The following is a 57,237-nucleotide window of genomic DNA, read 5'->3' on the forward strand; positions in this document are numbered from 1 at the left end:
ACATCCAGTTACTCGCCACTCCTACCTTCGTGAACGTCACCCCCCACCAGGGCGGCGCGGCGTCTCGCCGATCTCATCGACCAAATCCCTTTCCCGCAAGGCAAGCCCATCGTATGGATCGCAATTTCCGTGGACAGTGAGAATTGGGGCGGTATCCCGACGACCAACGCCCGCCTCATCGGGGAATGGCTGCAGGCCCTGCGCGAACGGGGAATCACCCCGGGCGTCGTCACCACCGCCTCGGAGTGGAACACGATCTGCGGCAACTCCGACCGCCATAGCTCCTGCCGCCTCTGGGACCCGACCGCGGACGGCGAACCGAACTTCAAGAACTTCACACCATTCGGCGGCTGGACCAAACCGAGCATGAAGACCTGCACCGAAGGCGCCGACCTCGCCGGCACGGTCGTCGACACACTGTGGTGGCCATAAGGCCTGCCCCTGCCGCCGGGAGATCTCCTCGCTTGTCGGTCGCGCCTGGAAATCTCGGCGCGGCCGGATCGGCCGGCAGGCGGAGGCAGGGGGCGGGGTCATTTGAACGGCAGCGTGGCCGAAGAGCACATGGTGACGGAGTGGGACGCGTCCGATTGGGAGGCTTGGTCCGCCTCGGTCGCGTGCCCGACGGAGCCGCAGGACGACAGCTCTCCGACGGTCGGCTACTGGGACGTTCCCGACGAGGACGCCGACGGCTTCCACGCCGAGTTGCTCGCCCGGCGGCGGCAGCTACGTAGGCAGGCGCTTGACGACATGCTCGCGGCCGTCGCCGACTCGCGCTGGGCCGACCACCTCGTGCTGCGCGGCAGCATCCTGCTCAAGGGCTGGTACGGCGACGCCGCCCGTGAACCGGCGGACCTCGACTTCGTCGTGACGCCGCACACCTGGCTCCCGGCCGAGCCTCGGAGCACCCGCATGCTGGACGACATCGCCGCGGCTGCGGCTGCGGTGGCGGCCGCCCGCGGCGTCGTGCGCATCGACGGGGACGCCGCGCGGCGGGAGGAGGTCTGGTCGTACGACCGCGCGCCCGGCATGCGCCTGATGCTCCCCTGGGACGCCTGGCACGCCGAAGAGCCGTTCGCGGGCGCTATCCGGCTCGACTTCGTGTTCAAGGAGCCCTTGCCCGAGGAGCCCCGCCCGACCGCGGTCTCGGCCCGGGGCGCGGGTGACACCTGCCGCCTTCTGGCTGCCACCCCCGAGCAGTCGCTGGCCTGGAAACTGCTCTGGATGATGACGGATCAACGTCCCGACGGCAAAGACCTGTACGACGCGATGCTGCTCGCCGAGGCCACGCCGCTCCCGCTCGACCTGCTCATGCGGACTCTCGTCGCGACCGATCCGCAATGGGCGGGACGCAGGTTCGAGCCGAAGGCCCTGTTCCGGGCCCGTCCGGACGTTCGCGGATTCCGCGAGAGCAACCCGGAGATCACGGACTCCACCGAATCGCTGGGCCGGCGCCTTGCCGCCGCGTTGGCCCCCACGTTCGCGGAAAGCGCCGTGGTCCCGCCCGGCGACGGCTACACGCGGCGGGTCCGGTATCTCGGCTCATGGATCGCCCGGGCCCGCGAGCTGCTCCGCGACGAGGGCGTGGAAGCGGTCCTCGTGTACTTGTCCGAGGAGTCCGTGGAGCCTGCGGAAGCCGTCGTGATCCTGCGGGAAGCGGTCGGCGCCGACCGGTGCACGGTGGCGGATGCCACGGCGACGCTCATCGAATTCCTGGCCCGGGTGACCTACCGCGAGTTCCCCGCGTTCTCGCACCTGGCCGCGCTCGCCGAGAATGCGCTCACCACCCTGCGGCAAACGGTCTGACGGAACCCTGCGCGTGCCGGGCGGTCCTGCCGCACAGTACGCCCGCCATTTGCCCGACTTGTCCCCGGTGATCCGGCGCGGGGAGCCGCGACGTACGCTGCCGCCATGCACCACGAGATCACGCTCGCCGACGTCGCCGAGCTCACCGGCGGCGACGGCCTGTGCATGTGGGCCGCCCAGGCCGGGGCCCGGGCGTGGGCGGCCGAGGACGGCAGCGCCGTCGCGGTCGCCGGTCCCTCGCTGGCCTGCCGGGACCGGCTGGCCGTGCACGGCGACCCCGCGGCGCTCGTGGCACTCGTCTCCGCGGTGCTGGACGAGGTCGGCCCGACGTACCGGCCGCTCGGGGAACCGGAGACCATCCGGCTGCTGGCCGACCGCATCCCCGCGCTGGCGGTCGCCGGCACGTTCGGCTGGATGGAGCGCGGCGCCGAGGGCCCGGTGGCGCCTCGGGGCGACCGTGCCAGGTGGCTCGCGCCGCACGCCGACGCCGAGATCGCGGACCTGGTCGAGGCCGGCTTCCCGGATTCCCACGCGCGGCCCGGCACCCCTGGCGTGACCCGCTGGGCCGGCATCCGCGACGCACGCGGCTCGCTCGCCGCGGTGGCCGCGGATGCCTGGTCCGCACCGGATGTCGCCCTGCTCAGCGGTGTCACGGTCCGCCCCGAGGCCCGCGGCACCGGCCTCGGGGCGGCTGTCTGCGCCTTCGTCGTCGCGGAACTGCTGGATGCGCACGGCCGCGTCGCCCTGATGGTGGAGTCGGACAACGCCCCGGCCCGGCGCACCTACGAGGCTCTGGGCCTCAGGTTCCGGCCGCTCGCCGCCGCAGCGGTCGCCTGACCGTCCCTCCTGTCCCGCCGGTCAGGTCTTGCGGCCGGTCGGGGCCGCGGAGGTCCGGCCGTCGAGGGCGACCAGGACGAATTCGCCGGTCGGGTCCCGCAGGATCACGTACACCCCGGCTCGCGACGCGGCGAGCGCCGATATGGGCTCGCCGGCCAGGGTGATCGTGCCCTTCGAGGTGCCCTTCGCCGGATCGAAGGCGAACAGTGCGCGGGAGCGGTTCCCGGCGTACACGGTGTCCCCTGAGCCGGCCGCGATGACCTCGGGCGACTTGCTGGGGTCGCCGGATACCTCGGACTTCCAGCGCACCTTGCCGGTGGCCGCGTCCAGGGCGTACAGCTCCGTGGAGCTGGTGCTGCCCCCGCCGATGTACACGGTGCCGTTGCCGACGATGGGCTGGGCTTCGCTCTCCACGGACACGTCGGTGTGCCACTTCTCGTCCCCGGTGGCCGCGTCGAGGGCGTAGACCCCCTCGCTGTTCGCGTTGACATACAGGACGTTGCCGTCCACCGACGGGGCCTGCTGCGGCTCACTGGCCACCTTGTGCCGCCAGCGCTCCTCGAAGGTCTTCGCGTCGAAGGCCACGACTCCGGTCGACTCCGAGCCGACCGCGATGATCAGGTCGCCCTGGCCGGTCGGCGCGAAGTCGTAGGAGTCCCCTTCCCCGAACTCGCCCTTGTCCTTGCCGGTGGCCAGGTCGACGGCCTTGAGGCCGTCGGGTTCCCTGCCGAAGACGACCGTCTCGCCGATCACGCCCGGATGGCCGATGTTCCCGTAGATGCCGTCCTCGTACTTCCAACGCGTCTCCCCCGTGGCGGTGTTCAGCGCGTAGACCCCGCCGGTGTTGTTCACGAGGAGGGTGCGGCCGGCGACCACCGGCCTGGTGCCCGATCCGAGGCCGGCCAGCGGGACGCTCCAGCGGACCTTGCCGCTGCCCGCCTCCATCGCCACGACCCGCCCCTGGTGGTTCGGGAGTTCGTACGCGACGTACACCGCGCCGTCGCCCAGCACCGGGTCGCTGGGGCGCGAACCGTCGATCACGGCGGACCACGGGGTGATCTTCCCGCCGCCCGATCCGTCGTCACCGCACCCGGTGGCCCCCACCGCGACCGCCATCACGACGCCGGCCAGCCCTGAGGCGAGGGCCCGGCGGGGCACATGTCCGTTCGTCAACGCAGATCCCCGTTTCTGTCGAGCGCACCATGCGGACCATGGGCGTTCCCATGGTCCGCATGGTGCGGGCCCGGCTTCCAGGGATCACGGCAGCCTCGAACATCCCGTGAACAATCGAACGTTCAAGCGAATTTTCAAGCGCATGTCCACCGCGGGTCACGGCATGCGCAGCGTGACCGAGGTGACCCCGATCAGGCGCAGGACGTCGTCCTCGGCCGCGATGACGCGGGTTGCGTAGTCGGCGGGTTCGCTGCCGGTGTAATACTTCATCAGGTCGATCTCGCCGGTGGCGGGGTACGCGGTGGCGCTCGGCGACGGGTCCTGGAAGTTCCAGAACTTGAACGGGTTGGCGTTCACCGTGCCCTTGTGGCCCCACGAGAGCGCCTTGCCGCCCCACGCCTCCAGAATGGCGTGGCCGAACTCGTGGGCGGCGGTGATCTCGTAGTCCCTGTCGGCGTTCGCGTTCATGCCGCCGAAGAAGCCCTTGTTGTAGAAGATCGACGCGTCGATGATCCCGGAGTTGTGGCTGCGGCGGTAACCCGAGCCGGTCTCGATGTACAGGTCGAGGTCTTCGGCGGCGTAGTTCCGCTGGTTGGCGGTGACCTGCACGGTGTACGTGGACCCGGCGTACGTGACCTGCCGCGACCAGTACTTCCCGATGCCGCTGATCACCAGGCCGCGGAGCTTGTCGAACGTCGCCTGCGGCAGGCTGTCCTCGTTCTGGCAGTCGACGTACACGTCCACCGCGATCCGCTTCGCCGCCTTGTCCACCTTGGCGCTCGTCCAGCCGGCGTTGGCGCGGTTGTCGAGGGTGACGAGCTTGTCGATCGTCTTGGCGCCCTGGTACTCGAAGTCCAGCATCAGGTGCAGTTGGCGGCGAAGTGTCTCGCCGTCGAAGATGCCCTGCATGTTCCGCCCGTCCCAGTGCCACACGTACCGGCCGGTGGACAGGAAGGACTGCGGCAGCACCTGCTCGTACACCGTCACGTTGCCGTCGTTGAGCGACAGGGTGGCCTTGTCGGCGGTGATGCTGGTCAGGTCCTTGATGGTGAAGACGAACTCGGCCGGCGGGCCGGAGCTCAGCGGGTCGAGAGTGTGCATGCCGCCGGTGATCTCGATCTGGACGTCGGCCTGCGGCACACCCGCCGGGAGCGGCGGTACGCCCGCGTCGTGCGGCGGGTTGGAGCCCGGCATCGCCAGCGGGCGGGCGTCGACGTCGATCTTCTCCCCGGTGGGCCGGGTGACCGACACGGACGCATTGTTCTCGCCCGCGCTGTCGGCGAGTTCTTTGACCTCGCCCGTCGTCGTCGCCGACTGGGGGTTGGTGGCGCCCGCGCCGACCATTCCGCGGATCGCGGTGCCGGTGAGCTCGGCCGCCTGCCGGTCGCCGATCAGGCCTTCGGCCTTGGCGGTCTTGATGGTCTTGAGGGCCTTGTCGATGTCCTTGCTCATCTTCGCCTGCAGCGCGAGGTCGGCGGCCTTGGTGCCGAAGGCGGTCGCGGTGGTGAACGCCTGCTCCAGGGCGGCCGCGGCGTTCTTCTGGGTGCCTTCCAGCCCGGCCATGTCGCGGAAGGCGCCGGCCTGGCCGAGGAGGGTGAGTGCGGCGCCGACGCCGGTGGGGTCCGGTGCGGCGGGGGCGTTCTGCATGGCGATGATCGGCTGCGGGAAGTCGGCGGGCGACACATCGGCGGGCAGGGCGCGGCGGGTGTCCGTCGAGGTGGGCAGGATCTGCGGCGGGGCGTCCGGGATCGGCACCTCGTGCCAGCGCCAGAAGCGGTTCTCCTCCTGCTCCTCGCAGGAGTTGCAGGCGCCCATCACCGCCTCGGCGTAGACCCCGGACGTGGGGACGGCGATCCGGGTCGGCTCGATGGGCGTGTTGGGCTGGTAGTGCTCGAGCAGGTCGACCGGCTTCTTGGCGTCCTGCCGGAAGGTCGGGTCCAGGTGGAAGCCGCGGGCCACGGGCAGCACGAGGCTGTTGCCGACGATGCCGATCAGTTCGTTCTCCACCACGCTGGCCACCGATCGGCCGCCGCTGTTGGGCGCCTCGACGCCGTCCAGCAGCATGAACCGCCGGGCGTCGCTCATCCGCGACCACAAGTGGTGGTGGTAGAGCTCGATGTTCTCGTTGAGGTGGGCGAGGAGCTTGCGGACGAGTTCCTTGTCCTCCTCGCGCGGGTTGCGCATCTCCTGCCGGTTGAGCGGGGTCTCGATGCGGACGTGGTCGTAGCCGGTCAGGTCGTTCTGGATGGACGCGTCGCCGAACAGCGTCGAGGACAGATGCGCGGTGCGGTAGCGCAGCGTGCCGGACTCGACGATGACCCGCGAGCCGGCCGGGAGGATCTCGCCGAGGAACGGCAGCCCGGCGAGGCCGAGTTGGGCGGAGATCCGCACCGACTTGATGGCGGACCGCATGACCGCGGGCAGCGATCGGCTCATGCGCAGCGACACGAACAGGCTCTGGTCGTTGCCGAAGCGGGTGACGAGGGTGGGGTCGATGCCGAGGTCGACGGGCGTGTCGTCGTCGCGGAGCGCCTCCACCCGGAGCGCGCGGGCGACGGACGCGGCGATCTTCGGGCCGAGCTGCTCCAGGAACACGCGGTCCTTGAACTGCTGTCCCTTGAGGTACTGGTCGTAGAAGTCCTGCGGGGTGAATCCGAAGAGCCGGCGCAGCGGCTCCCATTCGTCCGGGTCGAACTTGTCGTCGGTGTCGCGCGGCCGGGCCAGCTGGAAGCGGATGTTCAGCTCGCCGGAGACGGTGACGAGGTTCTCGTCCGCGTACCGGTGGGCGGGCAGGTCGCTGCCGGCGTACGCGGCGCGGATGCGGTCGAGGGCGGCGTACCCGCCGCGCAGCGCAGCGGGCGTCGCCTCGGCGAGCGTGCTGCGCCAGCGCAGCGCCTTGTCCGCGGTGAACCACGACATGGGCAGCGGGACCAGGAGGCATTCCTGGACGTCGACGAGCCGTTCGCGGACCAGGAGATGGCGCAGCACCTCGAAGTACTGGATGGTCAGCGCGTGGCAGTGGTTGTAGTTGGCGACGGACTCGGTGGTCGCCACGACGCGTTCGCCCTGCGCGACGGTGTGCACGACCGAGGTGCGCTGCGTACGGACCGACGAGGCGGCCTGCAGGGTGCGGTCGCGGAGCTGGTTGAGCGCGCTGGCTGCGGTCGAGCGCGAGGACTCCTGCCATGAGGAGCTGTCCGCGCTGGAGGAGCCCCCGCCGACTCCGAGGAGGCCGCCGACCGGCGGCACGATCGCCGCGATGCCGAGTCCGGCGGCGATGCTGCCCGAGGAGGACGACGACCCGCCGCGCGTCGACTCCTGCAGGGTCCCGGAGATGATCTCGTTGATGTCGCGGTCGCGGGTGAGGCTCGCCTCCAGGTTGTCGCGGGACTCGCGGAACCCGGTCTCGGCGGTCGTCTCGCGGCGTTCCCAGTCGACGACGGCGATCTGCTTCCGCTGGCCCGGGGCGAGGGGAAGGCTGTAGAGCAGATTGCCCATCGAGTAGCCGTCGGCCACCCACTCCTGCTTGAACCGCAGGATGTGCCCGTGGGCGATGGTGGCGGCCTGGAAGACGGTCGGGTCGTCGTCCCAGTCCACGCTGTCCTCGGCGGTCAGCGGCCGGCGCCCCGGGGGGCGCGCCGCCGCGGCGCCGAGGTAGCGGCGCAGGTCGGCGTACCGGGTGAGCTGCGCGGCGGTCCGGATCGCGTCGAGCGGTGAGCTGCCGGGGTCGCGCATGAGCCCGCGGAGCGTGGCGGCGTCGATCAGCGCGGTCTCGGTCGCTTCGGCGGCCTCGGGGGCGTTCGGGGCCGCAGCCGAGCCGGCGATCGCGGCCGCGCCCAGGGCGGCGTGCCCGGAGAGCGTGCGGAGTCCGGATCCTCCCGCGCCGCCGGCTTCGCGTACGTCCCGCGCGGCCGGCTCGTCCCCGGCGCCGCGGCGCGCTTCCTCTGCTGCCAGTTCGTTCGCCAGCTTGGCGAAGTCCCTGATGTACGGGTTGAGTTTGTGGCCGGGGACCTTGACGGGCTCTTCCAGGACGAGACCGCGGATCTCGGGTTCGGTGGTGCGGACCAGGTAGCTGAAGCCGTACTCCTCCAAGGTCCGGTCCGGCTTGGTGAAGTCGACGCAGCGGCCCATCCCGGCATCGGAGGAGAACGTGCCGTCGGCGCGGGCCAGGTCGACGGCGTCCGGGAGGCGCGGAGCAGAGGCGGGACTGTGGCAGGAGCAGTCCTCCTCGTCCTCGGGCTGCGGCAGGTCGACCACGAGCAGCACCGTTTCCGGGAACTGCCCGCCGGCTTCCAGGTGCACGGGCACTTTGACGGCGTCGTCGTCGATGCCGACCGTGGCATGCGCATCGGTGAACACGGCCACCGGGTACGGGCCGCCGAAATGCCCGCGGTTGTCCGTGGTGGCCACCGTCAGCGCGCGGTAGTCGGCCTGGGCCGGGTTCTGCGCGGTCGCGCCCCACAGCACCACCTGCAGCCCGGCGGCCTGGCGGCGGCCGGCCGAGTCGATCACCCGGCCGCGCACCCGCGTGGGCCGCCCGGCGCCCGGGTCCTTGTTGGGCTGCGTGGTGCCGGGCACGCGCGCATCCAACGTCAGCTGCACCGACTGCGGCAAGGTCGGGCCCGCGGTCTCCTTGCGGGCGAGGATCTCGCCGTCGGGTGCGCCGGCCGCGATGCTCACGTCCCCGACCAGCCCCGCGCGGGCCGGGATGTCGAGGGTGACCGTGCCGTCGGCCGCGGCCTGCCCGTACGCCGCGAACGGCACGTCGCCGACGCCGCCTTCGCCATTGCTGTGGACGCCGGTGACGGAGACCGTGTGCCCGGTGAAGTCACCGGTGCCGGACGCCTGTACGAGCTGCACGTCGACCGTTTCGCGCGCGGGCGTGCGGAAGGCCGGCGGCTCCGCGGTGATACGGCGGCGCAGCCGCGCGAGCAGGCTCTCGGTGAAACCGTCGACGCGCAGCAGGCCCTCGACCGCGGCGAAGGGTCCATGGGCTTCGCGGAAGGCGACGATGCTCTCGGCGATCGTGTCCCCGACGCCGGGCAGGGCCGCCAGCGTCGCCTCGGATGCGGAATTGATGTCGACGAGCTGAGCCATGGCGTTCCCCGAGGACGTAGAGCCTTGATCCGGTCAACCCCACGCCACTCTCCCCGCCGTCACCACGACAAACCTCGCCGCCCTTGGCGGCCGTACGAAGTCACCGGTACGGCCGAACCCCGCCCGCCCGGTCGGTCGCGGGCCGATGGTCGGCCACGGCAGCGTTCTTCGCAACTCCGCTGATCTTGGCGGCCGTGCCCGGTTTCACGCCGACCGGGCGGGTAGCCGCACGGCTGGACCGCAACCGGCCCGGGCGGCGTCGACACGCCGCGCGGCAGCTCATGCGGACCGACCTCCGGTGCACAGAAGGGATGAGCAGATGAGCAACGGTGCGAAGGACAAGCTGACCGGCAAGGCCAAGGAGGTCGCCGGCAAGGCGACCGGAGACAAGCGCCTGGAAAGCGAAGGCGAGACCGACCAGGCCAAAGGCAAGGTAAAGGAAGCCTCGGAGGCGTTCCGCGAACGGGCGGAAGGCGTCAAGGACTCGCTGCGCGGCGACGAGCCCAAGGGGTCGTGACCGCCGGCCGAGGCCGTTGACGCTGGGTGGTGCGGGCCAGGGCGGCGAGGAGTAGGCCGCAGGTGGCGACCAGGTACCAGCCGGGGCGGGAGGCTTCGGCGAGGTCTTCGGGGGGACGGGAGGCGACAAGGCCGCCGGCTATGGCGATGCCCATGGCGGAGCCGAGTTGGCGGGCGGTGGAGGTGATGGCGCCGGCGACGCCGGCGCGCGCAGGGGGCAGGCCGTTCACCGCGGTGTTGGTAATCGGGGCGTTGGCGAAGCCGAAGCCGATGCCGATGAGCGCGTACGCGGCAAGCAGGACGGCCACGTTCGTGTGCGCGGTGAGGCCCACCAGGCACAAGCCCCCGGCGGCCATGAAGCCGCCCGCGAGGAGCAGCGGCAGGCGCGGGCCGGTGCGGCCGACCATGCGGCCGGACCAGGGAGCACAGATGGTCGCGCCTGCCGCCAGCGGCAGGGTGGCCGCGCCGGCGGCCAGGGGCGTCCAATCGCGGGTCTGCTGCAGGTAGAGCGTGTTCAGCAGCAGCGTCACGTTCAGGGCGACGAAGACCGCGACCGCTCCCACGACCGCGCCGGTGAACGCCGGTCGGCGGAACAGCTCCAGGTCCATCAGGGGCTCGCGGCGACGGGACTCGACGCGTACGAACCCCGCAGCGGCGACTGCCGTTCCCGTGTACGCGGCGAGCGCGGCCGGGGACGTCCAGCCGATGCGCGGTCCTTCGATGAGGATGCCGACCGCAAGGGCGAGGACCGCGGTCAGCAGGATCTGGCCCGGCAGGTCGAGCCGCCGGGCCCGCGGCGCCCGGGATTCCGGGACGAACAGCGCGGTCAGCACCAGCGTGCCCGCGATGACCGGGGCGTTGATCCAGAACAGCGCCCGCCAGTCGAGCCCGTCCAGCAGCGCGCCGCCCGTGAGCGGTCCCGCCGCCATGCTCAGGCCGAACACCGACGCCCAGATGCCGATCGCCTGGGCCCGCTCCTTGGGGTCCGGCATGGCGTTCACCACGATCGCGAGTGCGACGGGGCTGAGCATCGAGGCGCCGATCCCCTGGACGGCGCGGGCCGCGATCAGGACGCCTGCGGACGGGGCGGCCGCGCATGCCAGCGACGCGGCGCCGAACACCACGAGCCCGAGTCGGAAGATCCGGCGGCGGCCGAAACGGTCGGCGAGTGCGCCGGAGGAGACCAGCAGACTGGCGAGGACGAGGGTGTAGGCGTCCACGGTCCATTCGAGGCCGCGCGTGTCGGTGCCCAGGTCGCGCCCGATGGCCGGAAGGCCGACGTTGACGATGGTGGTGTCCAGTCCCACCAGGAACATGCTCAGGCAGCAGACGGCCAGGACCGTCCAGCGCCGGCGCGCGCTCAGGATGGGCTCGGCGGGGAGTGTCATCGTGGCCATGGGCTGCCTCTGGGGTCCGGGAACAGTGCCTGGCCAGGGTGGTTCCGGGCGGTGCCCGCGGCCCAGCGTTTTTGCGAAGACTGCAAAATGGGCCTCATGGACACCGGAAGCGACGACGTGGAGCTGGAGCGGATTCTCGACGCCATCGGGCCGCGGCTGCGCAGACTGCGCACCGGCCGGGGGCTGACGCTCGAAGCGCTCGCGGCCTCGACCGGGATCTCGGTGAGCACGCTGTCGCGGCTGGAGGCCGGACGCCGCCGCCCGACGCTGGACCTGCTCATCCCGCTGGCCCGGGCGCACCGCGTCACGCTCGACCAACTGGTGGCCGCACCGGCCAGCGGCGACCCCCGCGTGCACCTGCGCCCGCTGCAGAAGAAGCGCGGGAGCGTACTGGTCCCGCTGACGCAATACCCGGGCCGCGTCCAGGTCTTCAAGCAGGTGCTGTCGCCCCGGCCGCCCGAGCTGGTCACCCACGAGGGCTACGAGTGGCTGTACGTGCTGGCCGGCCGCCTGCGCCTCATTCTCGGGGCGCAGGAGTTCACGCTACGGCCCGGCGAGGTGGCCGAGTTCGACACCGCCGAGCCGCACTGGTTCGGCCCGGCGGACGCGGACACCGTGGAAATCCTGCACCTGTTCGGCCCGCGCGGGGACCAGGCCGTGGTCCGGGCCCGGCCGTCCGCACCGTGAGCCGCTGCACCGCGGGTCGCCGCACCGCGGGTCGCAGCGCTGTGCGGCGCAGCGGGGCTGCCGCGCGGGCGGTTACTGGGCCGGGGTGCCGCCGAGTGCGGTGCGGGCGCGGTTGAGGTAGTCGCGGAAGGCGCGGCGTTCGGCGGCGGTGAGGCCGGCGACCATGCGTTCCTCCAGGGCGTCGACGGCGTCGTGGGTGGCGGCCAGGAGGGCGGTGCCGGCCGGGGTGAGCGTGATGAGCAGGCGGCGGCGGTGGGCCGGGTCGTGGTGGCGGGCGATGAGGCCGCGGTTTTCGAGGGCGGCGACGACGTCGCGCATGGCCTGCGGGGTGACGAAGGAGTTGCGGGCCAGTTCGGCGCTGGTGAGGCCTTCGTGGCGGTCCAGGACGGTCAGCGCGGTGTACTGCGGGGTGGTCACGCCGGTAGGGCGGAGCACCTCCTCCAGGTGGGCCCGGACCGCGAGTTCGACCTGCTTGACGGCATAGAGCAGAAGCGGCGGGGCGGCCTCCGCCGAGGTGGTGCCGGTGTTGCCCTGTGCTGCCATCTGCCGCTCCTCGTCTGGGCACCGCCATGTGCGCCCAGAGTCTCGCATGCCCCTGCCGGGGAGCCTCGGGCCGTGACCAATGTACGGAAACTTGATATAAGGGTTCCTGTCAATGCCTGGACGCGGAGGAACCCTCGATGAACACCGCACTTGAAGGCACCGCTGCCAACTTCGGGCTCGGCACCTGGCCGGCCCGCCGGGCCCGCATCTCGCCGCAGGCCGTCGCGCTCGTGGAGGGCGACCGCAGCCGGACGTACGCCGTGCTGGCCGACCGCACCGCGCGGCTCGCCGGGCACCTGGCCGCGCAGGGCGTGCGGCACGGAGACCGGGTGGCGTACCTGGGGGTGAACGCCGCAAGCACGTTCGAGACCTTCTTCGCGGCGTGGCTGCTCGGCGCCATCGCCGTGCCGCTGAACTTCCGGCTGTCCGGGCCGGAGATCCGCTACATGCTTGCCGACTCCGGCAGCTCGGTGCTCGTGCACAGCCCGGACGCCGATGCGCTGCTGGCGGCCGCGGAGCCGCTGCCGGAGACCGTGCGGGTGCGGATCCCGGCAGGTCCCGCCTTCGAGGCGGCGGTCGCGGACTCGGCGCCGCCGGAGCGGGTGCCGGGGGTCGCTATGGAGGACCCGGCGGTGCTGCTCTACACGTCGGGGACCACCGGGCGGCCCAAGGCGGCCGTGCTCAGCCACGGCAATCTGACCTGGAACACCGTCAACCAGCTCGCGCACATAGACATCCGGCCGGACGAGCGGGCGCTGTGCATCTCGCCGCTGTTCCACGCCACCGGCCTGGGGCAGATCACCCTGCCGACGTTCCTCAAGGGCGGCAGCGTCGAGCCGGTCGCCAAGTTCGACGTCGGGGAGATCCTGCGGCGCATCGGCGAAGCCCGCATCACGAGCTTCTCGGCGGTGCCGACCATGCTCCAGATGATGTGCGAGCACCCGTACTGGCCGGCCGCCGACCTGTCCTCGCTGGTCACCGTCGTGTACGGCGGCTCGCCCGTGCAGGAGCGCGTCGCGCGGGCCTGGCTGGACCGGGGCGTGCGCCTCCAGCAGGGCTACGGCATGACCGAGGCCTCCCCCGGCGTCTACATGGCCCCGCCCGAAGGGGCGACCGAGCACCCGGTTTCGGTGGGCGTCCCGCACTTCTTCACGGACGTGGCAATGCTGCGCGACGGGAGCGTCGTCGCGCCGGCCGGGGAACCCGGCCCGGCAGAGCAGGCGGGCGCACCCGGACCGGCGGCTCCGGGCGAGCTGCTGGTCCGCGGGCCGCACGTGTTCCAGGGCTACTGGGACCGGCCGGGCGTGTCGGACGAGGCATTCGTGGACGGCTGGTTCCGCACCGGCGACCTGCTCGCGGTCGGGGCCGACGGCTGGGCCACCGTCACCGACCGGGTCAAGGACATGATCATCTCGGGCGGGGAGAACGTGTACCCCGCCGAGGTCGAGGCCGTCCTGCTGCAACTGGACGAGATCGCCAACGCCGGCGTGGTCGGCGTCGCGGACGCCCGCTGGGGCGAGGTCGGCGCCGCGTACCTGCAGGTCCGCGAGGGTGCCGACATCGACGAAGCCGCCGTACGCACCCACCTCGAAGCCAACCTGGCCCGCTACAAGATCCCCAAGTACCTCGTCTTCGTCACCGAACTCCCGGCCAACGCCACCGGCAAGATCCGCCGGGTCGAGCTGCGCGCCCGGGCGGCCGGACTCGCCGCCCCGGAAGGAAACCTGTGAACCACCCCGCCGCCCCTCGGATCCCCTCGACCGGGACCGCGACCGCGACACCGACCGGAACGCCGAACGGCACCGGGCCGGCCCTGCCCGCGTCCCTGCAGCTCGAACGGCACGGCCCGGTCGCCGTCGTGCGGATCGCCCGCGCCGCCAAGCGCAACGCCCTCGACGACGCCACCGTGCAGGGCCTCGGCGCCTTCTTCGCCGCCCCGCCCGCCGACGTCCGGGCGATCGTCCTGGACGCCGAAGGCGACCACTTCTGCGCCGGACTGGACCTGTCCGAACTCGGCGACCGCGACACGTTCGAAGGGCTGCAGCACTCCCGCATGTGGCACCGCGCGTTCGACGCGATCGAACACGGCACCGTCCCCGTCGTCGCCGTCCTCAAGGGCGCGGTCGTCGGCGGCGGCCTGGAACTGGCCTGCGCCGCGCACATCCGGGTCGCCGAGCCGAGCACGTTCTACGCGCTGCCCGAAGCCCGGCACGGCCTCTTCGTGGGCGGCGGCGCCTCAGTCCGAGTACCGCGCCTGATCGGCGTGCACCGCATGGCCGACATGATGCTCACCGGCCGCGTGGTGGACGCCGCCGAGGGCGAACGGCTCGGCCTCTCGCAGTACCTCGTCGACGGCGGCAAGGGCCTGGCACGCGCGCTCGAACTCGCCGAGCGCATCGCGGAGAACGCCCCGATCAGCAACTACGCCGTGCTCCAGGCGCTGCCGCGCATCGCCGAGGCCAACCCGGCCGAGGGCTACCTGCTCGAATCCCTGATGGCCGCCGTCGCCTCCGGAAGCGACGACGCCAAGACCCGCATGCGCGCCTTCCTGGACGGGCGCGCCGGGAAGGTGGGCCGGCCGTGACCGCGCACGACGCACCCGAACTGCTGCGCGCGCCCGCAGCCGACTTCCTCGACACCACCGAACTGGGCCGCTTCGTCCGGCACGTCGCCGCCAGGCGCGCCGTCGAGTTCCCCGACTACCAGGCCTTGCACGCGTGGTCGGTCGCGCAGCCGGAGCAGTTCTGGGACGACATCCGGGACTTCTTCGGCGTGCGCTTCGCCACGCCGCCGACCGGCGGCGTGCTCGCCGACCGCACCATGCCCGGTGCACGCTGGTACCCGGGGGCCACCCTCAACTACGCCGAGCACGCGCTGCGCGGTGCCGGCGCGTCCGACACCGCGACCGCGCTCATCGCGTACTCGCAGACCCGCGAGCGCATCGAACTCACCTGGGGCGAGCTGCGCGACCAGGTCGCCCGCGCCCGGGCCGGCCTGCAGCGCCTCGGCGTCGGGCGCGGCGACCGGGTCGTCGCCTACCTGCCCAACCTGCCCGAGACCGTCGTGGCGTTCCTCGCCACCGCGAGCATCGGCGCGGTCTGGGCAAGCTGCGCACCGGAGTTCGGCGCGCGCAACGTCGTGGACCGGTTCGCGCAGATCGAGCCGAGCGTGCTCCTCGCGGTGCCGGGCTACCGGTACGGCGACAAGGACATCGACCGCGTCGCCACCGTCGACGAGATCCGCGCCGGGCTGCCGTCCCTGCGCGCTGTCGTCGCCGTCCCCTACGGACCGGGCGCACTCGCCGACGCGGTCGTCTGGGACGACCTGCTCGCGGCGCCCGCCGCCCCGGGGGACCCGACCGGCCCGGCCGGCCCTGCCGCCGACCCCGTCCCGTTCGACCACCCGCTCTACGTGCTCTTCTCGTCCGGCACCACCGGCCGCCCCAAGGCCATCGTGCACGGCCACGGAGGCATCCTTCTGGAGCACCTCAAGAACCACGCGCTCAGCTGGGACCTGCGCCCCGGCGACCGCATGGCGTGGTTCAGCACGACCGCGTGGATGATGTGGAACGCGCTGGTCTCCGGCCTGCTCGTGGGCGCAAGCCCGGTCCTCATGGACGGCAACCCCCTTTATCCCGAGCTCGATTCGCAGTGGCGCATCGCGGCCGAGACCAAGGCTTCGCTGCTCGGCGCCAGCCCCGGCTACCTGATGGCCTGCCGCCGGGCCGGCCTCGAACCCGCCAAGGCGTACGACCTGTCCGCGCTGCGCGTCATCGGCGCCGCCGGCAGCCCGCTGCCGCCCGAGGGCTACCGCTGGGTGCACGAGCAGTTCGGCGCACGCGTCCTGCTCAACGTCGGCAGTGGCGGCACCGACGTGTGCAGCGGCATCGTGCAGGGCGGTCCCTGGCAGCCCGTGTGGACCGGCGAGATCTCCGGCCCGGCGCTCGGCGTCGCGGCCGCGGCCTTCGACGAGGGGGGCAACGAGGTCGTCGGCGAGCTCGGCGAACTGGTGATCACCTCGCCGATGCCGTCCATGCCCCTCGGCTTCTGGGGCGACAGCGACGGATCCCGGTACCGCGACGCCTACTTCGACACGTATCCCGGCATCTGGCGGCACGGCGACTGGGCCCGGTTCGGGGAGAACGGCAGCTGCGTCATCGCCGGCCGCTCGGATGCCACCCTCAACCGCGGCGGAGTGCGCCTGGGCACCGCCGAGTTCTACAGCGTCGTCGAGGAGATCCCGGGCATCGCCGACAGCCTCGTGGTCCACGTCGAGGACCCGGCGGGCGGCAACGGCGAGCTGCTGCTCTTCGTGGTCCCCGCCGAAGGCGGGCTGGACGACGCCCTCCGCGGCCGCATCGTCCGCGAACTGCGCGGCGCACTGTCCCCGCGGCACATCCCGGACTCCGTCACCGCCGTGCCGGTCATCCCCCGCAACCGCACCGGCAAGAAGCTCGAACTCCCGGTCAAGCGCATCCTCTTGGGGGCCGACGTCGCCGACGTCATCGGCCCCGACACGCTCGCCGACCCGACCGCGCTGGACGCCTTCCTGGCGATCGCGGCGGAACGGCAGGGCCGATGAACACCGCCGCGGGCGTGTCCCGCGTCGCGGTGGTCGGGACCGGCGTCATCGGCGCCAGTTGGGCCGCGCACTTCCTGGCGCACGGCCTGGACGTGGTGGCCACCGACCCGGCTCCGGGCGCCGAGGAGCGGCTGCGCGCCGACGTCGCCGCGCACTGGCCGCTGCTCGCCGACGCCGGACTGGCCGAGGGTGCGAGCCCCGACCGCCTGGCGTTCACCGCCGACCCGGCCGAAGCCGCCGATGCCGCCGACTTCGTCCAGGAGAACGGCCCCGAGCGCGAGGACGTCAAGCGCGGCCTCTTCGCCCGCCTCGACGCCGCCGCCCGGCCCGGGGTCGTGCTGGCCAGCAGCTCGTCCGGGATGGGGGCGAGCACCTTCGCCCGCGAATGCGCCAAGGACCCCGGACGCGCCCTGGTAGGCCATCCGTTCAACCCTCCGCACCTGATCCCGCTCGTCGAGGTCGTGCCAGGCGAACGCACCGACGAATCCGCCGTCCAGGCCGCTCTCGCCTTCTACACCGCGGTCGGCAAGAAGCCGATCCGGGTGCGGCACGAACTGCCCGGCCACATCGCCAACCGGCTCCAGGCCGCGCTGTGGCGCGAGGCGTACTCGCTCGTGGACCGCGGCGTGGCGACGGTCGCCGACATCGACACCGCGATCGCGTACGGCCCCGGCCTGCGCTGGGCGATCCTCGGGCCGTTCGCCAACCAGCACCTGTCCGGCGGCCCCGGCGGCATCGCGCACATCCTCGAACACCTCGGCCCGCCGACCGAGGCGTGGTGGCGCGACCTCGGCGACCCGTCCCTCACCCCGGAGCTGGCCGCGAAGCTCGTGGCCGGCGTGGACGAGGCGCTCGCCGGCATCACCGGCCCGGAACTCGCCGCCCGCCGCGACGCGCTCCTGCGCGTCCTGCTCGCCGCCAAGGCCGGCGCCGGCCTGCCCTGACCCACCCCGCTTCCGGAGGAACCCCATGGACCTCAGCGCCATCGACGCCATCGACGTGCACGTGCACGTCGAGCAGGACGGCCACGGCTGCTACGCGCTCGACCAGGAACTCCTGGACGCGTCCGCCGCCTACTTCAAGGCCGACCAGGACCGCACCCCGACCATCGACCGCATCGCCGCGCACTACCGCGCGGCCCGCACCGCCGCGGTCGTCTTCACCGTCGACGCCTCCGCCGCCACCGGCCACCCCGCGCTGTCCAGCGAGGAGATCGCCGACGCGGCGGCCGGACACGCCGACATCCTCATCCCGTTCGGGTCCGTCGACCCGCACGGCGGCAAGGCCTCGGTCGCCCGCGCCCGGCGGCTCGTCGAGCAGCACGGCGTACGCGGCTTCAAGTTCCACCCCAGCCTGCAGGCCTTCGAGCCGAACGACGTCGCGTTCTACCCGCTGTACGAGGTGCTCGCCGAGGCCGGCGTGCCCGCCCTGTTCCACACCGGGCAGACGGGCATCGGCGCGGGCCTGCCCGGTGGCCGCGGCATCAAGCTGCGCTACTCGGACCCGATGCTGATCGACGACGTGGCCGCGGACTTCCCCGAGCTGACCATCGTCCTCGCGCACCCGTCGGTGCCGTGGCAGGACGAGGCCATCTCGATCGCCACGCACAAGGCGAACGTCTACATCGACCTGTCCGGCTGGTCCCCGAAGTACTTCCCGCCGCAGCTGGTGCGCGCCGCGAACTCGCTGCTGCGCCGCAAGGTCCTTTTCGGCTCGGACTTCCCGGTGCTCACCCCGGAGCGCTGGCGCGCCGACTTCGACAAGCTCGACCTCAAGGACGAGGTACGGCCGCTGATCCTCAAGGAGAACGCGGTACGCATGCTCGGTCTGGACACCGCCGGTACCGGTGGCCGGGCCGCGACCGCCGAGGGGGGCGCGCCGGCTGCCACCGGCTGACCCCTCGCGGAACCCGCGGCACCCGGCGCCCGAGCGGCCCGGGTGCCGCGGGCTTTTCCGGGGCCTTCGGACGGCCGGAAACACGAACGGTCCCGGGCGACGGAGTGTCGCCCGGGACCGTTCGTGTGCGGACCGGCGCCGCTGTACCGCCCCTGACGCGGCGCCCGGCCCTGGGTCAGCCCGCGATCCCGCACCGCTCGGTGTCGATCTCGGGCAGGGTCGCCTCGTTGTACCGCGCGCCGTGCACGGTCGCGGCGTTCAGCACGTCGCCCGCCGCCCGCAGCACCTCGTCCGGCAGGACCAGGTCGAGGACGGCCATGTTCTCGCGCAGGTGCTCGACCGACCGGGTGCCCGGGATGGCGACGACATGCCCGCCCCGCGACAGCACCCAGGCCAGCGCGAGCTGGGCCAGCGTGCAGCCGGCGCCCGCCGCGATCTCCTCGAGCCGCGCGCGCAGGCGCAGGTTCCCGGGGTAGTTCGCCGCATCGAAGCGCGGCATGTTCCGCCGGATGTCCTTCTCCGGCAGCGTCGCCATGTCGGGTGCGTCGCCGGTGAGGAATCCGCGGGCCAGCGGGCTGAACGCGACCAGCGCCACGCCCAGTTCGGCGGCCGCGTCGAGCGTCCCGCGCTCCGGGTTGCGCGACCACAGGCTGTACTCGTTCTGCAGCGCCGCGATCGGGTGCACGGCGTGCGCCCGGCGCAGGGTCGCGGCGGAGACCTCGGACAGCCCGAGCGTCCGGACCTTCCCGGCGTCGACCAGCTCGGCCATCGCCCCGACGCTGTCCTCGACCGGGACCGCCGGGTCGAGCCGGTGCAGGTAATACACGTCGATGGCGTCGGTCTTCAGCCGGGTCAGCGCCTCGTCCGCGGTACGCCGGATGGTCTCCGGCCGCCCGTCGATGACGCGCCGCCCGTCGACGCCGGTCATGCCGCACTTGCTGGCCAGCACGATCCGGTCCCGATGCGCGCCCAGGGCCCGGCCGACCAGTTCCTCGTTCGCACCGAAGCCGTAGAGCGCGGCCGTGTCGAAGTGCACGACGCCCTCGTCGAGGGCGGCGCGCAGCAGGCGTTCGGCGTCCTCCGGGGCCGGTGCCACACCGTAGGCGTGGCTGACGTTCATGCAGCCGAGACCGACCGCCGGGACCTCGAAGGGGCCGATCCGGCGGGGCGCCCGGAAAGCGTCCGGCACGTCCGTCATGTGCGTCACGCCTTCGCGGCCGCGGCGAGCTGCTCCTCGAGCGCGGCCAGCGTGCGGTAGCACGGCATGACCTGCGCAAGCGAGGAGTTCGGTTCGCGGCCTTCGCGGATCGCCGCGACGAACTCGCGGTCCTGCAGCTCGATGCCGTCCATCGACACGTCCACGCCGCTCACGTCGATCGGCTCGTCCTTGCCGGTGAACAGGTCGTCGTAGCGCGCGATGTAGGTGCCGGTGTCGCCGATGTAGCGGAAGAACGTGCCCAGCGGGCCGTCGTTGTTGAACGACAGCGACAGGGTGCAGATCGCGCCGCTCTCCGCGCGCAGTTGGATGGACATGTCCATCGCGATGCCGAGCTCCGGGTGGATCGGCCCCTGGATGGCGTTGGCCTGCACGACCGGCGAACCGGCCTGGTACGCGAACAGGTCGACGGTGTGCGCGGCGTGGTGCCACAGCAGGTGGTCGGTCCACGAGCGCGGCTGCCCCAGCGCGTTGAGGTTCTTGCGCCGGAAGAAGTACGTCTGCACGTCCATCTGCTGGATGTTGTACTCGCCGGCCGCGATCCGCTGCCGCACCCACTGGTGGCTCGGGTTGAAGCGGCGGGTGTGCCCGGCCATGGCCACCAGCCCGGTGCGCTCCTGCGCGGCCAGGCACGCCTCGGCATCCGCGAGCGAGTCGGCGACCGGGATCTCGACCTGGACGTGCTTGCCCGCCTCCAGGCAGGCGATGGTCTGCGCGGCGTGCATCTGGGTGGGGGTGGCGAGGATGACCGCGTCGACGTCGTCCATCGCCAGCACCTCGTCCAGCGTCGCCACGCCGCGGCCCACGCCCTGCTCCTCGGCGAACCGCTGCGCGCTCTCCAGGGTGCTGCTCACCACCGCGGCCACCTCGACGCCCTTGATCCGCTTCAGCGCGGCGGCGTGCTTGGCGCCGAACGCGCCGCCCCCGGCCAGCGCGACCCGGATGGTCTGCTCGACAGTCATGTCACTCCTTCGCGGCGGACGCGCCGGTCCGCGGGTGGTTCTCGGGTGGTGCTCGGCACTGCGGGTGGGCGGAATCCCGGGGTCGGGAGTCCCGGGGGTCGGGAGTCCCGGGGTCAGGGATTCCGGTTGTCGAGGATGAGGTGCCCGACAGCGGTGTTGGACGCCGGAACATGGTAGAAGCGGTGCCGGACCTCGACCTCGCCCGAACCGTCGACGTCACCCATCGCGCCGCGCGCGATCAGCCACATGACCAGCTCGATGCCCTCCGAGCCGGCGTTCTCGACGTAGTCCAGGTGCGGCACCTGCGCCAGCCCGGCCGGGTCCGCGATCAGCCGGTCGAGGAAGGCGTTGTCCCACTCCCGGTTGATCAGTCCGGCGCGCGGGCCCTGGAGCTGGTGGCTCATGCCGCCGGTCCCCCAGATCTGCACGTTCAGCGGCTTGCCGTACGACTCGACCGCCTTGCGCAGCGCCTGCCCGAGCTTGAAGCAGCGGGCGCCCGACGGCACCGGGTACTGCACCACGTTGACGTGGAAGGGGATGACCTTGCACGGCCACTTCTCGACGTCCCCGAACATCAGCGACAGCGGGACGGTCAGGCCGTGGTCGACCACCATGTCGTTGACGAGGGTGAGGTCGAAATCGTCCTGGATCAGCGCGTGCGCGATGTGCGCGGCCAGGTCCGGGTCGCTCTCGATGCCGGGGACCGGGCGGGGGCCGTAGCCCTCGTCGGCGGTCGGGTAGGACGCGCCGGTGCCGAGCACGAACGTCGGGATGATCGATGCATCGAACGCGGTGGCGTGGTCGTTGTAGACCAGGAAGACGACGTCGGGGACGTTGTCCGCGATCCACTGCTTGGAGTACTCGTAGCCCTCGAAGACCGGCTTCCAGTACGGCTCTTCGGTCTTGCCGTGGTCCAGCGCGGCACCGATGGCGGGCACATGCGACGTGAAGACCGCGCCGGTGATCACGGCGTGCTCGGCGGGCGGCTCCGGGTCGGCGTACGCGGCCTCGAGGACGGCGTGGTCGAGCCGGTTGCCGTCGATCGAGCGGCCGCCGCCGACCATCATGTCGCGGTACTGCTCCTCGGTCATCCCGGTCATCGAGCCGGCCATCTGCTGGAACGAAAGCCCCAGCGCGGCACCCCACTTCGCCAGGAAGTAGATGTTGCCGCCCTCGGCTATCGCGGCGTTGAGGTCGCGGTCCAGGAGCGCCTGCTTCTGCTCCTCGCGCAGCGGCCACTCGTCGAGGTACGCGCGCTGGTCGGCGACGAAGCGGGCGCGGTTCTCGGCCTGCATCAGCGACATGCAGAACTGGTTGAGGTGGTAGCCCTTGGCGGACTGCTCCGAGTCGAAAATGGTGGTCCCCGGGACCAGCCTGTAAGTCTTGTCCAGCGACATGCCGGGTTCCAATCGTCGGTGGCGTCGGTCTGTCCGTGGGTGTTCCGAGGTCAGCCGGCGTCCGGCCAGTACAGCCGCATCGGGTTGGCGACCAGCAGCTTGTGCTGCGCCTCCGCGCTCGGCGCGATGTGCGGGATGAAGTCGACCAGCAGCCCGTCGTCGGGCATGTGGGAGGTCAGGTTCGGGTGCGGCCAGTCCGTACCCCACAGCACCCGGTCGGGGAACTCCTCGACCACGCGCCGCGCGAAGGGCACGACGTCGCGGTACGCGTGCTGCTCCCCGTCCAGCGCCGCCGGGCCGCTCTCGGACAGCCGCTCCGGGCAGGTCACCTTGCACCAGATGTCGGGCCGGGCCCGCATGAAGTCCAGGAACGCCGTGAAGCCGGGCCCGTCCGGGTCCGCCGCGACGTCCGGGCGGCCCATGTGGTCCACGACCAGCGGCACGTCGAGGCCGAGGAAGAACTCGCGCAGGTCGGCGAGGTCGGCCGCCTCGAAGTAGACGACCACGTGCCAGCCGTACGGCCTGATCTTCGCGACCACGTCCAGCAGGTCCTGGCGCGGCGCCGCGTCGACCAGCCGCTTGACGAAGTTGAAGCGCACCCCGCGCACCCCGGCCTCGTGCAGCTCGCGCACCTCGGCGTCGGTGATCGTCGGCCGCACGGTCGCCACGCCGCGCGCCAGGCCGCCGGACGCGCGCAGCGCGTCGACCATGGCGCGGTTGTCGGCGCCGTGGCAGGTGGCCTGGACCACGACGTTGCGGGCGAAGCCCAGGTGGTCGCGGAGCGCGAACAGCTGCTGCTTGGACGCGTCGCACGGGGTGTACTTGCGCTCCGGCGCGTACGGGAACTCCGCGCCGGGGCCGAAGACATGGCAGTGCGCGTCGACGGCGCCCGCGGGCAGCTCGAACCGCGGGCGGCTGGGGCCGTCGTACCAGTCCAGCCAGCCGGGGGTCTTCTCGAAGGCCGTGCTGCCGGTTGCGGTGTCGGTCATCGTCAGTCCTCGTAGCGCAGGCCGAGCTCGGCCAGCGGGCCGCGCATGTCGTAGATGTCCAGGCCGAGTTCGCCCGCGCGGAAGCGCTCGCGCTTGGCGCCCTCGTTGGCCTCGCGCTTGGCGGCCGCCGCGGCGACCTCGGCGGCCCGCTCGCGCGGCACCACGACGACGCCGTCCACGTCGGCGACCACGACGTCGCCGGGCCGGACCAGGGCGTTCGCGCAGACCACCGGCACGTTGACCGAGCCGAGGGTGGCCTTGACGGTGCCCTTGGCGCTGATCGCGCGCGCGAAGACCGGGAAGTCCATCTCCTCCAGGTCGGCCACGTCGCGCACGCCGCCGTCGATGACCAGGCCCTTGGCGCCGCGGGCCCGGAAGGACGTGGCGAGCAGGTCGCCGAAGTAGCCGTCCTCGGTCTCGGTCGTGCAGGCCGCCACCACGACGTCGCCGTCCTGGATCTGCTCGGCGGCGACGTGCATCATCCAGTTGTCGCCGGGCTGGAGCAGCACGGTGACCGCGGTCCCGCACAGCCGCGCCTTCGGGTACACGCCGCGCATGTACGGGCGCATCAGGCCCACGCGGCCCATCGCCTCGTGGATGGTGGCGACGCCGAACTGCGAGAGTGCGGCGACCGCTTCGGGCTCGGCACGGGTGATCTTGGTGTGCACGACGCCGATCTCGGTGTGCTGCATGCGTTCGTCTCCTGGGTCGGCCGGGGTCGGCTCGGGTCGGCTCGGGTCAGCGGTGGGCGGTGCAGGATCGGGCGGGGGCGCCGGGGTCAGCGGCCGGCCGCGGCGAGGCGGGCGGCGAGCCGGGGGTACACGCGCAGGGCGTTGCCGGAGTACACGGCGGCCCGTTCCTCGGCGGTGAGGTTCGGGGTGGCCTCGACGTACCGCTTGGTGTCGTCGAAGTAGTGGCCGGTGTCCGGGTCGATGTCTCGGACCGCGCCGATCATTTCGCTCGCGAAGAGCACCGACCGGGCCGGGACTACCTTGGTGAGCAGGTCGATGCCGGGCTGGTGGTAGACGCAGGTGTCGAAGAAGACGTTGTCCAGCAGCGCCTCGGGGTCCGGTTTGCCCAGCGCCATCGCCAGGCCGCGGAACCGGCCCCAGTGGTACGGGACCGCGCCGCCGCCGTGCGGGATCACGAAGCGCAGGGTGGGGAAGTCCTTGAACAGGTCGCCCTGCACGAGCTGCATGAACGCGGTGGTGTCGGCGTTGAGGTAGTGCGCGCCGGTGGTGTGGAACGCCGGGTTGCACGAGGTGCTCACGTGGATCATGGCGGGGATGTCGTACTCCGCCATCGCCTCGTACACCGGGTACCAGCTGCGGTCGGTCAGCGGCGGCGCGGTCCACTTGCCGCCCGACGGGTCGGGGTTGAGGTTGACCGTCACCGCACCGAGCTCCTCGACCGCGCGGCGCAGTTCCGGTACGCAGGTCGCGGGGTCGACGCCCGGCGACTGCGGCAGCATCGCGCCCATCGCGAACCGGTCCGGGAAGAGCGTGCTCACCCGGTACACCAGGTCGTTGCAGATCCGCGCCCACACCGAGGAGACCGCGAAGTCGCCGATGTGGTGGGCCATGAAGCTGGCCCGCGGCGAGAAGATCGTCAGGTCGCTGCCGCGCTCGTCCATCAGCCGCAGCTGGTTGGTCCGCACCGCTTCGCGCAGGTCGTCGTCGCTGATGCGCAGGTCGTCGGGGTCCGGTGCGGCGGCCGGGTGGCCGGCGGCGGCGACCTGCCGGTCGCGCCATGCGGCCAGTTGCGCGGGTGCGGTGGTGAAGTGCCCGTGGCAGTCGATGATCATGCGTGGTCTCCTGGGATCGGCTGGTGGTCGGCGGACGCGGTGCCGGCCGGACCGCGGGGGTCCGGCGGCCTCCTTAGTCCCCGGTGCCGGTCGGCCAGCCGGTGTACTGCTCGGCGAGATAGGTGCGTCCGGCGCGCGTGCCGACCACGTTGTCCAGCTCGCCGAGCTGGCGCTGCAGGTCGAACGGCTCGGCGCCGGGCGCGGTGTGCAGCAACTGGGTGATCCAGTACGAGAAGTTCTGGGCCCGCCACACGCGCTGCAGGGCGCGCGGCTGGTAGTCGTCGAGGGCGCTGTCGCCCTCGCTGCCCAGCGTGCGGATCAGCACCTCGGCGAGCACCTTGACGTCGTGCAGCGCGAGATTGAGGCCGCGGGCGCCGGTCGGCGGCACGGTGTGCGCGGCGTCCCCGGCCAGCACCATCGAGCCCCAGCGCATCGGCTGCTGCACGAAGGACCGGAACGGCAGCACGGTCTTCTCGAAGATCGGGCCTTCCTCGAGCCGGAAGCCGTCCTCGCCGGCCACCCGGGCCTGGAGGGTCTCCCAGATGCGCTCGTCCGACCAGGCGTCGACCGACTCCTGCGGGTCGCACTGGAAGTACATCCGCTGCACGGTCGTGCTGCGCTGGCTGATCAGCGCGAAGCCGTGCGCGGAGTGCGCGTAGATCAGCTCGGGGGCGCTCATCGGCGCCTCGGCGAGGATGCCGAACCAGGCGAAGGGGTACTCCTTCGTGTACCGCACGCGCCGGTCCTCGGGGACCAGGCCGCGGCACATGCTGCGCGAGCCGTCCGCGCCGACCACGTACCGGGCCCGGATCTCGTGGCGGGTCCCGTCCGGGGCGGTGTAGCGGACCCGGGGGGCGGCGGTGGTGATGTCGAGGACCTCGGTGCCGGAGATCCCGAAGTGCACGGTGCCGCCGTCGCGCTTGCGGGCGTCGGCCAGGTCGATGAAGACGTCGGTCTGCGGGTAGAGCCAGGTGGACGCGCCGACCAGGCCCTGGAAGTCGATCCGGTGCGGGCGGCCGGCGAAGCGCAGCTCGACGCCCTGGTGCTCGTGCCCGTCCCGCAGCACGCGGTCCGACACCCCGGTCTCGACCAGGTCCCGGGCCACCCCGGCCTCGAGGATGCCGGCCCGCTGCGTGGTCTCGATCTCGTGGCGGGTGCGGGTGTCGAGGGCGATCGCCTCGATGCCCGCGCGGCCCAGGCGGTGCGCCAGCATCAGCCCGGCCGGGCCGGCCCCCACGATGACTACGGGGACCGACGTGACGGTGTCGACGTCGGCGGCGGCGGCATCGGCCATGGGAGCTCCTGGGGACAGCGGACGTGCAGGTAGCCGAACGCTGGCAGGCCGGGGCACCCCCGGTCAGCATGGTTTCCGTCAGGCGGAAGTCCGATCGGCTTCGGTCCCGCCCGTCGTCCCGGTCGTCTCCGTCGTCTCCGTCGTCCGCCCTCGGCCCCGGCCCGGCGCCTCAGTCGGCGGTACGGGCCCGGCGCCCCAGTTCCTCGGAGATCTCGAACGCCGCCCGCAGCACCGGCTCGCGCAGCCCGCGCGACCGGCGCGCGTCCCGCGCCGCGATGATGATGCCCAGCGCCGCGGTCACCGGTCCGGTCCGGCCCACCCGCACCGGCGCGGCCACCGCGACCGTGGTCTCGGACAGCTGCCGGTCGCTGACGAAGACCTGCTCGCGCCGGATGCCCTCGAGCTGGGCGCGCAGCGTGTCGGGGTCGGTCACGGTGTGCGGTGTCCAGGTCGGCAGCGGCGATTCGAGGACCGCCTCCTGGATGTCCCGGGTGGCGTGCGCCAGCAGCACCCGCCCCATCCCGGTCGAACCGATCGGGAACCGGGTGCCCACCGATGTGAGCAGCTCCACCGAGCGGTGCCCGGCGATCCGCTCGACGAACACCAGCTCGGTGCCCTCGCGTACCGCGAGCTGGATGTTCTCGTGCGTCGCCTCGTACAGGTCCTGCATGAACGGCAGCGCCACATCCCGCAGGATCTGGGTGCGCGGGCAGCCCGAGGCAATCTCCCACAGCCGCAACCCGATGTGCCACGACCCGTCCTCGCCGCGCTCGACGGCCCCCCAGGCGGCCAGTTCGGCGACCACCCGGTGCGCGGTGCTGAGCGGCAGGCCGGTGCGCTGGGCGATCTCCGACAGCGTGTGCGCCTGGTGCTCGCGGTCGAACACCGACAGGACTTTGAGGACTTTTCCCGCCGCCGTGGTCTGGGGTGTGCTCACCGGGCAAGTCTCCCAGACCCGCGCCGAGCCGCCCCGCCACACGCTCTACCATCGGCGCGATGCAAGGAGGCTGACACGACATGACCGGACAAGAAGCCCACACCGCCCCGCACGGGCCCCGCCCTGCCGCCGGCGGCGGAGCCGTGCCGATCCGCGGACTCTCCTCGATGGCGACCCGGCAGATCCTCGCCGAGTTGGCCGACGAGTTCGGGCGCTCGCACGACGGGATCGCACTGCACTTCGAGTCGGCGGGCGGCGTCGCCGTCGCCCGGCAGGTACGCGAGGGCGCGGAGGCCGATGTGCTGGTCCTCGCCGACGACGCGATGGCCGCACTCGCCGGGGAAGGGCTCCTCGCGACCGGCACGGTCCGCCCGCTGTGGACGTCGCCGGTCGTCGCCGCCGTCCCCTCCGGCGCCCCTGTCCCGCCGTTCGCCACCGAGTCCGACCTGCCGGCCGCCCTGCTCGGCGCCGCCCGGATCGCCTACTCCACCGGCCCCAGCGGCACCGCGCTCCTCGAGCTGATCGACCGCCTCGGCCTCGCCGACGCCTTGCGCGACCGCCTGGTGCAGGCCCCGCCCGGAGTCCCGGCCGGCAGCCTCCTCAGCGCCGGGGAAGCCGACCTGGCACTCCAGCAGCACAGCGAACTCATGGACCTGCCAGGCGTGTTCGTCATCGGGCCGCTCCCCGGCGACACGGCGATCGAGTCCACGTTCACAGGTGGCGTCCTGACCTCCTCCGCGCACCCGCAACTCGCCCGCGAGGTACTCGACTTCCTCGCTTCAGACGCGGCACTGAAGGTAGCCGGGACACGCGGAATGAGCGCCGCCAAGGCCGAGGACTGACGAAACCGAGCGCGTGATGCTGCGGCGAAGTCCCGCCCGGACAAGGCCGGTCGGGACTTCGCCGCGGCCCGGGACAGACGTCGCGCGACTTGATGAGCGCGGCCGCACCGGCCAGTGCCGCGGAGGCGTAGCAGGCCATCAGGACCATGCCGGGCCACGGCCCGAGGCCGCCGCCCATGCCGCCCTCCACTTCGCCGTACGGCGCCACCATCTTGGTCAGCAGTGCCGTCGGCGAGTAGACGACCACCCATTCGCCGAACTTGCCCGGGATGAACCCACCGAAGATCGTCGGCACGAGCACGAAGCCGAGGACCGCGGTGATGGCCCCGGCCGAGTGCCGCAGCATGGTGCCGACACCGAGGCTGAACAGGCCGAGCAAGGCCAGGTACGTCGAACAGCCCAGCACGCCCTTGACGATCTCGCGGGTCGTGGAGTCCGCGGCCACGTCGCGCGAGAACATCCCGTCGGCGACGAGGAAGGCGAGGTAGCACGCAAGCAGTCCGACCAGGAACATCAGCACACCGAAGACGACCGACTTGGCGGCCAGCACCGTGAGGCGGCGCGGGTAGGCGGTGATCGTGGAGCGGATCATGCCGGTGGTGTACTCGGCCGAGATGGTGAGCACACCCAGTGTCGCCGCCGCGATCTGCGCGATCACCGTGCCGCCCAGCGCAAGCACGACGGTCGGGTCCTTGCCCTCGTCGTCCGGGCTGTCGATGGTCGCGCCGAGCAGGGCGGCCATGCCGACGATCAGCACGACCATGACGATGAGCGACCACATAGTGGAGCGGACCGTGCGGATCTTCGTCCACTCGGACTGCAGCATGCGCGTGAAGTGCAGGCTGCCGGCCGGGGTCTGCCGGTACGGCCCGGGCGCGGCCAGGGCCGGCCCCTGCTCGGAACAGCCCGAACCCAGGCCGTTCCGCCGCCCGTTCGCCGATGGACCGGGCCCGTCGCCGTTCAGCACATCGGTGGGCGCCTGCCCTGAGGTGGGGATGGACACGATGCTCAAGCCTCGCTTCCGCGGGTAGAGGTGTGCGGGGCCTGCCCGGCCGTGCCCGACCGGTATTCCACGGAATCCTGGGTGAGCCGCATGTAGACCTCTTCCAGCGTGGCGAAACGCGGCGAGAGTTCATGCAGGGCGATGCCGTGCTCGGCGGCCAGGTCGCCGATCGCGGCCGGCTCGGGACCGGTCACGCGCAGCGCACCGCTGTCCCCGTCCGGCGCGACCGTGCCGCCCTTCGCCGTGACCAACCCCGCCAGCTGCTCCGCCTGCGGGGACCGGACCACTGTGTACGCCTGCGAGTTCCGCTCGATGAAGTCCCGCATCGTCGTGTCCGCGATCAGCCGGCCCTGCCCGATGACGATCAGATGGTCTGCGGTCACCTCCATCTCGCTCATCAGGTGGCTCGACACGAACACCGTCCGCCCCTCGGCCGCCAGCGCCTTCATCAAATTGCGGATCCAGAGGATCCCCTCCGGGTCCAGGCCGTTGACCGGCTCGTCGAACATCAAAATCCCCGGATCGCCCAGCAGCGCCGACGCGATGCCCAGGCGCTGCCCCATGCCCAGCGAGAAGCCCCCGGTCCGCTTCTTCGCCACCGCGGTGATGCCGACCATGTCGAGGACCTCGTCGACGCGGCGCCGCGGGATGCCGTTGCTCTGCGCCAGGCACAGCAGGTGGTTGAACGCACTACGCCCGCCGTGCATCGCCTTCGCGTCCAGCAGCGCCCCCACCTCGCGCAGCGGCGCCGACAAGTACTGGTATGGCCGCCCGTTGACCAGCACGCTGCCGGCCGTGGGCGAGTCCAGCCCCAGGACCATCCGCATCGTCGTCGACTTGCCCGCACCGTTCGGCCCCAGGAACCCGGTCACCGTGCCCGGCCGCACCTGGAAAGAGAGCTGATCCACCGCCAGCTTGCTGCCGTACCTCTTCGTCAAGCCTTGGGCTTCGATCATCGCGTCCTCGTCGGGCATCGGCAGACATTCGGAAGGACGATGACGCCGGACACACCCCCCGCGTCATCGTCGCCCCCAACTCTGGAGAACCCCGAAGATCAGCACCTCGTCCTGGCGATCTAAGGGACTACCCGGACTCACCCCGGACTTGACCCTGAGACGAAGGGTTCCGGGCGGCCGCGCATGGCCGGGGGCGCACGTCCGGCCGAGCGCACGTTCGAAGTATGCGCCTGCTGCTTGCCCCATTGCGCCCTGGTATGGCGCACGCGAGACCTCGAAGCTGAATGCCCTGCACCGCCATCACGCGTCCCGGAGGCCCCGCCATGCCCGTACCCACCAACTTCTTTGCCGCGCCGCGCACTTCGGAAGCTGCCCCAGAGCGCACCACCATCGGGAAGGACGTCCGCCCGTGACCGACGATCGTCCTGCCGCACCCGAATCTGCGTTACCGGCCGCGTCCACGGCCCTGAACGGCACGCCTGCCGATGAGGTCCCCGCGCCGCGCCGCACGGCGGATACCGCCCAAGTCCCCGTTCGGGACGCCGACGGACAGATCGATGCCGACGGACAGGTCACCGACAACCGGGGCGACGCCGCACAGGACGAAGGACTGACGTACGTCTCCGCGTCCGCCGAGACCGCCGCGAAGCTGCACCAGGTCACCACCCGCAGGATGGCCGCCCGGCTGCCGCGCCTGATCGGCACCGCGCTGAAGCTGGCGTGGGAGGCCGATCGCAGAGTGCTCGTCGCGCTGCTGGCCTGCCAGGTCGCCGCGGGCGTACTGGCCGCCGCCGGGCTGCTGGCCACCACCGCGACGATCACCGCGGTCATCTCCTCCGGGGACGTCGCCGGCCGGCTGCGCGACGCCGCCCCGTCCCTTGCCCTGCTTGCCGGCGCGGTCGGAGCACGCGCCGCGCTCGGCATCGCCGTGGTGTACCTCTCGCAGCGGCTCACCCCGCAGCTGAACCGCACAGCCGAGGTGATGCTGCTGGACGCCGTCGCGGCCGCCGAACTGGAGGCGTACGACCACCCCAAGTTCGTCGCCGACTACAACGTCGCGGACCGCGGCGCGCAGTCCATGCGCCAGTTCCTGAGCCAGTCCCAGGACGTCATCGCCTCGGTCGCGTCGTTCGCGGCCGCCGCGTCCGTGATCACCTACCTGCACCCGATCCTGCTGCCGCTGCTCTTCCTCGGCGCCGTCCCGCGCGGTGTCGCCGCGGTGCGCGCCGCCCGCATCGAGTACCAGACCAGCACCGAGACCCAGCAAGAGCGCGTCCTGCTCGGCAACCTGCGCTGGAACATCGCCGACGACTGGGGCGCCGGGCAACTGCGCGCCTTCACGCTCGCCCCGCACCTCCTGCGCGTCTACCAACGGCACGCCGACAAGGTCCAGGCCCTGCAAGAGCACGCCGCGCTGCGCACCGCGCGGGTCTCCGCCGCCGGCGCGCTGTGCGGCGGGCTCGCCGCCGGGCTGATCTGGGCGGCGGTGTGCTGGCTGCTGGCCACCGACCGGATGAGCGTGGCCGCAGCCGGCACCGCCGTCCTCGCGCTGACCACCGTCAGCCAGTCCCTCGGCGGCATCGTCGCCGCCGGCACCTCCATGTACGGCTCCGGCCTGTACATGGACCAGTGGGCGAACTTCCTGGAGCGGGCCGGCGGGCACCGCATGTCCCTGCACCGCGGCTCCGAACGCGTCGACGATCCAAGGCACTTCCGGGCCGAGAACGTCTCTTTCACCTACGTCGGCCGCGACACCCCCGCCCTGGACGGCGTCACCCTCGAGGTCGCCGTCGGCGAAATCGTCGCGCTGGTGGGCGAAAACGGCTCGGGCAAGTCCACGCTGGCGAACCTGATCACCGGCCTGTACCTGCCCACCCAAGGCACCGTCACCTGGGACGGCCACGACACCCGCACCCTTGACCCGCACCAGGCCTGGCCGCAGATCTGCTACCTGCCCCAGGACGTCGTCCGCTGGCCGCTGGTGGCCCGCGACAACATCACCGCCGGCCAACTGCGCCCCGACCACGACACGGCACTGGCACACGCCCTGGCCGCGTCCGGCGCCGACGAGGTCGTCGCCGACCTGAAGAACGGGCTCGGAACCTCCCTGGCCCACGAGTTCATGGGCGGCACCGACCTCTCCGGCGGCCAATGGCAGCGCATCAACCTCGCCCGCGCCTACTACCGCAACGGGCGGCTGACCGTCCTGGACGAGCCCACCTCCGCCCTCGACCCCCGCGCCGAACACCGCATCTTCAAGGGGCTGCGGGAGCATGCCCGCAACCAGGCGGTCATCCTGGTCACCCACCGCCTGGCCAACGTCGCCGTCGCGGACCGCATCCTGGTCCTGGACCGCGGCAAGGTGATCCAGCACGGCACCTTCGACGAACTCAAAGGCGCCCCTGGGCTCTTCCGGGAGCTATGGCTGCTGCAGCAGGACCGCGGCGACACCAACACACCCGACATCGAGAACACCGAGAACACCGAGGACACCGGGGACACCGGGGACACCGGGGACACCGGGGACACCGACGAGCGGACGTCCGCATCCGAGGCGAGTGCCCGATGATGCCGCACGAGGACTGGCTCGCCACCCTCCCCCGCCACTACGTCGCCGCAGCCGTCCTGGTCATCGACCCCGCAGGCCGCGTCCTGCTCCTGGACGCCAAGCACCGCGTACGCCACCTCCTCCCCGGCGGATGCGTCGACCACGGCGAGGACCCGCGCACCGCCGCCGCCCGGGAACTGCGCGAGGAGACCGGCCTCGACCTGGACGTCGGGCCCCCGCTCGACGTCGACTGGCGCCCGTCCGACCCGGACACCGACGGCACCATGGCCGCACCCGTCCTGCAGTTCATCTTCGACGGCGGCACCATCCCGGCCGACACCGAGATCAGCCTGGACGCGGAATCCCACAACTGGCGCTGGGCCACCCTCGACCAAGCCACGGACCTACTGGAATCCGCCGGCCACGACCGCCTACGCCGCGCCTACCAAGCCCGCGCACAACGCACCTGCGGCTACGGCATCTCCGCCCAAGGAGCCCAGGATTGACGACGCAACTTGCGCCGACTCATGTCGACTTTGATCATGTCGTCTGGTTGTGTGGCGGCATGCTCTCCATATCCACGGCGTACCGGCGTGCCCTGATGCCACCGCGTGCGGTCCTGGCCAAGGTCTACGCGGCCGGCCTCGCCGTCAACTTGCCCATCCTCGCTGTACTGCTGACGCCGCTGACCAGGAGCCGCGTCGGATCCGAGGTGACGATGGGGATCGGGGTGGCCGTCCTGCTCGTCCTCGTCGTCACCGCCGTGGTGTTCGCGCCGGAGGTCAGTGCCCGCGTGGCCCCGGCCGCCGGCCAGTGGCAGTTCGGCAGCGCGCGTTCGCGCACCCGCGCCCTGATGCGGCAGGACCGGCGCGCCTACTGGCTGCGCCTTGCCGAGTTCATCGCGCTGTACGTCGCCGCCCAGGGGGTAGGCGGCGCGATCGCCTGGATGTGGCCGCACATATGGCGCAACCCCGAGTTCGAACACAACCCGGCGGCCGAGCCATGGGAGTTCGACTACCCGAACTTCGCGATCCAAGCGATCGGCATCTACGCAGTGGTCTGCCTTGCGCTCACCTGGTACGCCTGCCGCCTGCGCCAGCTCGCCCTGGCCCAGCGCACTGCCGCCGACGAACAAGTCTTGAACCCGGCCTGAAGGTCATCGATCGGATGAGGATGACCCAAAGGCCTCGGCCTCGTCGACCGCTACACCGCCGATCGGCCGGCAAATCTCACATCGCCGAGGACCGTTGGGCCACGGGCGCCCGTCAGCCACGCGAGAACGCGCGAGACTGACGAAGGCCCGGGCGGCGGATCAGTGGCACCGCGGCAGTTGCGCGTTCGCACCGCACCTGTCGAACGCTTCGACGGCTGATGCTCCAGGCATCCGAACCCGGCGCGCTCGGACAGCCCTGACCGCGCTGCGAAGTCATCCATGTCCAGGGCACGGCGATGCCCGCCGACCAAGATTGCAGTCAGCCGAGATCGGCTCTGGCCCGCGAGGCACGTGTCAGGGAGTCTCCGCCCCGAGGACCTTCCTGATCATCTGCGCCGTGCCCGCGCGACGGTGTCTGTCTTGCCGCGCACCGGCACGCGCGTCACTCGGACGCGGCACTGCCGACCGGGCCCAAAGCTCCTCTCGCCAGTCCAAGGCCCTGCTCCGCGACAGTGACAGCCATGCGCGCGACCGCCTCGGGGCGGTAGCTGGTGTCGGTGTTCGCGTGGGCGCCGAGGCCGTCGAGGACGACGATGATCTGAAGGGTCGTCACGTACGGGTCGTCCGTGCGGAACTCCCCGCGCGCCACGCCCTCGCGGACGAGCGACTCCAGCCGCGTGCGCCAGGCGGTCTCCCGCTCGAGCACGCGTTCATTCAGGACGGGCCGGGAGCCGCGCAGGTGCCAGGCGTTGATCCACAGCCGGCTCAGCCGGTCGAACTCCGGCCCGGCCGCGAGCGCGAAGAACCGCGCCAAGTGCTCCGTGCACGTCCCGCCGGTCCGCTCCTCCGGCAGCAGGACATCGAGCTCGGCGCCCGTGGCCGCGCCAAAGGCTTCCGCGACCAAGTCCTCCGCCGTGCCGAAGTAGTGGCTGATCAGCCCCGGCCGCACATCGAGCTCGTCGGCGATCCGCTGCAGCGTGACGCACTCCAGCCCCTCGCCCAGGGCCACGGCTGCCGCGGCATCGACGATCTCCGCGCGCCGGGCAGCCGGGGCCTTCCGAATCCGCTTGCGCTGAACGCTTGACGCCATGCCCCGGATGATATTGAGTGTGCCACCAATAAGCAATATTGAGGGTTCCGCCAATAAGCTTTCGGCGGCACCGCAGCATCCGGAGGGCACATGGCGTCCACGATCCCCGACCCGCGCCCAGGCGCAGACGGCTCTTCGGCAGTGCCGCCCGAGGACCGGGCCGGGCAGGTCGAGGCCCACGGCATCGACTACATCCCCGAGGCGGAACGCCACGGCCACCCACGGCAGTTGTTCGCCGTCTGGGCGGCGGCGAACGTCAACTACCTCAACCTGGTGGTCGGCGGCGCCCTGGTCCTCATGGGTCTGAACCTGTGGCAGGCCCTCGCCGTGCTGGTGCTCGGCAACTGCTTCTGGCTGCTCACCGGGCTGCTCGCCACCTCGGGCCCGGCAGCGGGCGCACCGAGCGAGGTCATCACCCGGGCGATGTACGGCATCCGCGGCAACCGGGTGAACAACGCCGTCACCGGCTGGCTCATCTCCGTCTGCTACTTCGCCCTCAACCTCGCCGCCGGCGCGACCGCCGCCTTCGCCCTCGTCGACAAGACCGGCATCACGACGAACACCGCCGTCAAGACCGCCGTCATCATCGCCATCGCCGCGGTCACCCTCGTCATCAGCGTGTACGGGCACGCCATGATCATGCGGCTCTACCTGCCGATCACGCTCGCGCTCACCGCCGCGTTCGCCGTCGTCGCCGTCGTCGTGCTGGACCACGCCGACTTCTCCTACGCACCCGCCGAACCGCTGACCGGCACCGGCCTGTGGGCCGCCGCCATCGCCGGCGTCACGCTCATCGCCGCGGGCCCGCTGTCCTACACCACCAGCGCGGACTTCTCCCGCTACCTGCCCGCCGGCACCTCCCCCAGGGCCGTCGCCGGGTGGACCGCGTTCGGCAGCGCCCTGCCGAGCCTGGCCGTCGGAGCACTCGGCGTCCTCGCCGCGACCGCCGTCGACATGGCCGATCCCCAGACCGCCCTCGAAGGCATCCTGCCCGGCTGGTTCACGAACCTCTTCCTGCTCGCCCTGATCCTCGGCACCGTGTCCGCCAACGCGCTGACCGCCTACAGCGCAGGCCTCGCCCTCCAAGCCGTCGGCGTACGCATCCGCCGCACCGTGAGCGTGATCGTCGACGGCATCGCCGCCGTCGCCCTCACCCTGTACGGGCTCCTCGCGTCCGACTTCCTCGACACCGTCAACGACGTCCTGCAACTGACCGTGCTCCTCCTCGGCCCCAGCGTGGCGATCTACGCCACCGACCTCGTACTGCGCCGCAACCGCTACGACGGCATCGCCCTCACCGACGAGACCCCCGGCAGCCCCTTCTGGTACACCGCCGGCGTCAACCAGGCCGGCGCCATCGCCCTCACCGCAGGCGTCACCGCGGCCGCCCTGTGCGCCAACACGCTCTACACCGGCCCCGTGGCCACCGCCCTCGACGGCATCGACCTCTCCCTCCCCGTCGGCATGGCAGTCGCATCGGCCCTCTACGCAACCCTCATGCGACCGACCCGCAGCACGATGGGCGCCCTCCGGTAGTTGAATCCGCAGACTCGTCTGCCGACGACCCGAATGCGCTGCGCGTGCCACCAACTCTCGGTGGCAACGCCAGTTGCGGCCACTGATCCAGTCCGGTCTGCACAGGCCCGGCGAGGGCGCCGAACCGCGTCTGCGGGTGGCGGTCCGGCGCACGAGGCCCCGCCAACCTGCCCGGTACGCCGGGTAGGCGCCATGGCGTAGTCGTTGACCGCGTTCCACGCCTTGGCGTGGTCGGCGTGCTGCGCCATCGCCGTGGCGGCGAACGACGCCACGGCCGGCTGCACGGTCCCCCGCTTTCCTGCGCCGGCCGCCTGGTAGGCGGCGACCGCCTGATTCTCCAGGGCGGTGGCCAGCGCCACGACCTGCAGATCCCCCGTGGACGTGCCGCCGGCCGCCGCGTTCATCGCAGAGATCATCGCCGTGCCTCACGGATCGGGCGACAAGAGACACCCGGAAACAGCGGCCGGAGGCGCCGTCGTCGCCCCGGCAATCCAAAGGGGAACATCAGCAGGATCGGCGGGGTGGGGCCGGTCCCGTAGGCCCGGCGCCACGCGGGGGCTTCGGGGGTTGTGTGGCGGAGGTCGTGGCGGCGGGGGTCAGGGGGTGTTTTCGGCGCGGAGCATCCAGTGGTGCTTTTCCAGGGCTGCGGTGGTCTCGATCAGGAGGTCCTGGGAGACGGCGTCGAGGCCATCGGTGTCGGCGATGCGGCGGCGCATGCGCACGGACAGGTCTGCGACTGCGGTGGTGAAGGTGGCGACGACGACGGTGTCGGACAGAGGGCCGGCCGGTACGTCTGCCGAGGAGCCGGCCTTCGCGGTGGCGGCCGGGCGGCCGTCCGGGGCGACTCCGATGGTGGCGGCGCGTTCGGCGACGGTGTCCGCGAAAGTCCGTGCTGTTTCGACGATTTCGTCGAGTTGGAGGTGTACGGATCGGAAGCGCGGGCCGTAGAGGTTCCAGTGGGCCTGCTTGGCGGTCGCGGCGAGGTGGAGCAGGTCGACCAGGGTCTCCTGGAGTGCGGCGCCGACGACGTCGCGGTCGGCGGTCGGGAGGAGGGCGGACGTACCGGGCATGGGCTTCTCCTGGGGGCAGGGCCGGGTCGGCCGGGAGGCGGGGATGGCGTACGCGTAGGTGGGGGCGTCGAGTTCGACCGTCGCGTGCATCTCGTCGGGGTGGAACGTGCCGCCCCGACGGATCGACGACGAGCAATGAAGTGGCGCCGGCGTCGTAGGCGGCGGTCGTGGCCGTGCCTCCCGGCTCGGCAGGGGTGTCAGGCTTCGTGGTCGTGCGGCGCGCCGAGGGGCAGCCAGCGGATCCGGTCGCGGGTCTCGGACGGGGCTGCCGCGAGGGCGCGTTCGATGCCGGGGCGGCCTTCGGCGAAGTGCCGCCAGCCCTCGTAGTGCACGGGGAACGCGGTGTGCGGACGCATCTCGGCGCACAGCCGCAGGGCTTGGCGGGCCGTCATGGTGTAGCGGACCGGTCCGGTGAGGGGGAATCGGACGCCGCCCAGGTGCAGCAGTGCGGTGCCCACGGTGAACCGCCGGGCGACCTCGCGTACGCCGCCGAACAGGACGGTGTCGCCCGAGATCCACAGCGCTCCGTGGCGCTGGCCCTCCCAGGTGAGCGCGAATCCGGTGACCTGCCCCACGAACGGCCCGGAGAGCGGCGGGCCGTGGCGGGCGGGGGTCGCGGTGATCTCGATGTCCGGGCGGCCGGGTGCGCTCAGCCGGGTGGTCTGCCAGGGCCGCAGCGCCCGGGCGTGCGCGCCGAGGCGGCGGGCTCCGGACGGTGTGGTCGCCAGCGTTCCCGCGGCGGCGGCGACGGTCCGGCCGGCGTCGTCGAGGTTGTCCCCGTGGTGGTCGTGGGTGAGCAGCACGGCGTCGACGTGCGGCAGGTCGCCGGGGCGGAGGGCAGGGCCGGCCACCTTGCGGGACGAGGTGCCCCACCCGAACGCGTAGCGGCGGCCGGGCGGATCGAAGGTCGGGTCGGTCAGCAGGGTCCAGCCCTCGGCTTCGATCAGCACGGTCGGGCCGCCGATGTGCGTGATGCGGACGTCGCTCACAGCAGTCTCCTCGGATGGTCCGGGCCCGGGGCGCGCACCTTGTGCAAGCGCCCCGGGCCCGGTGTGCGCGAAGTCCCTATCGTCAGGCGTGCGCCAGCGCCCAGTCCAAGGCCTGGTCGGCGACGGCTTCCCAGCCGTCCTCCGCGGGCATCAGGTGCGCGCGGCCGGGGATCACGACGTGTTCGGTGACCGTGCCGGGCGCCTTGTAGTGCTTGGCGTTGGACGCCTGGACCTTGGGCGGCATCAGGTGGTCGTTCTCGCCGGAGAGGAAGAGCAAGGGCTTGCGGTCCGCGTTGTGGTAGTCCACGTACGTGTCCCCGTGCCCGGGACGGACGTTGGCCAGGGCGCTGCCGAAGAACACGTGCCCCGAGGCGGGCACGTGGTAGCGCTCGTAGGTGGCCTTGGCCTGGTCCTCGGGGAAGGTGTTGGTGAAGGCGTAGCGCCACTGGTCGTACGTCAGGCCCACGGCCTTGTGCCGGTTGGCGGGGTTGCGCAGGATCGGGAACGTCGCGCGGATCTGGGACAGCGGGGTGACGACGACGCCTTCGGTGGGAGCGGAGTTGATGGCGACGCCGCAGGCACCGTGGCCGCGGTCGAGCAGGAGCTGCGTGAACACCCCGCCGGCCGAGTGCCCCATGAGGATCGGCGGCTTGTCCAGGTCGTGGATGAGCCCCTGCAGCGAGTCGAGGATCTCCGCGACTTCGAGGTGTTCGACTGCGGTGGGGTCGGCGTTGAGCGCCTCGACCTCGACGTCGAAGCCGGGGTAGGCGGGGGCCAGGACCCGGAAGCCCTTGGCCTTGTAGCGCGTGATCCAGTGCTCCCAGCTGCGGGGGGTGACCCAGAAGCCGTGGATGAGGACGATCGTGTCCGGCTGGCTGCTCATGTGGACTCCTCGCGAGTGGCGGTGGCGGTGGCGGTGGCGGAGCTGCGATCTGGTGGACAGTGCCGGGGGTACCAGGTGACGCCGGGGCCGGTGCGGTGCCGGTGTTCAGGAGGCGAGGAACGCCAGCAGGTCGGCGTCGAACTCGTCCTTGAAGTCGCCGTACAGGCCGTGCGGCCGGCCGGGGTAGACCTTGAGCGTCGCGTTCTTGACGAGTTCGGCCGACTTCAGGGCCGAGGCGCCGATCGGCACGATCTGGTCGTCGTCGCCGTGCGCGATGAGGGTGGGGACGTCGATGCGCTTCAGGTCCTCGGTCAGGTCCGTCTCCGAGAAGGCCTTGATGCAGTCGAGTGCGCCCTTGATCCCGACCTGCATGGACTGCGCCCAGAATGCGCGCGAGATCCCCTCGGACACCGCGGCGCCGTCCCGGTTGAAGCCGTAGAAGGGGAAGCTGAGGTCGTAGTAGAACTGCGAGCGGTCGGCCGCCACCCCGGCGCGGATGGCGTCGAACGCCTCGATCGGGAGGCCCTCGGGGTTGGCGTCGGTCTTGAGCATGAGCGGCGGGACCGCCCCGAGCAGGACCGCCTTGGCGACCCGGCCGGTGCCGTGCCGGCCCATGTACCGGGTCACCTCGCCGCCGCCGGTGGAGTGGCCGACGAGCACGATGTCGCGCAGGTCCAGCTCTTCGATCAGCCGGGCGAGGTCGTCGGCGTAGGTGTCCATGTCGTTGCCGGCCCAGGGCTGCGCGGAACGCCCGTGGCCGCGGCGGTCGTGCGCGATGGCGCGGTAGCCGTGCGACGCCACCAGGTGAAGCTGCTCGTCCCAGGCGTCGGCGTTCAGCGGCCAGCCGTGGCTGAACACGACGGGCTGCCCGTGGCCCCAGTCCTTGTAGAAGATCTCGGTGCCGTCGTTCGTCGTGATGAAGGGCATGGCTGTTTCCTCTCGCGAGTGGCCTGGAGTGATCCGGCGAGCGGGGTGCCGCGGACCGCGGTCGTCCTCGGCCGCGTGCCGGCCGTCGGGCACGGAACGCAACGAGCAGTGACGGGTTCGGTGCGCGGCCTTCGCTGCGCCTCATCGCCTCCCGACTGACGTTAAGTCAGCCGCGTACGGCCTGCCATCGGACAGATGACTGCACCCGGGTCGCGGATCGGCGCCGCCGAAGTGCAGTAAGACGACGGAAGCGCGGTCGTGGCCCCGACCAGCAGGCTCGGAGCACGCCATCCGAGCTCGCCGACGTCAGGAGTACGCCATGAAGCTCCCCCGCCGCTCCCACCGCACCCTGGCCGTGGTCACCACCTCGGTCGCACTCCTCGCCGGGTCCGCCGGCGCCCTCGCCTACGGTGCCCCGGACTTCTCCGCGCGCCACGGCGGCTCCGCGCCGAAGCCGACCGTCGTCCTCGTCCACGGCGTGTTCGCGGACGCCTCGGGATTCGACGAGGTGATCGGGAAGCTGCGGCGCGCGGGCTACCCGGTGATCGCGCCGGCCAATCCGCTGCGCGATCTCCCCGGTGACGCCGCGTACATCTCCAGCGTCATCGACAGCATCGGCGGTCCGGTCATCCTGGCCGGCCACTCGTACGGCGGCGCGGTCATCACGAACGCGGCTCGCGGCCACGCCAACGTCAAGGCCCTCGTCTACCTGGGCGCGTTCGCCCTCGACGAGGGCGAGACGCCGCTGGGAATCGCGCAGCAGTTCCCCGGCAGCGAACTCGGCGCGGCGCTGGAGGTCAGGCAATACCCGCTGGGCGACGGCAAGTACGGGCACGACGGCTACATCAAGGACGACAAGTTCCGTGCCGTCTTCGCCGCCGACCTGCCCGCCTCCCGGACCCGGGTCATGGCCGCGAGCCAGCGTCCGGGCAGCATCGAGGGGCTGTCCACCGGAAGCGGCGTGCCGGCCTGGAAGACCGTCCCGTCCTGGTACTTGATCCCGCGCCAGGACAAGGTCATCCCGGCGGACGCGCAGCGCTTCATGGCCGAGCGCGCGAACAGCACGGTGCGGGAGGTCGATTCCTCGCACGTGGTGATGATGTCGCACCCCGACGCGGCGTACCGGATCATCGTCGACGCGGCCCGCGCGACCGACTGACGCGTCGGCGGCTCCGCCGATTCCGCGGCGGCACCGCGGCCTTCGGCTTGTGATCCCGTCCTCCGGCCGGGCGCGCGCCCGCGGGCCCCGCCCGCCCCCCGGGGGGGGCCCCCCCCCCCCCCCCCCCGCACCGCGTAGGGGCGAGCGCGGACTTCTACGACGTGTCCGCCCCGGCCACGGCGCGGCACGCGCGCGGCGTGACGCCGTAGGCGTCCCGGAAGCGGCGGGCGAAGTGGGACGGGCTGGTGAAGCCCCACGACCGCGCGATCGCGTCGATGGTCCGATGTGCGTGCCCGGGGTCCACGAGGTCCCGGCGGGCGGCCTCCAGGCGCCGCCGGATGATCCACTGCTCGAGGCCGACGCCGCCCGCCTCGCATGCCCGGTACAGCGACCGCAGCGAGACGTTGTGCACCGCGGCGACCCTGGCCGGCGTCAGCCCGGGGTCGCCCAAGTGCGTCCGGACGTAGGCCAGGACGCGGACGAGCAGCGTCTCCTCCGCGACCGAGCGCCGGACCGGGCGTTCCGCCAGGGACGCCACCATGGCCCGGGTCAGCGCCAGCGTCGAGGCGCCGATCTCGGCGGCCGCCGCGGTGTCCACCAGGCGGTCCGCATCGAGGCGCAGCGCGCGCAGGTGCGACAGCAGCAATGGGGTGACCGGACTGTGCGCGATCAGCGGGACGGCGCTGTGGATCATCCGCTCGGGCAGCCCGACCTGGTCGGCGTCCACCATGAACGCGATGCTGGTGCCCGACCCGGACCAGCGGGTCTCCCAGTAGCCGGCGCTCTTGGAGGTCAGCACCAGGTCATCGGCCGTGACCACCTGCTGATGGTCGTTCCAGATGAAGCCGCCCCGCCCGGCTGCCTGGGTGATGACCGAGACGGTGTTCCACGAGTCCATCCGCAGGTGCCGGGCGGTCTGCCAGTACCGCATGCCCGACCCGGTGGTCGCGAACAGCACCACGGGGCCGAACGTCCACGCCTCGACCCGTTTGCGGAAGTCGCCGCGCTGGTCGAGCTCGTGTTCGGCCGAACTCGCGCCGGTCGCACCGGTCGCCACCGCGTGGAACGCCTCGACCCGGTCCGCCGGCGGCACGTGTTCAGTGTCCAGGAGCAGCACGCGGCCCCCTTGGGCGGCTCCCGGTGGGGAGCGCGGTGCCTGCGCCGACGAACGGCATGGACGTGCTCCCGCCTGCCGAGGAGAGTTCCGACCGTCCGATCCTCCTCCGGCAGTCTGCCCGCGCGAACCACGTACGGCACGTAGTGGAGGGCTCGGTCCCGGACCGCCGTTCCCGGCCGGCACCGTGCGCGATGCATGGGGCGTGCCCGGGCCGTTCCGCCGGGCGGCGGATGGCACGCAGAGTCGCGAACCTGGCAGCCAGGGGCAAGCGTGCGGACACCCCGGCTTGCGACGATCTTGGGACGGTCCGGGACGCGGCTGCGGCCGCACCTGCCGGCCGACCGGGTCACTCCGCCGCGGAAGCACCTTCCGGCCCGGCCGGAGCACCGAGGAAGTCCATGACCGCCGAGTCGAATTCGCGCTGGTGAGTAAGGGGCATCGCGTGGGGGGCATTGCCGATCACGATCGACGTCGCGCGCGGGGCCGCGGCGGCCGCCCTGGCGCCGGTGGTCGCGTAGGGCATGAACGCGTCGGCGCCCCCGTGCACGACCAGCACCGGCTGGACGACACGGGCCAGGTCGGCGAGAAGGTCCTCCGCGGACCAGCAGGCCAGCGCGTCCAGGGTGCTCTGCGCGGACGACGATGCCGCCTCGTGCACCAGGTGCCGCAGGGTCGGTTCGTCCAGGACCCGTTCCCCGTCGACCGAGAAGCACCGGCCGATCAGGTCGTCGAGCATCGCGATCCGGTGCCGGCGCGCCGCCGCGGCCAGATCCTGGATCCGGCCGCCCGCAGCGGAGGCCACCACGGCCCCGGCCAGGACCAGCCGGTCGAAGCGCTCCGGCGCCAGTACCGCGGCGCGGGCGGCCTCGGCGGCCGCCGACCCGAAGGCCACCACCGAGACACGGCCGGCGTCCAGGTGGTCCAGGAGCGCCAGCAGATCGCCGGCCATCGTCGCCGGGTCGTGCCCGGTCCACGGGTGACCGGACCTGCCGGCACCGCGCCGGTCGTAGCGGACCGCCCGGCAGCCGGCCTCGACCAGGGTGCGCATCTGCCCGTCCCAGAACCGCGACGTGAAGGGCCAGCCGTGCACCAGGACCACCGCCGGCCCGGCGCCGACCGCCTCGTAGGCAAGGGCGACTTCTTCAGGGGCGCCGGGGTGGACGCGGACGATCGGCATCGCTGTGGCTCCTTCGCAGACCCGACCAGTCTGCTGCCGGCCCTCCGCGGTGCCATCGGTCATCTGACTGCATACCGCGGCGCGCGACCGGTCACGGTGCCGCCACACTGTCCAAGGACCGGTTTCCGCACCGGACGGGGGAAGGAGCGTACGCGTGCGCATCGTCGGCCGTGAGCAGGAATTGGCGGCAATCCGGGCGACCGTGGACCGGGTGCCTTCGGCGCCGCTCAACCTGACCCTGCACGGGGACCCGGGAGTCGGGAAGTCGGTGCTGCTGCGCGAGGCGGTGGCCTACGCCCGGGAACAGGGCATACGGGTCCTGGGCGGAACCGGCTACGAGACCGAGGCCCAGATGGCCTGGGCCGGTCTGCACCAGTTGTTCGCGCCGGTGCTCGGCCACTTCGACCGGATCGAGCCGTTCCACCGAGACACGCTGCTCCGGGTGATGGGCTTCCAGGACGGGCCGACGCCCGACCGCCTGGCCGTGTCCATCGCCTCCTTGTCGGTGATGGCCGCGGTCGCCGAAGAGGGCCCGGTGCTGATCGCCGTCGAGGACGCGCACTGGGTGGACCACCCGACGCGCGAGGTCATGATGTTCCTGATCCTGCGCCTGGAGCGGTACGACATCCGCGCCGTGTTCGCCCGCCGGCCGCTGACCGCGACCGAACGCGTGTCCCCGGGCATCGGCATGCTGGAGATCCCGCCACTGCCCCGCGAGGCCGCGCGCGAACTCCTCGAAGAACTCCACCCCGACCTGCCGCCCGCGGTACGGGACCGGGTGCTCACCGACGCCGCGGGCAACCCGCTCGCGATCGCCGAACTCCCGCACGCCTTCGGCACCGAAGCCGCCGACAGCCTGGACCTGCTGCCCTCCGGCGCGCCGCTGCGCAGCCGCCTGGAGACCGGGTACGCCAGTCGCGCGCTGACGCTGCCGGCTCCGCAGCGCGCCGCCCTGCTGCGTACGGCGCTGGACGGCGACGGGCTGGAGAACGCCACCGACCTGCGCCGCCCCAGCGGTCTGACCGCGCACGACATCCTCGACATCGAGCGCCTGGGCCTGATCTCCCGCGACTCCACGCCCTCGGGCCTGCGGTTCCGCCACCCCCTCGTGCGCTCGGCGATCATCGCCACCGCCTCGCCCGACGAAGTCCGCGAGGCGCACGCGACGTTGGCCGAGCAATACCGGCGCGACCCGGAACGGAGGATGTGGCACCTCGCGGCCGCCGCCGTCGAACCGGACGAGAATGTCGCGGCGGAGATCGAAAGCGCCGCCGACGCGCTGTCCACCCGCGGCGGCGCCGGACTCGCGGTGACCGCGCTGCGCCGCGCCGCCGCCCTCACCCCGGAACCCGGTCCCACCGCGCGCCGGCTCCAACGCGCCGCCGAACTGGCCAGCGAATCCGGCCAGATGGACATCGCGCAGCGCCTCGTGGACGAAGCCCGCCGCACCGTCGACCGGCCCGACCACCTGGCCCGCGGCCTGACCACCCGCGCGCGGGTCCTGCTGCTGCGGGACGGCGATCTCGCCGCCGTCCGGCGGCTGCTCGACCGTGCCTCGGCCGCCGACGACGAGCCCGTCCAGATCCTCCAAGTCCGGCTGGTCGCCGCCTCCTACGCCCAGGACCCGGCCGAATGGGACCGCCTGCACACCATGGTGAAGCACCCGGAGGGCAGCCCCGACACGCTGACGGCCTTGCTCTACGACGTCCTCGCCGACCTGCCGCGCACCGCCCACGGCCTCGCCAACCGCATCGGCTCACGACTCGCCGACGCGACCGAGAGCACGCCACCCGGCCACATCGCCGAGCTGTGCCGGGCCGCAGCCTGGATCGACCGGCTGCACGACTGCCGCGACCACTTCGCCCGGCTGGTCGAGCACGAGACCGGCCGAGGGGCACTGACGTACGCGGCCAGCGGCTACTGGTTCCAGGCCCACGACCACACCCTCTCCGGCGAATGGGACGAGGCCGAGGCAGCCGCGAACGCCGGCCTGGACCTGTGCCTGCGGCACGACCTGGAACTGATCGCGCAGGACCTACGCTGCGCGCTCGGCTGGGTCGCGGCGGGCCGCGGCGACGTGGACAGCACCCGCGCCTACAGCCGCACCGTCGAGCAGTGGGCGGAACCGCGCGGCAGCCGGTTCCACCTGGCCCTGTCGACCCGGAACCTCGCCCTGGCCGAACTCTCCCAGGGCGACTACGAAGCCGCGTACGCGCAGTGCGTGCGCGGCGGCGTCCCGGACAGCGCGGCCGGCCCGGGCTACGGCCCCTGGATGCTGCTGGACCTCGTGGAGGCGGCGCTGCGCAGCGGACGTACCACCGAGGCCGCGGCGCAGGTCGCCGCCGCCGACGCCGCCCGGGTCGCGGACCGCACACCGCGGCTGCGGCTGCACATGGCCGCGGCACACGCACTGCTGGACGCCGGCCCCGCTCCCGAGGCTGCCGCGGCCCGGCTGCGCGCCGCGCTCGCGCTGCCGACGGCCGAGCAGTGGCCGTTCGACCACGCGCGGCTCCGGCTGCTGCTCGGCGAGCTGTACCGGCGCAATCACCGCCCCGGCGACGCCCGGCCCGAACTCCAGCGCGCCGCCGACATCTTCCGCCGCATCGGCGCGACCGCATGGTGCCGCCGGGCCGAACAGGAACTACGCGCCTCCGGGGTGGCCGTGCAACGCGAACCGGGCAGTGCACCCTCCGCCGGCGGGGAACTGCTGACCGCGCAGCAGATGGAGGTCGCCCAACTCGCCGCGACGGGGTTGAGCAACAAGGAGATCGGCGAGCGCCTCTACCTGTCGCCGCGCACCGTCAGCGCCCACCTCTACCGGGTCTTCCCGAAACTGGGCATCACCTCCCGCTCCGCGCTGCGCGACGCGCTGGAGTCGCTGGACACCCGGCCCTGACACCGGACCGCCCGCACTCACCCCGAAGACGACACCCCTTCCGCCCGTTGGTACGCGTGGCTTCAGCGGCGCAGTGCGTGCTGCTTGAATGATCCACTGCGCGCGGATGCCCGGCGCCGCGTACCACCGTTCCCTAGGGTGCCTGCATGATCCTCAAAGGGCGCGCCCGCGAGACCGAGCTCCTCGACGGATTCGTCGCCGACGTACGCAGCGGACTGAGCCGGTCCGCCCTGCTGCTCGGCGATCCGGGGATCGGCAAGACTGCCCTTCTGGACCACGCGACACGGACCGCGGCCGAGCTGCGCGTCCTGCGCGCAGCAGGAGTCGAGGCGGAGTCGGGGCTCCCGTTCGCCGGGCTGCACCGGCTCCTGCTCCCCGTCCTCGACGGCCTCAAGGCGCCCGGCGCCCTGCCCGCCTCGCAACACGAAGCGCTGCGCGTGGCCTGCGGCCTGGCCGACGGCGCCCCGCCCGACGGGTTCCTGGTCGGCCTGGCCACGCTCACGTTCCTCGCCGACACCGCACGCGAACGCCCGCTGCTGATCTGCGCGGACGACGCCCAGTGGCTGGACGACGAATCACTCGGTGTCCTGGCCTTCGTCGCCCGCCGCCTGCAGGCCGAGGGCGTCGGCCTGCTGTTCGCCGCGCGCCCCGGGTTCGACGCACCGGCCGGCGTCCCCCTGGTGGAAATCACCGGTCTCACCGCCCCGTTCGCCCTCGAACTGCTGCACTCGGCGGCGGACGGACCCCTCGACGCGCAAGTAGCCGCGCAGATCGTCGCCGCCACCGTCGGGAACCCCCTGGCCCTGGCGGATCTCGGCCGGTCGCTGTCGACCGAACAACTGTCGGGCGCCGCCGCCCTCCCCGACCCCCTCCCCGTCGGAGACCGGCTGGAGCGGCACTACCTCGAACAGGTCCGTCGGCTGCCGTCCGCGACCCGCACCTGGCTGCTCCTCGCCGCCGCCGCGCCCGGCGGCGACCTGGCCTACATCGCCGCTGCGGCACGGACGTCCGGCATCGGCATGGACGCCGCAGCCCCTGCCGAGGCGGCACGCCTCGTCGTCCTGCGCAGCACCGCCGAGTTCCGGCACCCCCTCGTACGTTCCGCCGTCTACGGCGGCGCCACCGGCACGGCCCGCAGGCAGGCGCACCAGGCCCTGGCCGAGGCCACCGACCGCCCGGCGGACACCGACCGGCGGGCCTGGCACCTGGCCGCGGCCGCCCTCGCCCCGGACACCGCGGTCGCCGACGAGGTCGAGCGCTGCGCCGACCGGGCCGGGGCCCGCGGCGGACACGCAGCCCGCGCCACGTTCCTCACCCGCGCCGCCGAGCTCACCACCGAAGAGGACGTACGCGCAAGGCGGTTGCTCGCCGCGGCCGAATCCGCGCTGACCGCGGGCGCACCGGTGCGGGCCGAGTCGCTGCTCGACGCGGTCGACGACGGAAGCCCGCTCGACGACGTGGGCCGGGGCCGTGCCCTGCTGGTGCGCGCGCAGGCCGCCGCGCTGCGGGGCGGCGCCGGATCGTTCGGCCAAGCCCCCGCCCTCTGCCTGCAGGCCGCACGCCTGCTCGCCCCCGAAGAGCCGGACCTGGCCCGGGTGGCACTGGTCCGGGCGATCGACCGGGCCATCACCGCGGAACACCTCATCCGCGACACGACTGTTGCCGACATCGCCGCTGCCGTCGACGCCCTCCTGCCGCGCTCCCTCCCAGTCACCGGCACCGACCTGATCCTGCGGGCGTTCGCCGTCCTGGCCACCGACGGATACGTAGCGGCCGTACCGCACATCCGAGCCGCCTGCGCGATGCTGCTCGACCCGTCCACCCCCGACGACGCCGTCCTTCGCACCTACGTGCCGGTCGTCACCCTGTCCATGGTGCTGTGGGACGAACCGACCCAGACCGCGGTCATGACCCGCGCCGCCGACGTCGCCCGCCGCGCGGGCGCGCTCCTGCAACTCGACACCGCCCTGTACTGCCTGGTGCTGAGCGAGACCAACCTGGGCCAACTCGCCAGCGCCGACGAACTCTCCGCCCAGGGAAACCAGCTGCGCGCGGCCATCGGCGCCACCGACGACATGTGGGCCCTGTACCGTCACCCGGAACTCCTCGCCTGGCACGCCGACGCAGACGGCCTCGAAGCCGTCCTGCGCGACTCGCGGCAGGCAAGCACCTGGCTGGGCAACGGCGCGGTCGAATCGATCGCGCGCATCGGCATGGCCGTCCTGGCCTTGAGCGCCGGAGAGTACGCCACGGCCCGGGCGATCACCGAAGAGCTGGTCGGCCACGATGTCTTCGCCTACCACTCGCGGCTGCTGCCCCACCTGATCGAGTCGGCACTGCGCAGCGGCGACCGCATCGCCGCCACCGCGGCCCTGCACACCCTCGAAACCCGGGCGACGGCGGCGGACACCCCCTGGGCCCGCGGCGTACTGCTGCGCTGCCAGGCCCTGATGGCCACCGGCAACGACGCGGACCCGCTCTACCGCGAAGCGATAGCGACCCTCACTCAAACCCGAGCACACGCCGACCTCGCGGTGGCCTACCTCCACCACGGCGAATGGCTCCGCCGCCGACGCCGCCGCAAGGACGCCCGCGATCCCCTGCGGAACGCGCTGCAGATGTTCGACACCATGCAGGCCACCGCCTTCGCCACCCGCGCCGCCCAGGAACTGGCCGCCACCGGCGAGACACCGCAGCGCGGCGGCCCCGGCCCGGCGAACGTCCTGACCGCACAGGAATCGGCGATCGCCAGGCTCGCCCAAGCCGGCGCCACCAACGCCGAAATCGCCGAGAAGATGTTCATCAGCGCCAGCACAGTCGACTACCACCTGCGCAAGGTCTTCCGAAAACTGGGCCTGACCTCCCGCCGGCAACTGCAGAAGACAACGCACCTGTAATGCCACGGCACACCCCGGCCCCCTGCCCGCCGGGACGACCGCGGCGGGGGCGCCGAACGAAGGCCGCGACGCGGTCGGCTACTTCAACTCGAAGAGCAGCGCGCGGACCTCGCTGCCACCGGTGTTCTGCGTGGAGTGGTCCACAGCCGGGAACCACATCGGCTCGCCGGCCACGAGCGGTGGCCTCGGTACTCCGGCTGCCGGCGGTCACTTCGCGTCCGCGTCCGGTTTTCCGGTGAGGGACTGCTGGTAGACGTCCGCATAGGTGGGCGAGTCCCCGATGAGGCCGTCGCAGAATGCGGCGACGTCGTCGCCGATGAGGTGCCGGACGCCCTTGCCCTGGGCGGCGCCCTCCTCGAAGAAGTCGACGATCCCGGGCAGCAGGGAGTCGCCGAGCAGGTCGACCGGTCCGACCTTGAACAGGTACTTCTGCATCTCCCGGTACACGATCCGGTAGTCCGCGGGGAGCGCGTCGACCCGGGCCATGTGCGCCCGCCACTGCTTCTTGCCCTCGATGATGTCGCGGATGCCCACGTCAGCCTCCCAGCCGGCTCAGCTTCGTTGCGACGTTGCGGTTCAACTGCTCGCGCCAGCGGTCGCGGTACGTCCGGGCACCTGCTCCGCCGGCCAGCGCGGCGCAGAAGCCCGGGATGTCGTCGCCAAGCACCTCCCCAGCGCTCTGCCCGTCCGCCGCCGTCGTCTCCAGCAGCGCCAGAGCGGCGTCGAGGATCGGCATCAGGTTGCGCCCGGTGAAACTCCCGTACAGGAACAGGTGCGCCTTTATCTGCTCCCAGGCCGCCCGGTGGTCCTCCGGCAGCGCCGCTGCCCGCACCTCGAACCCCTTGTATTCCCGGGTCAGATCGTTGCCGGTGATGGTGTCCCAGAAGTTCATCGTCCGCCCTCCTTGAGCGTGTCGATGCGTGCGGAGAGGTACTGCCACTTCGCCCAGAACTTCTCCAGTTCGCTGCGCCCGGCATCGTTGAGCGTGTAGAACTTGCGCGGCGGGCCCACCTCAGACGGCCGCTTCGCGACCTCGACAAGGCCGTTCTTCTCCAGCCTCAGCAGGATCGTGTACACGGTCCCCTCGACGACGTCGGTGAAGCCGAGGTCGTTCAGGCGGCGCGTGACGGCGTACCCGTAGGTCTCCGACTGGCCGATGATCTCGAGCACGCATCCCTCGAGCGTGCCCTTCAGCATCTCCGTCAGGCCGTCCATCACTGTCCTCCCCGAGCTCCGGTACTCCGTGCCACCGAGTACCACTACACGGTATCACTGAGTACCGGCGGCGTCGGCGTCCGCGCCACATGCCGCCTCGTCTCCGGGTCAGGCCAGGCCCACGGCTTCGGCGAGGGTGCGTCCCCAGGTGTCGAGGGGACCCAGAGAGGCGGGCACGGCCAATCCGAGTACTGCGGCCACGAGCGCGGCGGGCACCAGCAGCGAGCCGACCACGCACGATGACTCGGTGGGCTCCAGTTCGACCTCTGCCCCGGCCTCGGCGGCGTAGCGGGGGATCTGCATCGGCTTGCCGACCGACGCGGCCATGCTCAGCGACACCACCACCAGCAGGATCCCGAAGGCGATGACGAGCCCCGTCACGACGGCCCCCAGCGCGGCGTACAGGGCAAGTCCCCAGATCAGCCCGTCGCGCCACGCGTACGCGAAGCCGATGGACACCACACAGGTGGTCAGCAGCACAACGGCCACCGTGAAGACCGTCCAGATCAGGAACAGTCCGGCGAGGACCACGGCCGCAGGCCGTCGCACCCGGAGTTCGACGAGGTCCTCGTCGTCGGAGAGTCGCGGGTGGCCTTCGGTTCCGTGGTCGCTCATCGTCGCATCCCCCTGTGCCGTGTGCCGAAAGGTCCCTCGAAGCGTCGTCCAATCCCACCAAGGCAAAACGGAGTTCGTCTACGTGTACGTCTCGGAGGACCGATCGGCCTGCGGTCCCCTACGTACGGCGTACTCGATGACGAGGTTCACTCCCACGGCCAGTGCGGCGTTTCTCCACCTGCTCGCCGACCTCGGCCTCTACCCCGGCAACGGGCGGCCTCTTCGACGGCCTCGGTGGCGACGACAAGCAGCGCCTCGGGCTCCCGGCGAGCAACCGGCGCACCCGGGTTCGCGGCACCGGGTGCTGCGCCGGGGCGCGGCGAAATCGGGCGGAAACATGCGTCGGGGAGTCTTGCGTCGCAGCATGGGCGCAGTCGGGGGCCGGGCCGTCGGCGGGCGCCTGCACGAGCCGACGATCGGAGCGACATGGACAGGCTTGCACTTGCCACGGCATTCGGAGCGGAACTGCCGGCCTGGGTGGCGGACGAACTTGCGGACGTCCCGGACGTGTTGGCCACCGCCGAAGACCGCATGAAGGTCGTGCACCGGCTCGCCGACCGCAACCACCGCGAGGACACGGGCGGCCCCTTCGCCGCCCTGGTGGTCGAATCGGGGACCGGGCGGGTCGTGTCCGCAGGCGTCAACGTCGTCCTTGCCTCCGGACTGTCGTCCACGCACGCCGAAGTGGTGGCACTGTCCCTGGCCCAAGTGCGCCTCGGCACGTGGAACCTGGGCGCCGACGGCAGGCCGGACCTCGAACTGGTCGTCAACTGGCGTCCCTGCGCGATGTGTTACGGGGCCACTCTGTGGTCGGGCGTCCGCGGCCTGGTCATCGCGGGCGACGGCCCCGAGTTGGAAGCGCTGACCGGCTTCGACGAGGGGCCGGTACGCGATGACTGGCTCGACCAGCTCACGCAGCGCGGTATCGCCGTGACCTGCGACGTCCTGCGCGACGAGGCACTCGCCGTGTTCCGTTCCTACGGCGCCCGCGACGACGCTCTGGTCTACAACGCCCGCGGCGGCACCGGGCGCTGAGCGCGGGCGGTCGGCCGAGCCGGGCTGGGCCGGCTGAGCACGGGCGGTCGTCAGCCGGCCCGGGCCGGGCCGGAGTCCTCGTCCTGTCCCGTAGCCGCACAGCCGACGCCGCCGACTACTTCGGCCTGCCCCGCGAACGCACGTCGCGGTGAACCGTCCGTGCGTTTTGCCGCGGGGCTGGTCGGTGGTGACGTGCGCGGGAGTGGGTCTGCGCGACGGTGGCTAATGGCGGGGCACGTTCAGGACGTGGTCTCTGGCTTCCGCGTAGCGGGGGCGGATCGACGGGGCGGCGGTGTCGGCGTCGTAGAGGAGGGTGCCCGGGTAGGGGTGGTACGCCGGGGGTTCGGTGCCCGGGCCCGTCAGGGTCCAGGCGGCCTGGCGGGCTGCGCCGAGGGCGACGTACTCGGCGGGGCGCGGGACCGAGACGGGGAGGCCGAGGACGTCCGGGGCGATGCGGCGGACGGCTTCGGCCTGGGCTGCGCCGCCGACCAGCGAGACCTGGTCGACGGCGATGCCCTGGGCGCGCAGGGCGTCCAGGCCGTCGGCCAGTCCGCAGAGCATGCCCTCGACGGCGGCCCGGGCGAAGTGCCGCGGGGTGGCGTTGTCCAGGGTGAGGCCGTGGACGGCGCCGGTGGCGTCCGGGCGGTCGGGGGTGCGTTCGCCGGCGAGGTAGGGGACCAGGACGAGGCCGCCCGCGCCGGGCGGGGCGTCCAGGGCCAGTTCGGAGAGTGCGTCGTGGTCGATGCCGAGCATGGTGGCGGCGGCGTCCAGGACGCGTGCGGCGTTGAGGGTGCAGACGAGGGGCAGGAAGGAGCCGGTGGCGTCGGCGAAGCCGGCGACTGCTCCGGTGGGGTCGGCGGCGGGCGCCTCGGAGACGGCGAATACCGTGCCGGACGTCCCGAGGGACACGACGACATGGCCGGGTCCGATGCCGAGCCCAAGCGCGGTCGCCATGTTGTCGCCGGTGCCCGAGCCGACGGTGACCCCGCCCGGCGTGCGGCCCGCGGGCTCGGCGGCGGCGACAAGCCGCGGGACGGTCGGGGTACGGCCTGTCGCGAGGGCCAGCAGGTCGGGCCGCCAGGCCCGTTCGGCCGGTGCGTAGTAGCCGGTCCCGGAGGCGTCGCCGTGGTCGGTGGTGAGGCCGCCGAGGCCGCCGGCGCAGCCGCGGAGGCGCCAGGTGAGCCAGTCGTGCGGCAGGCAGACCGCGGCGGTGGCGGCCATGGCGTCCGGTTCGCGCTCGGCGAGCCAGCGCAGTTTGGCGACCGTGAACGAGGCGGGCGGGACGCTGCCGGTGTCGCGCGCCCACGCGGCCGGTCCGCCGTGTTCGCGGACGAGGTCGCGGGCGGCGGCGGCCGAGCGGGTGTCGTTCCACAGGAGCGCGGGCCGTACGACCGCCCCGTCATCGTCCAGGCAGACCATGCCGTGCTGCTGCGCGGCCACCGACACGGCGTCCACCCCGTCGAGCCCGCCGGCCCGGTCCAGGGCCACGAGCAGCGCCTGCCACCAGTGTTCGGGGTCGACCTCGGTGCCCTCGGGGTGGGCCGCCCGGCCGGACCGCACGACGACGCCGGTCCGCGCGTCGCACACGAGGACCTTGCAGGACTGCGTGGACGAGTCGATTCCCGCGACCAACCGGCGCCGCTGCATGTCAGCGGGTCCCGAGAAGGTGCTCGAGCGCCAGTTGGTCGAGGCGTTCGACGTTGCACTCGCGGGCTCCGGCCACGTCCGGGTCGAACGCGTCGGCGGCCAGGTCCGCGTACGTCTCGCCGGGGGCGAGCGTGGGCAGCGACAGTTCCGGGACCTGGGCGGCGGCGAGGGCCTCCTGTACCTCGGGATCGGCCCGGAAGGCGCGCACGCGCTCGCGCAGGATGAGGTACGTCCGCATGTTGGCGGCCGCCGCGTCCCAGACCCCTCGCGGCCCTTCGGTGCGCAGCGGCTTGAAGTCGAAGTGCCGGGGCCCGTCGTAGCCGCCGTGCTCCAGCAGGTCGACCAGGAAGAACGCGCCGCGCGTGTTGCCGTGGCCGAACACCAGGTCCTGGTCGAACCGGGCGCCGTTCTGCCCGTTGAGGTCGATGTGGAAGAGCTTGCCGGCCCACAGCGCCTGCCCGACCCCGTGCACGATGTTGAGCCCGGCCATCTCCTCGTGTCCGACCTCGGGGTTGACCCCGACCATCTCGGGGCGGTCCAGTTGCGCGATGAACGCAAGGGCGTGGCCGACGGTCGGCAGCAGGATGTCGCCGCGCGGCTCGTTGGGCTTCGGTTCGAGCGCGAAGCGCAGGTCGTAGCCGCGGTCGACGACGTACTGGCACATCAGGTCGACGGCTTCGCGGAAGCGGTCCAGCGCGGCCGGGATGTTCTTGGCGGCGTCCGACTCGGTGCCCTCGCGGCCGCCCCACATGACGTAGGTGCGGGCGCCGAGTTCGGCGGCGAGGTCGATGTTGCGCATCACCTTGCGGAGTGCGTAGCGGCGTACGCCCCGGTCGTTGGAGGTGAACGCGCCGTCCTTGAAGACCGGGTGCGTGAAGAGGTTCGTGGTCGCCATCGGCACGACCATGCCGGTCTCGTCGAGGGCGGTCCGGAAGCGGGCGACGGCCTTCTCGCGGGCGGCCTCGTCCGAGCCGGGCGGGATGAGGTCGTCGTCGTGGAACGTGACGCCGTACGCTCCGAGTTCGGCGAGGCGGTGCACGGTGTCGACGGGGTCGAGCGGCAGCCGGCTCGCGTCGCCGAACGCATCGCGGGCCGGCCAGCCGACCGTCCACAATCCGAAGCTGAAACGGTCTTCCGGGGTGGGGCGGTAGTCGGTCACGACGAACCTCCGCAATGATTAGTCCAGCACATGGACTAATCAAGTGGGTCCGGTCGGCGGCGTCAAGTCCTTGGCACGTTGCAAAGGCGTGTCGCCGAGAACGAGTTCCGCCTCGGGGGCGGACGGGAGGGACGGGAGGGGCGGCATGGCCCAGGCGTCGGAGCCGGTACGGCACACCGGCATGCGCGAGCACAACCTGTCGCTGGTGCTGGGGGCGATCGTGCGGCACGGGTCGGTCACGCGCGCCCGGGCGGCCGAGCTCACCGGTCTGACCAAGACCACGGTGTCGGGACTGGTCGCCGCGCTGACCGAGGCCGGTTTCGTCGCCCCGGCCGACGCCCGGGCGGACGCCGACGGTCCGGGAGCACGCGGCGAACGCAGCGGACGCGGCCCCGGACGGCCGGGCGCCCCCGTGGCCGTCTCCGGAGCCCGGCACGCCGGCCTCGGGCTCGCGGTCGACGCCGACGGGCTGTCCGCGTTCGTCCTCGACCTGCACGGCACGGCACGGGCCCACGAGGTCGTCGTCCGCGACAACCGCACCCGTGCGCCGGACGCGGTGGCCGCCGAACTGGGCGACCTGGCACGTCGCATGCTCGACCGCGCGGGCGCCCAAGGCCTCACCGCGGCCGGCCTCGCGCTGGCACTCCCGGGGCTGGTCGACCGGCGCGGGGGCGACGGCCGGACCGTGCTGCGCTTCGCCCCCAACCTCGGATGGCGCAACGTCGCGCCGGACGCCCTGCTGGCCGCCCACCTGCCGCCCCTCAGGCTGCCGCCCGAGACCGGCAACGAGGCCAACTTCGCGGCGCTGGCCGAGCGTTGGTCGGGCGTCGGGGCCGGACTCGGCGACTACATCCACGTATCCGCGGAGGTCGGCATCGGGGCCGGCCTGATCATCGGCGGCGAACTCTTCCGCGGGACGCACGGACTGGCCGGCGAACTCGGCCACTGCCTGGTCGAGCCGGACGGGGCCCTCTGCGGCTGCGGCAGCCGCGGGTGCCTGGAGCAGTACGCGAGCATCGACGCGATGCTGCGCGCCGCCGGGTCCGACGTGGCGGAGCCGACCGCGGCCGCCCTGCTGGCCGCGCTGACCGCGGGCCGGCCGACCGCGCTCGCCGCCGTCGAACGGGCCGGTCGGGCGGTCGGCGCGGCCCTGGTCTCCGCGATCAACCTGCTCGATCTGGACGCCGTCGTGCTGGGCGGCGGCTACGTCCCGCTGGCGCCCTGGCTGTCCGGTCCGGTGCGGGACGCCCTGGCCCGCGGCCCCGGGCGCCTACGCGGCACGGCGCCGCACCTCGCGGTCTCCACACTCGGCCGGTACGCCCCGGCCAGGGGCGCAGCAGGCTCGGTCGTCCGACGCCTCCTGGCCGACCCGGCCCTGGTGATCTGACCCGCCCCCGCGGAACCGTGCGGCTGCCCGGCACGACGCCGGACCTCCTGACCGCAGTCCCGCGGCGCCGCTGCCTGCCGCCGCCCGCCGCCCGCCGCCCGCCGCCCGCTAAGGGCACACGCACTGTCACCACTTTGTCCTGAGGGAAGGAAATCTCCCCCAAGAATCTGCGAACTTCTTCAACTACCGGGTGAAAGTGGTTAGGTTCGCCCCTGGTCGCCCTCGACGGAGACGATGGGACGTCGTCCGGCGCACGCCGGGCGATCGGCATCGACGGGTACGCGATGGGGGAATGGTGCACGATGCAGCAGGTACCGCGGAGTCCGACGTCATGCGCGCGGCGACGCGTCCGGAGAACGGGCATCAGTCGCGCCTGCTCGGCCTCCTGCGCGACGGGGGGCCGAGATCGCGCGCGGAGCTGGGCGACCTCGTGCACATGTCGCGTTCCAAGGTCGCCGTCGAACTGGACCGCCTCACCGAGCTGGGCCTGATCCGCAACGCCGGACTCGCCGCCTCGCGCGGCGGCCGCCGTTCGGGCATCGTCTGCCTGGACCCGTCGCTGCGCTTCGTCGGCATCGACATCGGCGCGACCTCGGTCGGCGTCGCCGTCACCGACGGTGAACTCCAGGTCCTGGGACGCCTTTTGGAGCCCTGCGACGTACGCCGGGGCCCCGAGGCGGTGCTCGGCCTCGCGCTCTCCCTGGTCGCCAAGATGCGCGACCAGGGCCTGCTGCCCGAAGTCCACGGCGTGGGGCTCGGCATACCCGGCCCGGTGAGTTTCCGCGAGGGCGTCCCCGTGGTGCCGCC

At 72.4% G+C, this 57,237-nt stretch carries 48 protein-coding genes and 1 pseudogene (2 of these 49 running past the window's edge); 22 read left to right on the plus strand and 27 right to left on the minus strand.

The window, feature by feature from the left end:
- From LZ495_RS27860 to LZ495_RS27875, 4 genes are all read left to right on the plus strand, one after another.
- Window positions 1-140 carry the final stretch of a hypothetical protein gene (locus tag LZ495_RS27860; protein WP_235055673.1) on the plus strand. The gene continues 190 nt to the left of window position 1, outside the view, so only the last 140 of its 330 coding nucleotides appear in the window; its start codon lies off the left edge, out of view; it ends in the stop codon at window positions 138-140.
- Complete coding sequence (locus tag LZ495_RS27865; RefSeq protein WP_235055674.1) at window positions 130-432, plus strand: glycoside hydrolase family 25 domain-containing protein; 303 nt, start codon at window positions 130-132, stop codon at window positions 430-432. The genes LZ495_RS27860 and LZ495_RS27865 overlap by 11 nt, the downstream gene beginning before the upstream one ends.
- Before the next feature lie 114 nt (window positions 433-546).
- Window positions 547-1,803, plus strand: coding sequence for a nucleotidyl transferase AbiEii/AbiGii toxin family protein (locus LZ495_RS27870; protein ID WP_235055675.1), 1,257 nt, complete (start codon window positions 547-549; stop codon window positions 1,801-1,803).
- A gap of 105 nt (window positions 1,804-1,908) precedes the next feature.
- Entirely contained in the window at window positions 1,909-2,640 is a 732-nt protein-coding gene (locus LZ495_RS27875; protein WP_235055676.1) for a GNAT family N-acetyltransferase, read from the plus strand.
- Between the two features lie 21 nt (window positions 2,641-2,661).
- Here LZ495_RS27875 and LZ495_RS27880 read toward each other — a convergent pair whose 3' ends face one another.
- Window positions 2,662-3,813, minus strand: a complete 1,152-nt coding sequence (locus LZ495_RS27880; protein ID WP_235055677.1) for a PQQ-like beta-propeller repeat protein — start codon at window positions 3,811-3,813, stop codon at window positions 2,662-2,664.
- A gap of 156 nt (window positions 3,814-3,969) precedes the next feature.
- Window positions 3,970-8,910 (minus strand): helix-hairpin-helix domain-containing protein, encoded by a 4,941-nt coding sequence (locus tag LZ495_RS27885; RefSeq protein ID WP_235055678.1) that lies wholly within the window; start codon window positions 8,908-8,910, stop codon window positions 3,970-3,972.
- Between the two features lie 319 nt (window positions 8,911-9,229).
- Here LZ495_RS27885 and LZ495_RS27890 point away from each other — a divergent pair, with 319 nt between their 5' ends.
- Window positions 9,230-9,427: a CsbD family protein gene (locus LZ495_RS27890; RefSeq protein ID WP_235055679.1), complete on the plus strand. Its 198-nt coding sequence runs from the start codon at window positions 9,230-9,232 to the stop codon at window positions 9,425-9,427.
- On the opposite strand, the gene LZ495_RS27895 is transcribed toward LZ495_RS27890, so the two are convergent.
- Entirely contained in the window at window positions 9,387-10,823 is a 1,437-nt protein-coding gene (locus LZ495_RS27895) for an MFS transporter (protein ID WP_235055680.1), read from the minus strand. The two genes, LZ495_RS27890 and LZ495_RS27895, sit on opposite strands and share 41 nt — an antisense overlap.
- Before the next feature lie 96 nt (window positions 10,824-10,919).
- On the opposite strand from LZ495_RS27895, the gene LZ495_RS27900 reads away from it, so the two are divergent.
- The gene (locus tag LZ495_RS27900) at window positions 10,920-11,510 is read left to right on the plus strand and encodes a helix-turn-helix domain-containing protein (protein ID WP_235055681.1); all 591 of its coding nucleotides are present in this window, start codon (window positions 10,920-10,922) and stop codon (window positions 11,508-11,510) included.
- A 72-nt stretch (window positions 11,511-11,582) separates the two neighbouring features.
- Here LZ495_RS27900 and LZ495_RS27905 read toward each other — a convergent pair whose 3' ends face one another.
- On the minus strand, window positions 11,583-12,053 hold the full coding sequence (locus LZ495_RS27905; protein ID WP_235055682.1) for a MarR family winged helix-turn-helix transcriptional regulator: 471 nt from the start codon (window positions 12,051-12,053) through the stop codon (window positions 11,583-11,585).
- Window positions 12,054-12,190: 137 nt separating this feature from the next.
- On the opposite strand from LZ495_RS27905, the gene LZ495_RS27910 reads away from it, so the two are divergent.
- Genes LZ495_RS27910 through couO form a run of 5 tightly spaced genes read left to right on the plus strand, consistent with a single transcriptional unit; the run spans window position 12,191 to window position 18,530 of the window.
- Window positions 12,191-13,783, plus strand: coding sequence for an acyl-CoA synthetase (locus tag LZ495_RS27910; protein ID WP_235055683.1), 1,593 nt, complete (start codon window positions 12,191-12,193; stop codon window positions 13,781-13,783).
- Entirely contained in the window at window positions 13,780-14,637 is an 858-nt protein-coding gene (locus tag LZ495_RS27915) for a crotonase/enoyl-CoA hydratase family protein (RefSeq protein ID WP_235055684.1), read from the plus strand. Before LZ495_RS27910 ends, LZ495_RS27915 begins: the two co-directional genes overlap by 4 nt.
- Window positions 14,634-16,634: an acetoacetate--CoA ligase gene (locus tag LZ495_RS27920; RefSeq protein ID WP_235055685.1), complete on the plus strand. Its 2,001-nt coding sequence runs from the start codon at window positions 14,634-14,636 to the stop codon at window positions 16,632-16,634. The genes LZ495_RS27915 and LZ495_RS27920 overlap by 4 nt, the downstream gene beginning before the upstream one ends.
- Window positions 16,631-17,578: a 3-hydroxyacyl-CoA dehydrogenase NAD-binding domain-containing protein gene (locus LZ495_RS27925; RefSeq protein ID WP_235055686.1), complete on the plus strand. Its 948-nt coding sequence runs from the start codon at window positions 16,631-16,633 to the stop codon at window positions 17,576-17,578. Before LZ495_RS27920 ends, LZ495_RS27925 begins: the two co-directional genes overlap by 4 nt.
- Window positions 17,579-17,603: 25 nt before the next feature.
- Complete coding sequence (gene couO / locus LZ495_RS27930) at window positions 17,604-18,530, plus strand: 4-hydroxyphenyl-beta-ketoacyl-CoA hydrolase (RefSeq protein ID WP_235055687.1); 927 nt, start codon at window positions 17,604-17,606, stop codon at window positions 18,528-18,530.
- A 175-nt stretch (window positions 18,531-18,705) separates the two neighbouring features.
- Here couO and LZ495_RS27935 read toward each other — a convergent pair whose 3' ends face one another.
- The 8 genes from LZ495_RS27935 to LZ495_RS27970 all read right to left on the minus strand — a co-directional run bounded on the left by LZ495_RS27935 (window position 18,706) and on the right by LZ495_RS27970 (window position 27,129).
- Window positions 18,706-19,728 carry an aldo/keto reductase gene (locus LZ495_RS27935; protein ID WP_235055688.1) on the minus strand — a complete coding sequence of 341 codons (1,023 nt, stop codon included), beginning with the start codon at window positions 19,726-19,728 and terminating at the stop codon, window positions 18,706-18,708.
- Window positions 19,729-19,733: 5 nt separating this feature from the next.
- Window positions 19,734-20,708, minus strand: a complete 975-nt coding sequence (locus tag LZ495_RS27940) for a Gfo/Idh/MocA family oxidoreductase (protein WP_235055689.1) — start codon at window positions 20,706-20,708, stop codon at window positions 19,734-19,736.
- A gap of 113 nt (window positions 20,709-20,821) precedes the next feature.
- Entirely contained in the window at window positions 20,822-22,105 is a 1,284-nt protein-coding gene (gene ligA, locus LZ495_RS27945) for a protocatechuate 4,5-dioxygenase subunit alpha (RefSeq protein ID WP_235055690.1), read from the minus strand.
- A gap of 50 nt (window positions 22,106-22,155) precedes the next feature.
- A complete protein-coding gene (locus tag LZ495_RS27950) occupies window positions 22,156-23,094 on the minus strand; it encodes an amidohydrolase family protein (protein WP_235055691.1) in 939 nt (312 codons plus the stop codon).
- Between the two features lie 2 nt (window positions 23,095-23,096).
- The gene (gene ligK / locus LZ495_RS27955) at window positions 23,097-23,786 is read right to left on the minus strand and encodes a 4-carboxy-4-hydroxy-2-oxoadipate aldolase/oxaloacetate decarboxylase (protein WP_235055692.1); all 690 of its coding nucleotides are present in this window, start codon (window positions 23,784-23,786) and stop codon (window positions 23,097-23,099) included.
- 86 nt (window positions 23,787-23,872) lie between these two features.
- Window positions 23,873-24,898 carry an amidohydrolase family protein gene (locus tag LZ495_RS27960; protein WP_235055693.1) on the minus strand — a complete coding sequence of 342 codons (1,026 nt, stop codon included), beginning with the start codon at window positions 24,896-24,898 and terminating at the stop codon, window positions 23,873-23,875.
- 73 nt (window positions 24,899-24,971) lie between these two features.
- A complete protein-coding gene (locus LZ495_RS27965; protein ID WP_235055694.1) occupies window positions 24,972-26,192 on the minus strand; it encodes a 4-hydroxybenzoate 3-monooxygenase in 1,221 nt (406 codons plus the stop codon).
- A gap of 169 nt (window positions 26,193-26,361) precedes the next feature.
- The gene (locus LZ495_RS27970) at window positions 26,362-27,129 is read right to left on the minus strand and encodes an IclR family transcriptional regulator (protein ID WP_235055695.1); all 768 of its coding nucleotides are present in this window, start codon (window positions 27,127-27,129) and stop codon (window positions 26,362-26,364) included.
- Between the two features lie 167 nt (window positions 27,130-27,296).
- On the opposite strand from LZ495_RS27970, the pseudogene LZ495_RS27975 reads away from it, so the two are divergent.
- Window positions 27,297-27,884: pseudogene (locus tag LZ495_RS27975) on the plus strand (molybdate ABC transporter substrate-binding protein); the annotation flags it as partial.
- On the opposite strand, the gene LZ495_RS45375 reads toward LZ495_RS27975, so the two are convergent.
- Window positions 27,841-28,974 carry an ABC-2 transporter permease gene (locus LZ495_RS45375; RefSeq protein ID WP_372498656.1) on the minus strand — a complete coding sequence of 378 codons (1,134 nt, stop codon included), beginning with the start codon at window positions 28,972-28,974 and terminating at the stop codon, window positions 27,841-27,843. The pseudogene LZ495_RS27975 and the gene LZ495_RS45375 overlap by 44 nt on opposite strands.
- Before the next feature lie 5 nt (window positions 28,975-28,979).
- The gene (locus LZ495_RS27980) at window positions 28,980-29,930 is read right to left on the minus strand and encodes an ABC transporter ATP-binding protein (protein WP_235055742.1); all 951 of its coding nucleotides are present in this window, start codon (window positions 29,928-29,930) and stop codon (window positions 28,980-28,982) included.
- A gap of 409 nt (window positions 29,931-30,339) precedes the next feature.
- Here LZ495_RS27980 and LZ495_RS27985 point away from each other — a divergent pair, with 409 nt between their 5' ends.
- The 3 genes from LZ495_RS27985 to LZ495_RS27995 are packed head-to-tail and all read left to right on the plus strand — an operon-like array spanning window position 30,340 to window position 33,631.
- On the plus strand, window positions 30,340-32,499 hold the full coding sequence (locus LZ495_RS27985) for an ABC transporter ATP-binding protein (protein ID WP_235055697.1): 2,160 nt from the start codon (window positions 30,340-30,342) through the stop codon (window positions 32,497-32,499).
- Complete coding sequence (locus LZ495_RS27990) at window positions 32,496-32,984, plus strand: NUDIX domain-containing protein (RefSeq protein ID WP_235055698.1); 489 nt, start codon at window positions 32,496-32,498, stop codon at window positions 32,982-32,984. Before LZ495_RS27985 ends, LZ495_RS27990 begins: the two co-directional genes overlap by 4 nt.
- A gap of 59 nt (window positions 32,985-33,043) precedes the next feature.
- On the plus strand, window positions 33,044-33,631 hold the full coding sequence (locus tag LZ495_RS27995) for a hypothetical protein (RefSeq protein WP_235055699.1): 588 nt from the start codon (window positions 33,044-33,046) through the stop codon (window positions 33,629-33,631).
- A 442-nt stretch (window positions 33,632-34,073) separates the two neighbouring features.
- Here the strand turns inward: LZ495_RS27995 and LZ495_RS28000 are convergent, their stop codons facing one another.
- On the minus strand, window positions 34,074-34,721 hold the full coding sequence (locus LZ495_RS28000) for a TetR/AcrR family transcriptional regulator (RefSeq protein WP_235055700.1): 648 nt from the start codon (window positions 34,719-34,721) through the stop codon (window positions 34,074-34,076).
- Between the two features lie 90 nt (window positions 34,722-34,811).
- Here LZ495_RS28000 and LZ495_RS28005 point away from each other — a divergent pair, with 90 nt between their 5' ends.
- The gene (locus LZ495_RS28005; protein ID WP_235055701.1) at window positions 34,812-36,257 is read left to right on the plus strand and encodes a purine-cytosine permease family protein; all 1,446 of its coding nucleotides are present in this window, start codon (window positions 34,812-34,814) and stop codon (window positions 36,255-36,257) included.
- Window positions 36,258-36,853: 596 nt separating this feature from the next.
- Here the strand turns inward: LZ495_RS28005 and LZ495_RS28015 are convergent.
- The 4 genes from LZ495_RS28015 to LZ495_RS28030 form a co-directional block, all read right to left on the minus strand.
- Window positions 36,854-37,327 carry a Dps family protein gene (locus LZ495_RS28015; RefSeq protein ID WP_235055743.1) on the minus strand — a complete coding sequence of 158 codons (474 nt, stop codon included), beginning with the start codon at window positions 37,325-37,327 and terminating at the stop codon, window positions 36,854-36,856.
- Window positions 37,328-37,524: 197 nt separating this feature from the next.
- Window positions 37,525-38,316 (minus strand): MBL fold metallo-hydrolase, encoded by a 792-nt coding sequence (locus LZ495_RS28020; protein WP_235055703.1) that lies wholly within the window; start codon window positions 38,314-38,316, stop codon window positions 37,525-37,527.
- 82 nt (window positions 38,317-38,398) lie between these two features.
- Window positions 38,399-39,199, minus strand: coding sequence for an alpha/beta hydrolase (locus LZ495_RS28025; protein WP_235055704.1), 801 nt, complete (start codon window positions 39,197-39,199; stop codon window positions 38,399-38,401).
- Window positions 39,200-39,304: 105 nt separating this feature from the next.
- Window positions 39,305-40,126, minus strand: a complete 822-nt coding sequence (locus LZ495_RS28030) for an alpha/beta fold hydrolase (protein ID WP_235055705.1) — start codon at window positions 40,124-40,126, stop codon at window positions 39,305-39,307.
- Between the two features lie 319 nt (window positions 40,127-40,445).
- On the opposite strand from LZ495_RS28030, the gene LZ495_RS28035 reads away from it, so the two are divergent.
- Window positions 40,446-41,285, plus strand: a complete 840-nt coding sequence (locus LZ495_RS28035; RefSeq protein ID WP_235055706.1) for an alpha/beta fold hydrolase — start codon at window positions 40,446-40,448, stop codon at window positions 41,283-41,285.
- Window positions 41,286-41,439: 154 nt separating this feature from the next.
- On the opposite strand, the gene LZ495_RS44230 is transcribed toward LZ495_RS28035, so the two are convergent.
- Both LZ495_RS44230 and LZ495_RS28045 read right to left on the minus strand, forming a co-directional pair.
- The gene (locus LZ495_RS44230) at window positions 41,440-42,402 is read right to left on the minus strand and encodes a helix-turn-helix domain-containing protein (protein ID WP_308268653.1); all 963 of its coding nucleotides are present in this window, start codon (window positions 42,400-42,402) and stop codon (window positions 41,440-41,442) included.
- A 346-nt stretch (window positions 42,403-42,748) separates the two neighbouring features.
- On the minus strand, window positions 42,749-43,579 hold the full coding sequence (locus LZ495_RS28045; RefSeq protein WP_235055707.1) for an alpha/beta fold hydrolase: 831 nt from the start codon (window positions 43,577-43,579) through the stop codon (window positions 42,749-42,751).
- A gap of 154 nt (window positions 43,580-43,733) precedes the next feature.
- Here LZ495_RS28045 and LZ495_RS28050 point away from each other — a divergent pair, with 154 nt between their 5' ends.
- Complete coding sequence (locus LZ495_RS28050) at window positions 43,734-46,475, plus strand: helix-turn-helix transcriptional regulator (protein ID WP_235055708.1); 2,742 nt, start codon at window positions 43,734-43,736, stop codon at window positions 46,473-46,475.
- Between the two features lie 146 nt (window positions 46,476-46,621).
- Entirely contained in the window at window positions 46,622-49,372 is a 2,751-nt protein-coding gene (locus LZ495_RS28055) for a helix-turn-helix transcriptional regulator (protein WP_235055709.1), read from the plus strand.
- A gap of 207 nt (window positions 49,373-49,579) precedes the next feature.
- Here LZ495_RS28055 and LZ495_RS28060 read toward each other — a convergent pair whose 3' ends face one another.
- From LZ495_RS28060 to LZ495_RS28075, 4 genes are all read right to left on the minus strand, one after another.
- Window positions 49,580-49,906, minus strand: a complete 327-nt coding sequence (locus LZ495_RS28060; RefSeq protein WP_235055710.1) for a DUF1048 domain-containing protein — start codon at window positions 49,904-49,906, stop codon at window positions 49,580-49,582.
- Window position 49,907: 1 nt separating this feature from the next.
- Window positions 49,908-50,264: a DUF1048 domain-containing protein gene (locus LZ495_RS28065; RefSeq protein WP_235055711.1), complete on the minus strand. Its 357-nt coding sequence runs from the start codon at window positions 50,262-50,264 to the stop codon at window positions 49,908-49,910.
- On the minus strand, window positions 50,261-50,587 hold the full coding sequence (locus LZ495_RS28070) for a PadR family transcriptional regulator (RefSeq protein ID WP_235055712.1): 327 nt from the start codon (window positions 50,585-50,587) through the stop codon (window positions 50,261-50,263). The genes LZ495_RS28065 and LZ495_RS28070 overlap by 4 nt, the downstream gene beginning before the upstream one ends.
- A 108-nt stretch (window positions 50,588-50,695) precedes the next feature.
- Entirely contained in the window at window positions 50,696-51,202 is a 507-nt protein-coding gene (locus LZ495_RS28075) for a hypothetical protein (RefSeq protein WP_235055713.1), read from the minus strand.
- A gap of 426 nt (window positions 51,203-51,628) precedes the next feature.
- Here LZ495_RS28075 and LZ495_RS28080 point away from each other — a divergent pair, with 426 nt between their 5' ends.
- Window positions 51,629-52,237 (plus strand): nucleoside deaminase, encoded by a 609-nt coding sequence (locus LZ495_RS28080; protein WP_235055714.1) that lies wholly within the window; start codon window positions 51,629-51,631, stop codon window positions 52,235-52,237.
- A gap of 222 nt (window positions 52,238-52,459) precedes the next feature.
- Here the strand turns inward: LZ495_RS28080 and xylB are convergent, their stop codons facing one another.
- Complete coding sequence (gene xylB / locus LZ495_RS28085; RefSeq protein ID WP_235055715.1) at window positions 52,460-53,884, minus strand: xylulokinase; 1,425 nt, start codon at window positions 53,882-53,884, stop codon at window positions 52,460-52,462.
- Between the two features lies 1 nt (window position 53,885).
- A complete protein-coding gene (gene xylA / locus LZ495_RS28090; protein WP_235055716.1) occupies window positions 53,886-55,043 on the minus strand; it encodes a xylose isomerase in 1,158 nt (385 codons plus the stop codon).
- 145 nt (window positions 55,044-55,188) lie between these two features.
- Here xylA and LZ495_RS28095 point away from each other — a divergent pair, with 145 nt between their 5' ends.
- On the plus strand, window positions 55,189-56,430 hold the full coding sequence (locus tag LZ495_RS28095) for an ROK family transcriptional regulator (RefSeq protein WP_235055717.1): 1,242 nt from the start codon (window positions 55,189-55,191) through the stop codon (window positions 56,428-56,430).
- A gap of 331 nt (window positions 56,431-56,761) precedes the next feature.
- A protein-coding gene (locus LZ495_RS28100; protein WP_235055745.1) for an ROK family transcriptional regulator crosses the window boundary here: on the plus strand, window positions 56,762-57,237 show its start. Its footprint extends 715 nt past the window's final position; the window shows 476 of its 1,191 coding nt (coding positions 1-476); the start codon lies at window positions 56,762-56,764; the stop codon falls past the right edge of the window.

The sequence above is a fragment of the Yinghuangia soli genome, assembly GCF_021502675.1.
GTDB classification, from domain to species: domain Bacteria; phylum Actinomycetota; class Actinomycetes; order Streptomycetales; family Streptomycetaceae; genus Yinghuangia; species Yinghuangia soli.

Excerpts from the sequence above, each read along its gene's own strand:
- LZ495_RS27875 (WP_235055676.1), top strand. The coding sequence starts at position 1,909 with ATGCACCACGAGATCACGCTCGCCGACGTCGCCGAGCTCACCGGCGGC.
- LZ495_RS27885 (WP_235055678.1), bottom strand. The coding sequence starts at position 8,910 with ATGGCTCAGCTCGTCGACATCAATTCCGCATCCGAGGCGACGCTGGCG.
- LZ495_RS27890 (WP_235055679.1), top strand. The coding sequence starts at position 9,230 with ATGAGCAACGGTGCGAAGGACAAGCTGACCGGCAAGGCCAAGGAGGTC.
- LZ495_RS27895 (WP_235055680.1), bottom strand. The coding sequence starts at position 10,823 with ATGGCCACGATGACACTCCCCGCCGAGCCCATCCTGAGCGCGCGCCGG.
- LZ495_RS27900 (WP_235055681.1), top strand. The coding sequence starts at position 10,920 with ATGGACACCGGAAGCGACGACGTGGAGCTGGAGCGGATTCTCGACGCC.
- LZ495_RS27905 (WP_235055682.1), bottom strand. The coding sequence starts at position 12,053 with ATGGCAGCACAGGGCAACACCGGCACCACCTCGGCGGAGGCCGCCCCG.
- LZ495_RS27910 (WP_235055683.1), top strand. The coding sequence starts at position 12,191 with ATGAACACCGCACTTGAAGGCACCGCTGCCAACTTCGGGCTCGGCACC.
- LZ495_RS27925 (WP_235055686.1), top strand. The coding sequence starts at position 16,631 with ATGAACACCGCCGCGGGCGTGTCCCGCGTCGCGGTGGTCGGGACCGGC.
- couO (WP_235055687.1), top strand. The coding sequence starts at position 17,604 with ATGGACCTCAGCGCCATCGACGCCATCGACGTGCACGTGCACGTCGAG.
- LZ495_RS27935 (WP_235055688.1), bottom strand. The coding sequence starts at position 19,728 with ATGACGGACGTGCCGGACGCTTTCCGGGCGCCCCGCCGGATCGGCCCC.
- LZ495_RS27940 (WP_235055689.1), bottom strand. The coding sequence starts at position 20,708 with ATGACTGTCGAGCAGACCATCCGGGTCGCGCTGGCCGGGGGCGGCGCG.
- ligA (WP_235055690.1), bottom strand. The coding sequence starts at position 22,105 with ATGTCGCTGGACAAGACTTACAGGCTGGTCCCGGGGACCACCATTTTC.
- LZ495_RS27950 (WP_235055691.1), bottom strand. The coding sequence starts at position 23,094 with ATGACCGACACCGCAACCGGCAGCACGGCCTTCGAGAAGACCCCCGGC.
- ligK (WP_235055692.1), bottom strand. The coding sequence starts at position 23,786 with ATGCAGCACACCGAGATCGGCGTCGTGCACACCAAGATCACCCGTGCC.
- LZ495_RS27960 (WP_235055693.1), bottom strand. The coding sequence starts at position 24,898 with ATGATCATCGACTGCCACGGGCACTTCACCACCGCACCCGCGCAACTG.
- LZ495_RS27965 (WP_235055694.1), bottom strand. The coding sequence starts at position 26,192 with ATGGCCGATGCCGCCGCCGCCGACGTCGACACCGTCACGTCGGTCCCC.
- LZ495_RS27980 (WP_235055742.1), bottom strand. The coding sequence starts at position 29,930 with ATGATCGAAGCCCAAGGCTTGACGAAGAGGTACGGCAGCAAGCTGGCG.
- LZ495_RS27990 (WP_235055698.1), top strand. The coding sequence starts at position 32,496 with ATGATGCCGCACGAGGACTGGCTCGCCACCCTCCCCCGCCACTACGTC.
- LZ495_RS27995 (WP_235055699.1), top strand. The coding sequence starts at position 33,044 with ATGCTCTCCATATCCACGGCGTACCGGCGTGCCCTGATGCCACCGCGT.
- LZ495_RS28000 (WP_235055700.1), bottom strand. The coding sequence starts at position 34,721 with ATGGCGTCAAGCGTTCAGCGCAAGCGGATTCGGAAGGCCCCGGCTGCC.
- LZ495_RS28005 (WP_235055701.1), top strand. The coding sequence starts at position 34,812 with ATGGCGTCCACGATCCCCGACCCGCGCCCAGGCGCAGACGGCTCTTCG.
- LZ495_RS28015 (WP_235055743.1), bottom strand. The coding sequence starts at position 37,327 with ATGCCCGGTACGTCCGCCCTCCTCCCGACCGCCGACCGCGACGTCGTC.
- LZ495_RS28025 (WP_235055704.1), bottom strand. The coding sequence starts at position 39,199 with ATGAGCAGCCAGCCGGACACGATCGTCCTCATCCACGGCTTCTGGGTC.
- LZ495_RS28030 (WP_235055705.1), bottom strand. The coding sequence starts at position 40,126 with ATGCCCTTCATCACGACGAACGACGGCACCGAGATCTTCTACAAGGAC.
- LZ495_RS28035 (WP_235055706.1), top strand. The coding sequence starts at position 40,446 with ATGAAGCTCCCCCGCCGCTCCCACCGCACCCTGGCCGTGGTCACCACC.
- LZ495_RS28045 (WP_235055707.1), bottom strand. The coding sequence starts at position 43,579 with ATGCCGATCGTCCGCGTCCACCCCGGCGCCCCTGAAGAAGTCGCCCTT.
- LZ495_RS28055 (WP_235055709.1), top strand. The coding sequence starts at position 46,622 with ATGATCCTCAAAGGGCGCGCCCGCGAGACCGAGCTCCTCGACGGATTC.
- LZ495_RS28065 (WP_235055711.1), bottom strand. The coding sequence starts at position 50,264 with ATGAACTTCTGGGACACCATCACCGGCAACGATCTGACCCGGGAATAC.
- LZ495_RS28070 (WP_235055712.1), bottom strand. The coding sequence starts at position 50,587 with ATGGACGGCCTGACGGAGATGCTGAAGGGCACGCTCGAGGGATGCGTG.
- LZ495_RS28075 (WP_235055713.1), bottom strand. The coding sequence starts at position 51,202 with ATGAGCGACCACGGAACCGAAGGCCACCCGCGACTCTCCGACGACGAG.
- LZ495_RS28080 (WP_235055714.1), top strand. The coding sequence starts at position 51,629 with ATGGACAGGCTTGCACTTGCCACGGCATTCGGAGCGGAACTGCCGGCC.
- xylB (WP_235055715.1), bottom strand. The coding sequence starts at position 53,884 with ATGCAGCGGCGCCGGTTGGTCGCGGGAATCGACTCGTCCACGCAGTCC.
- LZ495_RS28095 (WP_235055717.1), top strand. The coding sequence starts at position 55,189 with ATGGCCCAGGCGTCGGAGCCGGTACGGCACACCGGCATGCGCGAGCAC.